At 72.5% G+C, this 57671-nt stretch carries 39 protein-coding genes and 1 tRNA gene (1 of these 40 running past the window's edge); 25 read left to right on the plus strand and 15 right to left on the minus strand.

What is annotated here, in order from left to right; translation table 11 throughout:
- Positions 1-130 precede the first annotated feature (130 nt).
- The 5 genes from ABD944_RS22935 to ABD944_RS22955 all read left to right on the plus strand — a co-directional run bounded on the left by ABD944_RS22935 (position 131) and on the right by ABD944_RS22955 (position 7140).
- Entirely contained in the window at positions 131-574 is a 444-nt protein-coding gene (locus ABD944_RS22935; protein WP_345179617.1) for a DUF4352 domain-containing protein, read from the plus strand.
- A gap of 290 nt (positions 575-864) precedes the next feature.
- Positions 865-2790, plus strand: coding sequence for an NHL repeat-containing protein (locus tag ABD944_RS22940; protein WP_345179618.1), 1926 nt, complete (start codon positions 865-867; stop codon positions 2788-2790).
- A 13-nt stretch (positions 2791-2803) separates the two neighbouring features.
- Positions 2804-3790 (plus strand): AAA family ATPase, encoded by a 987-nt coding sequence (locus tag ABD944_RS22945; RefSeq protein ID WP_345179620.1) that lies wholly within the window; start codon positions 2804-2806, stop codon positions 3788-3790.
- 3 nt (positions 3791-3793) lie between these two features.
- Complete coding sequence (locus tag ABD944_RS22950) at positions 3794-4930, plus strand: DUF58 domain-containing protein (RefSeq protein WP_345179623.1); 1137 nt, start codon at positions 3794-3796, stop codon at positions 4928-4930.
- Positions 4918-7140: a transglutaminase TgpA family protein gene (locus ABD944_RS22955; RefSeq protein ID WP_345179624.1), complete on the plus strand. Its 2223-nt coding sequence runs from the start codon at positions 4918-4920 to the stop codon at positions 7138-7140. The genes ABD944_RS22950 and ABD944_RS22955 overlap by 13 nt, the downstream gene beginning before the upstream one ends.
- Here ABD944_RS22955 and ABD944_RS22960 read toward each other — a convergent pair.
- The 4 genes from ABD944_RS22960 to ABD944_RS22975 form a co-directional block, all read right to left on the minus strand.
- On the minus strand, positions 7116-9395 hold the full coding sequence (locus ABD944_RS22960; protein ID WP_345179626.1) for a protein kinase domain-containing protein: 2280 nt from the start codon (positions 9393-9395) through the stop codon (positions 7116-7118). The two genes, ABD944_RS22955 and ABD944_RS22960, sit on opposite strands and share 25 nt — an antisense overlap.
- A 147-nt stretch (positions 9396-9542) precedes the next feature.
- Positions 9543-11306 carry a type IV secretory system conjugative DNA transfer family protein gene (locus ABD944_RS22965; RefSeq protein ID WP_345179628.1) on the minus strand — a complete coding sequence of 588 codons (1764 nt, stop codon included), beginning with the start codon at positions 11304-11306 and terminating at the stop codon, positions 9543-9545.
- An 81-nt stretch (positions 11307-11387) separates the two neighbouring features.
- Positions 11388-11972 (minus strand): hypothetical protein, encoded by a 585-nt coding sequence (locus ABD944_RS22970; protein ID WP_345179631.1) that lies wholly within the window; start codon positions 11970-11972, stop codon positions 11388-11390.
- Positions 11973-12033: 61 nt separating this feature from the next.
- The gene (locus tag ABD944_RS22975; RefSeq protein WP_345179633.1) at positions 12034-13206 is read right to left on the minus strand and encodes a lytic transglycosylase domain-containing protein; all 1173 of its coding nucleotides are present in this window, start codon (positions 13204-13206) and stop codon (positions 12034-12036) included.
- A 499-nt stretch (positions 13207-13705) separates the two neighbouring features.
- On the opposite strand from ABD944_RS22975, the gene ABD944_RS22980 reads away from it, so the two are divergent.
- The 10 genes from ABD944_RS22980 to ABD944_RS23025 all read left to right on the plus strand — a co-directional run bounded on the left by ABD944_RS22980 (position 13706) and on the right by ABD944_RS23025 (position 27311).
- On the plus strand, positions 13706-14176 hold the full coding sequence (locus ABD944_RS22980; protein WP_345179635.1) for a DUF6668 family protein: 471 nt from the start codon (positions 13706-13708) through the stop codon (positions 14174-14176).
- Positions 14177-14428: 252 nt separating this feature from the next.
- Positions 14429-14737, plus strand: coding sequence for a hypothetical protein (locus ABD944_RS22985; protein ID WP_345179637.1), 309 nt, complete (start codon positions 14429-14431; stop codon positions 14735-14737).
- Positions 14734-15825, plus strand: a complete 1092-nt coding sequence (locus tag ABD944_RS22990; protein ID WP_345179640.1) for a hypothetical protein — start codon at positions 14734-14736, stop codon at positions 15823-15825. The genes ABD944_RS22985 and ABD944_RS22990 overlap by 4 nt, the downstream gene beginning before the upstream one ends.
- Positions 15826-15895: 70 nt before the next feature.
- Entirely contained in the window at positions 15896-17359 is a 1464-nt protein-coding gene (locus ABD944_RS22995; RefSeq protein WP_345179641.1) for a hypothetical protein, read from the plus strand.
- A gap of 24 nt (positions 17360-17383) precedes the next feature.
- On the plus strand, positions 17384-18865 hold the full coding sequence (locus ABD944_RS23000; protein ID WP_345179644.1) for an SCO6880 family protein: 1482 nt from the start codon (positions 17384-17386) through the stop codon (positions 18863-18865).
- A complete protein-coding gene (locus tag ABD944_RS23005) occupies positions 18862-20433 on the plus strand; it encodes an ATP/GTP-binding protein (RefSeq protein ID WP_345179646.1) in 1572 nt (523 codons plus the stop codon). Before ABD944_RS23000 ends, ABD944_RS23005 begins: the two co-directional genes overlap by 4 nt.
- 73 nt (positions 20434-20506) lie before the next feature.
- A complete protein-coding gene (locus ABD944_RS23010) occupies positions 20507-24208 on the plus strand; it encodes a WD40 repeat domain-containing serine/threonine protein kinase (RefSeq protein ID WP_345179649.1) in 3702 nt (1233 codons plus the stop codon).
- A 60-nt stretch (positions 24209-24268) separates the two neighbouring features.
- Positions 24269-24958, plus strand: coding sequence for a hypothetical protein (locus tag ABD944_RS23015; protein ID WP_345179650.1), 690 nt, complete (start codon positions 24269-24271; stop codon positions 24956-24958).
- A gap of 11 nt (positions 24959-24969) precedes the next feature.
- On the plus strand, positions 24970-25632 hold the full coding sequence (locus ABD944_RS23020) for a hypothetical protein (protein ID WP_345179652.1): 663 nt from the start codon (positions 24970-24972) through the stop codon (positions 25630-25632).
- Positions 25633-25949: 317 nt separating this feature from the next.
- On the plus strand, positions 25950-27311 hold the full coding sequence (locus ABD944_RS23025) for a M20/M25/M40 family metallo-hydrolase (protein ID WP_345179654.1): 1362 nt from the start codon (positions 25950-25952) through the stop codon (positions 27309-27311).
- A gap of 24 nt (positions 27312-27335) precedes the next feature.
- Here the strand turns inward: ABD944_RS23025 and ABD944_RS23030 are convergent, their stop codons facing one another.
- Complete coding sequence (locus tag ABD944_RS23030; protein WP_345179656.1) at positions 27336-28928, minus strand: MFS transporter; 1593 nt, start codon at positions 28926-28928, stop codon at positions 27336-27338.
- A 205-nt stretch (positions 28929-29133) separates the two neighbouring features.
- On the opposite strand from ABD944_RS23030, the gene ABD944_RS23035 reads away from it, so the two are divergent.
- Together ABD944_RS23035 and ABD944_RS23040 are read left to right on the plus strand one after the other, a co-directional pair.
- Positions 29134-30063 (plus strand): RNA polymerase sigma-70 factor, encoded by a 930-nt coding sequence (locus tag ABD944_RS23035; RefSeq protein ID WP_345179658.1) that lies wholly within the window; start codon positions 29134-29136, stop codon positions 30061-30063.
- 167 nt (positions 30064-30230) lie between these two features.
- Complete coding sequence (locus ABD944_RS23040) at positions 30231-33047, plus strand: glycoside hydrolase family 2 protein (protein WP_345179659.1); 2817 nt, start codon at positions 30231-30233, stop codon at positions 33045-33047.
- Between the two features lie 54 nt (positions 33048-33101).
- On the opposite strand, the gene ABD944_RS23045 is transcribed toward ABD944_RS23040, so the two are convergent.
- The 6 genes from ABD944_RS23045 to zwf form a co-directional block, all read right to left on the minus strand.
- The gene (locus ABD944_RS23045; RefSeq protein WP_345179661.1) at positions 33102-34286 is read right to left on the minus strand and encodes a serine hydrolase domain-containing protein; all 1185 of its coding nucleotides are present in this window, start codon (positions 34284-34286) and stop codon (positions 33102-33104) included.
- 42 nt (positions 34287-34328) lie between these two features.
- The gene (locus ABD944_RS23050; RefSeq protein WP_345179662.1) at positions 34329-34958 is read right to left on the minus strand and encodes a hypothetical protein; all 630 of its coding nucleotides are present in this window, start codon (positions 34956-34958) and stop codon (positions 34329-34331) included.
- 156 nt (positions 34959-35114) lie between these two features.
- The gene (locus ABD944_RS23055) at positions 35115-35768 is read right to left on the minus strand and encodes a response regulator (RefSeq protein WP_345179664.1); all 654 of its coding nucleotides are present in this window, start codon (positions 35766-35768) and stop codon (positions 35115-35117) included.
- The gene (locus tag ABD944_RS23060; protein WP_345179665.1) at positions 35765-36976 is read right to left on the minus strand and encodes a sensor histidine kinase; all 1212 of its coding nucleotides are present in this window, start codon (positions 36974-36976) and stop codon (positions 35765-35767) included. Before ABD944_RS23060 ends, ABD944_RS23055 begins: the two co-directional genes overlap by 4 nt.
- Positions 36977-37118: 142 nt before the next feature.
- Entirely contained in the window at positions 37119-38222 is a 1104-nt protein-coding gene (locus ABD944_RS23065) for a TnsA endonuclease N-terminal domain-containing protein (RefSeq protein WP_345179668.1), read from the minus strand.
- Between the two features lie 107 nt (positions 38223-38329).
- On the minus strand, positions 38330-39700 hold the full coding sequence (gene zwf / locus ABD944_RS23070; RefSeq protein ID WP_345179669.1) for a glucose-6-phosphate dehydrogenase: 1371 nt from the start codon (positions 39698-39700) through the stop codon (positions 38330-38332).
- 313 nt (positions 39701-40013) lie between these two features.
- Here zwf and ABD944_RS23075 point away from each other — a divergent pair, with 313 nt between their 5' ends.
- Both ABD944_RS23075 and ABD944_RS23080 read left to right on the plus strand, forming a co-directional pair.
- Complete coding sequence (locus ABD944_RS23075; RefSeq protein ID WP_345179671.1) at positions 40014-41363, plus strand: cytochrome P450; 1350 nt, start codon at positions 40014-40016, stop codon at positions 41361-41363.
- Between the two features lie 15 nt (positions 41364-41378).
- The gene (locus ABD944_RS23080) at positions 41379-42473 is read left to right on the plus strand and encodes a terpene synthase family protein (protein ID WP_345179673.1); all 1095 of its coding nucleotides are present in this window, start codon (positions 41379-41381) and stop codon (positions 42471-42473) included.
- 473 nt (positions 42474-42946) lie between these two features.
- Here the strand turns inward: ABD944_RS23080 and ABD944_RS23085 are convergent, their stop codons facing one another.
- A complete protein-coding gene (locus ABD944_RS23085; protein WP_345179675.1) occupies positions 42947-43732 on the minus strand; it encodes an AraC family transcriptional regulator in 786 nt (261 codons plus the stop codon).
- A gap of 63 nt (positions 43733-43795) precedes the next feature.
- Positions 43796-44917, minus strand: coding sequence for an RDD family protein (locus ABD944_RS23090; protein ID WP_345179677.1), 1122 nt, complete (start codon positions 44915-44917; stop codon positions 43796-43798).
- Positions 44918-45378: 461 nt separating this feature from the next.
- Between ABD944_RS23090 and ABD944_RS23095 the strand changes: the two genes are divergently transcribed.
- Positions 45379-47772 (plus strand): glycoside hydrolase family 5 protein, encoded by a 2394-nt coding sequence (locus ABD944_RS23095; RefSeq protein ID WP_345179679.1) that lies wholly within the window; start codon positions 45379-45381, stop codon positions 47770-47772.
- A gap of 101 nt (positions 47773-47873) precedes the next feature.
- Here the strand turns inward: ABD944_RS23095 and ABD944_RS23100 are convergent.
- Positions 47874-47959, minus strand: a tRNA-Leu gene (locus ABD944_RS23100).
- Between the two features lie 121 nt (positions 47960-48080).
- Here ABD944_RS23100 and ABD944_RS23105 point away from each other — a divergent pair.
- The 3 genes from ABD944_RS23105 to ABD944_RS23115 all read left to right on the plus strand — a co-directional run bounded on the left by ABD944_RS23105 (position 48081) and on the right by ABD944_RS23115 (position 52305).
- The gene (locus ABD944_RS23105) at positions 48081-49391 is read left to right on the plus strand and encodes a M20/M25/M40 family metallo-hydrolase (RefSeq protein WP_345179794.1); all 1311 of its coding nucleotides are present in this window, start codon (positions 48081-48083) and stop codon (positions 49389-49391) included.
- A 79-nt stretch (positions 49392-49470) separates the two neighbouring features.
- Positions 49471-50181, plus strand: coding sequence for a hypothetical protein (locus tag ABD944_RS23110; RefSeq protein ID WP_345179681.1), 711 nt, complete (start codon positions 49471-49473; stop codon positions 50179-50181).
- Between the two features lie 135 nt (positions 50182-50316).
- Positions 50317-52305, plus strand: a complete 1989-nt coding sequence (locus tag ABD944_RS23115) for a chaplin family protein (RefSeq protein WP_345179682.1) — start codon at positions 50317-50319, stop codon at positions 52303-52305.
- 459 nt (positions 52306-52764) lie between these two features.
- Here the strand turns inward: ABD944_RS23115 and ABD944_RS23120 are convergent, their stop codons facing one another.
- The gene (locus tag ABD944_RS23120; RefSeq protein WP_179845705.1) at positions 52765-52950 is read right to left on the minus strand and encodes a DUF5703 family protein; all 186 of its coding nucleotides are present in this window, start codon (positions 52948-52950) and stop codon (positions 52765-52767) included.
- A gap of 254 nt (positions 52951-53204) precedes the next feature.
- Here ABD944_RS23120 and topA point away from each other — a divergent pair, with 254 nt between their 5' ends.
- Complete coding sequence (gene topA / locus ABD944_RS23125) at positions 53205-55895, plus strand: type I DNA topoisomerase (protein ID WP_345179685.1); 2691 nt, start codon at positions 53205-53207, stop codon at positions 55893-55895.
- 28 nt (positions 55896-55923) lie between these two features.
- Positions 55924-57671, plus strand: partial view of a dTMP kinase gene (tmk, locus tag ABD944_RS23130; protein WP_345179686.1) — the 5' portion only. It continues 322 nt past the right edge of the window; the window shows 1748 of its 2070 coding nt (coding positions 1-1748); it begins with the start codon at positions 55924-55926; the stop codon falls past the right edge of the window.

Below are 57671 nucleotides of genomic sequence, written 5' to 3' on the forward strand. Positions count from 1 at the left end.
CAGGCCCATGCCGCCGCCGCCCGCGGCGCCCTCGACGCAGCCTCCGGCGGCGGCCCCGGCGGCCCCGCGGCGGCGACGCGGGCGCGGCTGCACGGGCTGCCTGACCGCCGCCGTCGTGGTCATCGGTCTGATGATCGTCGTGGGAGTCGCGGGGTACCGCTACTTCCAGCCCGTCGAGGGACGGCAGAACACGCCGGCCAGGGACGGCCAGTTCACCTTCGTGGCGTCCCCGACGGCCTGCGGCGTCACCGTGCGCGGCCTCAAGCCCGACTTCGGCGAGAAGCTGTGCCGCGTCAGGATCACCGTGACCAACACCGGGACCAAGACCCGCACGCTCACCGCGGAGCACCAGAAGCTGATCGACGACGGCGGGACGTCGTACGAGGCGCGGGCGATGCCGCGGAGCGGCACCGCGGACGCGCGCACCGCCTCGCTCGCCGAGGTGCTGTCTCCCGGCGCCAGGTTCAACGGCATGCTGATCTTCGAGATCGCCGCCACGGCGCAGCCGGTCTCGGTGGTCCTTCACGACGCCGCTCTGAGCAAGGGCGTGCGCATCGCCGCCAAGGCCGGCTGAGCGACGCGGGTCGGCAGCGGCCGAGGAAGGCGGGACGCAGCGAGCTGACCTTGCCGCGCGGCGATTTTCGCGGTCTTCGCGGTTGCAAGATCGACAGGACTCCGGACGGTGTCGTGTAAGCGGTGTCGGTGCGGTGATGGCGGGTCCATGGCGTCACCGGCGCCGCCGCGGTCCGGGCGTTCGCCGACCGGGCCGCGGAACGTCTCTGACCTGTGGAGAAGACCTGTCCTGATGGCCGTCGACATGCGCTCCGAGGAGCTCCTGCCGCGGCGGCGGACGAAGGAGTGGCCGTGAAGCCGCAGAACAAGGGCGTCGAGATGGCCCGCTCGCGGGTCGGCTGGTGGGCCGCGGCGGCCCTGGTCACCGTGCTGCTGCTCGCCACGATGCTGGGCGGGGGGCGGGTCGGCCTCGCCGTCGCGGCCACCGACGGCAGCGCCTGGCTGTGGAGCCGGACGGCGGGCGAGGTGGACCGGGTCAACCCCGACAGCGGCCGGGTGGAGCAGCGCCGCCAGGTGACCGACGCCCGCGGCCACCGGGTGCAGGTGACCCAGAACGACCGGTTCCTTCTCATCCACGACCTGGACACCGGCCGCGTGTCGTCGCTCGACCTCAACGGCCTGGGCTTCTCGGGACGGCTGGACATCGGCACCCGCGGCGATCCGCACCTGGCGATGGGCTCCAACGGAGCCGCGCTGGTCGAGCGCACGACCGGCGCGGTGCGCGCGCTCGACCCGGCCACGCTGCGGCCGGTGGGCCCGGTCCTGCAACTGCCCGGCCCGCTGGTCGGCGGCGAGTTCGACGACGCCGGCCTGCTGTGGGTCGCCGCGCCCCGGCAGGGCACCGTCCTCGCCGTGAAGGTCGCCGCCCAGGGCCCCAGCGTCGTCCGCACGGCCGAGGCGGCCCCGCCCGATCACGACCTGGCGATGACCGTGCTGGACGAGGGCGCCCTCGTGGTCGACCGCGACGGGCGCGGACTGGTGGTCGCGACGGGCGGCGGCACCCGCCGGGTCACGACGCCGGTGTCGCTCGTCGGCGCCATGGTGCCGGCGCGCACCCACGGCGCGCTCGCCGCGGTCACCGTGCCCGCGGCCGGCGCGGTGGTCACGCTGGGCGACGTGCGCCAGGGCGGCCCGGTGCGGTCGTTCCCCCTGACCGATCCCGTCCAGGAGCCCGCCGTGCCGTTCGCCGGCAAGGTGTACCTGCCCGTGCGGGAGACCGGGCAGGTGCGGGTCTTCGAACCGGCGGGCCGGCAGACCGGCATGCTGTCGATGCCGGCCGGGCGCGGCGACATGGAGCTTCAGGTCCGCGAGGGCAACCTGTTCGTCAACTCGCCGGGCAGCACGGACGCCCTGGTCGTCGGCGGGGACGGTGTGGCCCGCAAGGTCGGCAAGTACCCGGGCGGGCCGGGGCGCGGCGGAGGCCGCCCGCACAAGCCCGGCGGCGGGGCGAGCAGTCCGCCGCCGGTGCCGGCGCCGCCCGCCGATCCGGTCTTCCCGGACCCGTTCGAGCCGGACCCCCCTTCCGAGGGACCCGAGACGCCGCCGTCCACCCCCGCGACGCCGCCTGCGGACCCCCGCACGGAGGCGCCCCGGCCGTCGGCGACGCCCGGCCCGCACCTTCCGTCGCCACGGGTGCCCTCGCGCACGCCCACGGCATCGCCCAGCGGGAGCAGGCCGACCACGCCGAGGCCGACCACGAGCAGGCCGACGTCCACCAGGCCGGCGACGCCGAGGCCGACCACCACCAGGCCCACCGCGCCGAGGCCGACCACGCCCAGGCCGACCACCCCCAGGCCGACGACCCCGAGGCCGACCACCCCCAGGCCGACGACGCCCAAGCCCACCCCGACCAAGCCGAAGCCGAAGCCCACCCAGACGCGCAACCCGTACACGCCGGCGCAGGTCTGCAACGCGACGGCGGGCGGCAACTACCAGGTCCAGCGGTCGTCGTCGTTCGCGGGCGGACGGATCTACCAGCTCTACAGCGCGTCCACCAAGAAGAACTGCGCGGTCACGATGAAGACCGCGGACATCGGCAAGGCCACCAACGTCTGGGTCCGCCTCCAGAGCCAGAACGGCGGCAAGGTCGCCTCCGACAACGGCTCGTTCAAGTACTACGCCGGACCGGTCTTCGTCCTGGCGCCGGGCGACTGCGTCCGGTACTCGGGCGGCGCCTCCGGCGCCAGCGCCTCGGCGGGCTGGGGCAACTGCGGCTAATGAAGGGCAATGAGTGAGCACCACGACCGCGACGCCGGCGCTGCCCGACGAGGAGGCGCTGCTGGCCGCCGCCGCCTTCGAGCGGATGGCCTCCGGCATCCAGTCGGCGGCGCGCTGCGATCCCGCCACGGTGCGGCTGATCCTCACCGCGTTCGCCGCGGGCGGGCACGTCCTGCTGGAGGACCTGCCCGGCATGGGCAAGACGACCCTGGCGCGCGCCCTGGCGGCGGTGACCGGCGGGAAGATCGGACGCGTGCAGTGCACGCCCGACCTGCTGCCGTCCGACGTCACCGGAGTGACGATCTTCAATGAGCGGAGCCGCGAGTTCGAGTTCCATCCGGGCCCGGTGTTCGCCAACGTCGTCATCGTGGACGAGGTCAACCGGACCTCCCCGAAGACGCAGTCGGCGCTGCTGGAGGTCATGCAGGAAGGGCGGATCACCGTGGACGGGAAGGCGCACCCGGTGCCGCGCCCGTTCCTGGTGGTGGCCACGCAGAACCCCATCGACCTGGAGGGGACGTTCCCGCTGCCCGAGGCGCAGCTCGACCGCTTCCTGATGCGGCTGTCGCTGGGGTACCCGGGCGAGGAGGCGGAGCTGTCGCTGCTGCGCGGCTCGTCGCTGACCGAGCCCGAGGACCTGGCGCCGGTGCTGATCGGCGAGGAGATGGCGCGGCTCGGCGCCGCCGCCGAGCGCGTCGCCGTCGCCGAATCCGTCAACCGGTACGTCCTGCAACTGGCCCAGCGCACCCGGCGGCATCCGCAGCTGCGGGCCGGCGTCTCCCTCCGGGGCTCCATCGCCCTGTGCCGGACGGCGCGGATCTACGCGCTGGCCGACGGCCGCGGCTATGTCACCCCGGACGACGTCAAGGCCCTGGCGCGCCCGGTCTGGGCGCACCGGCTGGTGCCGCTCTCGGGCGCCGCGGGCGCGGCCGAGACCGCGGAGTTGCTGGACGGCGTCCTGGCCGAAGTCCCCGTCCCGGCGGCGCAGGGGAACGGCTAGGCCGTGGCCGGCGGCACCCTCCGCCCCACCGCCCGCGGCTGGGCGCTGCTCGCGGCCGGAGCCGTCCTGTGCGGCTGGGGCTTCGGCCTGGGCTACCCGGCGCCCGGTGCGCTGGGGGCGCTCGCCTTCCCGGCGGTCGCGCTGGCCATGGCCCTCGCCGGCCGGCTCCCGGCCGCCCGGGTCGGCCGCCGGATCACGGCGTCGCGGGTCCGCGCCGGAGAACCCGTGACCGTCGTCCTGGACGTCGCGGCGGGCAAGGGCGCCGGGAGCGCCACCGTCGCCGAGCGCGTCACCGGGATCGGTGATCCGGTCGTCCTTCCCCTGGGCCTCGCCCGCCCGAGGATCCGGTACGAGCTGACCCCGCGGCGGCGCGGCGTGGTGGAGGCGGGACCGCTCAGCCTGGTCCGCACCGACCCGCTGGGGCTCGCGCGCGCGGTCCGGGCGGCCGACGACGTGCCGGTGCGGTTGCTGGTGCATCCGCGCCACCACCACCTCGCCCCCGTGCCGGCGGCGGGCGGCGGGGGCCGGGACACCTCGTCGGCGTCGGTCCGGGCCTCCGAGGGGGCGTTCGCGGGGCTGCGCGAGCACGCGCCCGGCGACGACGTCCGGCAGATCCACTGGCGGACGTCGGCGCGCCGCGGGCGCCTGATGGTCCGCGAGCACGCCGACTCCGCCGGCACGGGCATGACCCTGCTGGTCGACGACCGGTACGGTCCGGACGAACTGGACGCCCTCGTGGAGGCCGCGGCGTCGATCGTGCGGTCCGGCCCGGACGTCCCGGTCGAGTTGCGGCTGGCCGGCGGTGTGCGGTCCGCCGCGGCGGCGGGGGTCGTCGCGCACCTGGACGTGCTCGCCGAGGCGGCGGCGCGGCCCGGCGCGGACTTCCCGGGCGCCTGCGCGGGGCTGCGCTCGGCCCCGACGGGGCGCGCGATCGTGCTGCTGTCCACGGCGGCGGCGGACGAGGACGCCGCCGCGGCCATGCGGCTGCTCGCGGCGCGGCACACCGTCTCCCTGGTCGGCCTGATCGGCCCCGGCGACGGCGGGGGCCTCGTGCCGCCCGCCGGGGTGCGGCTGCTGCGCGCGGCCGACGCGGCCGGCTTCGCCGAGCGGTGGAACGAGAGCCGCTGGTGGGCGCAGTGAACCGGATCCGGGCCGCGCTGTCGTCCGCCGCCGTCGCGCTGGCCTCCGCCGCGTCGGCGCCGCTGCTCGCGGCCGGGTACGACCGGCCCCTTCCCGCGTTCACGGTGCTGGCGGTGACCGCGGCCCTCGCCGTCGCGGTGACGTCGGCCGCGTACCGGATGCTGCGCGGCCTCGGACCCGCCGCGATCCTGGCGGGCCTGCCCGTCGCCGCGGTCTGGCTGGTCGTCCTGGCCTCCTGGGCCCCGGGGCCGGTCAAGGGACCGGTGCCGGGCGCCGCGGACGCGGTGCTGCACTCGGGCGCCCGCATCCTCACGACCTCGCCGCGGGCCCCGGTGACCGTGGACCTGCTGGCGTTCCCGGTGGCGGCGATCTGGCTGGCCGCGGCCATCGCGACGGTGCTGCGCCGCGACGGGCGCGTCCTGCCCGCGCTGCTGCCCGGTGCGCTGCTCCTGTGCGGGGCCACGGCGCTCAACCCGCAGGCGGCCGGGCCCGGCTACTGGTCGGCCGCCCTGGTCGCCGCGGGCGCCGCCGTCCTGCTGCCCGCCGCACCGCGTGCGCGTCCGGACACCGCGAGCGCCGGGTTCACCGTCCGCGTTCCGGACCTGGCGGACGCGGGGCCCGCGCCCGCCCGCCGCCGCCCTCGCGCGCGCGTCGGCGCGATGGTCGCGGCGGTGGCCTGCGCGGTGGCCCTGCCCGGGGCCGTCGCCGCGGTCGGCGGGTCCGGCATGCTGGACGACTGGCCGGTCAAGGCGGCCGATCCCCGCCGGGCCGCCGAGGCCCCCGAGGCGCCGGCCGAGGAACGCAACCCCCTGGCGTACCTTTCGGCTTGGTCGGCCGAGCCCGATGCGCCGTTGCTGAACGTGTCGGGGCCGAAGACCCAACTGCGGTGGGCCGTGCTCTCCGAGTTCACCGGGCCGACCTGGCTGCCCGACAGCACCTACCTTCCCAGCGGGGCGACCCTGCTCCCTCCCGCCGACATGCCTCCGAAGACGGTGCGGACGAGCGTGCGCGTCTCGGTCGGCAGGCTGCCCGGCCGCTGGGTGCCGGTCCCCGGCATCCCGACCCGGGTGGACGGTCTCGCGGTCGAGCAGGACCAGGAGTCCGGCACGCTCCTGTCGTCGGACGGCCCGGTGGCCGGGCGGAGGTACGCCGCGACGGGCGAGGTCCCGGAGTGGAGCGGCTCGCAGGCGGCCGGAGCCGTGATCGACTCCGGCGAGCAGTACCAGCGCTACCTCCGGCTGCCGCCCGGTGCGCCGCGCAAGCTCGAGGAGATCGCCCTCGCGGCCGCGGGGGACGGCACCGCGCACCAGCGCGCGTCCCGCCTCGCCGCGTACCTGCGCGCCTCCTACACCTTCAAGCCGGGCGCCCCGGGCGGGCACGGCTACGCCGAACTCGCGAAGCTGCTCGTCGCCCCGGGCCGCCGGGGCGGCGGCGCGACGTCGGAGCAGTTCGCCAGCGCGTTCGCGGTGCTGGCGAGGGCGGCCGGTCTGCCGAGCCGGGTGGCGGTCGGGTTCGGGCCGGGCAGCGGCGACCGCGAACGGGTGGTCCGCACCGGCGACGCGGTGGCCTGGGGCGAGATCTACTTCCGGGGCCTGGGCTGGGTGCCCTACGACCCGAACCCGCGCGAGCGTACGCAGGCGTCCCCCCAGACCGGTTCCGGGAAGCGGATCGAAGAAGGCGATGAGCCGTCCGACGGTCCCGACGCCCAGGACCTCGGCGACCAGGGCGGTGCGGGCGGCGGCGGGCGCTCGGGTTCGGGCTCGGGCCCGGAGGGCCTGCTCGTTCTCCCGGCGCTGGTCCTGCTGGCCTTCCTGATCGGGGCGCCGCTGCTGGGCGCGATCCGGTCCCGGCGGCTGCGCCGGGGCGCCGCGCCCGACCGGATCCGGGCGGCCTGGACGGAGTTGCTGGTGGCGACGCGCGTCGCGGGGCTGCCCGTTCCCGCGTCCGCCACCCCGGTCGAGATGGCGGAGCGGCTCGCGCGGGAACTGCCGCGCACCGACCTCGCCCGGCTGCGCAGGGTGGGCCGCCTGGTGAACGCCGTCCGCTACGGGGGCTCGGTCACCCTGGAGGACGCCGCGTTCACGGTCGCGGAGGTCCGTTCCGTGACCGCCGCGCTGCGCCGCTCCCGGCCGCTGCCGCGCCGCCTGCTCTGGTGGTGGGACCCGCGTGCGCCGCTGTGGGCGGCTCAGCCCTCCCGCTTGCCGCGGTGAGTGCAGACGGGCTTGGCGTAGGCGACCCGGTCGACGTCCAGCACGGCGACGACGGTCAGGCAGTACTCCACGCTCGGGTTCAGGGCGAGGATCGTGGCCTTCGCGGTCCCCGCCGGCACGTTGGCCATGGTGGACGGCGTGCGCCCCGCCGGACCGCCGACCACGTAGTACGCGGCCTTGCCGCCGGTGGCGTCCTTCCAGCTGATCTCGATCGAGACGCGGTTGTCGACGATCTGCACCTGGCTGGGGCTGAACTTGGTCTCCGGCCGCACCGCCGTCGGGGTGGACGTGGGCGTCGGCGAGCCCGAGCTGGGCGCGGGGGTGGCGGGAGCCTGCGACGCGGGAGCCTGCGAGGCGGGCGGCGACGCCGCGGGCGGGTCCGCACGGCGCCGATCGGCCGAGCCTGAGCCCGTCAGGAGGGCGATCACGCTGAACACGACCGCGGCGAGCACGAGCCCCACCAGCGCCAGCAGCACGATCCGGGGGCGCTGCGACTTCGCGGGCTCCCCCTGCGGGGTGAAAGGCCCCTGCGGTTCCGCGAAGTGCAGCGGCTGGTCCGCGAATTCCGTGAGCGGCGCCTGCGGCTCCTCGAAGGGCACGTGCCGGTACGAGGGCTGTGCATACTGCTGCGGGGGCGGCGCCTGCTGTCCCTCGAACGGCATCTGCTCGTAGGTGGACGGCGCCTGCTGTTCCGCGAAGGCCGCCTGCCATTCCGCGAAGGACGCCTGCGGCCCTCCCGGGGAGACCTGCGTTTCCGCCGACGGCGTTCGCGGTTCCGCGAAGTGCACCTGCTGGTCTTCCAAGGGCGCCTGCTGCCCCCCGAAGTGCACCTGCTGATCCTCGAAGGGCGCCTGCTGCCCCCCGAAGTGCACCTGCTGGTCCTCGAAGGGCGCCTGCGGTTCCGCGAAGTGCACCTCCTGGTCAGCGAGAGGCACCTGCGGCTCCGGGACGGCGGCCGGTGCCGGAACGGGCTCCGGTGCCGCCTTGTCCCACGGCGACCAAGGCGCGTATTCCCCAGGGACGTCGTGCGGGGGAACGGCGCGGAGCCCCTCCTCCAGCGCCTCGACGAACGCACGCGCCGTCGGGTACCGGTCGGCGGGCTCGCTCGCCAGCGCCTTTCCGAGGACGTTCCCGAGCCACTCCGGCACGTCGTCGCGCGGCACCCGGGGAGCCGCCTCGTCCGGGGCGCGTCCGCCGCCGGTGGCGAAGGGAGCGCGCCCGGCCAGCAGGCCCCACAGGGTGGCGCCGAGCCCGTACACGTCGGCCTGCACGGTCTGCGGACGCCCCAGCAGCGCCTCCGGAGCGGCGAACCCGGGCTCGACGCGGTCCCGGGCGACCGGCGCCAGGACGCCCGGCGCGGTGTGCGCCGCCAGTCCCCGCGCGGTCGCCGGACCGGTGAGCAGCGGTCCCGCCTCGCCCCGCATGATCCGGCTCGGGCGGACGTCGCCGTGCACCAGTCCCTCGTCGTGCAGCGCCTGCAGGGCCCGGCCCGTCGCGACGGCGGTCCCGACCGCGTCCGCGATCGGCAGAGGCTCCGGCGGGAGAGCGCCGGCGGGGCAGTACACGGCCACCGTGTACCGCTGCCCGCTCGTGGCGCGGCCGCTCTCCAGCACGCTCACCAGGTGCTCGCCGCGGGAGGCGCGTTCGAGGGCGGCCAGTTCCTCCGCCGGGGTCTCGGAACCGTCGAGCCGCACCCTGACGGCGACCTCGGCGCCGGACTCCTCGTGCACGGCGCGGTAGGTCACCGAGCCGGCGCCGCGACGGAGGATCGACAGCCCGCCGTACCCGGGGAGCAGGCTCGACGAGTCGGCGCGGGGGGCGGCGGCGACCCTCAGCTCGGGCGGGGGGCTGTCGGACGGCCAGGTGAACGTCGTCCCCGCCGGGCCCGGCGCCGGCTCGGACCGGGGGGCGCCGAGCAGTTCCAGCAGCTCCGCCAGGGTCAGCGGCTTCGCCGTCGCGATCACTTCGGGGGCGAAGACGTCGCCGCGCTCGGTGAAGAAACCGTGGACGATCACGGTGTGGCCGCTCGCCGCCAGCCTGTCGGCCAGGAAGGGGACACCGGCCTCCGGAAGGTCCTCCTCGAAGTCCGGCGCGAACATGAACGCCGCCGGGGCGCGGACCCTGCCGCTCTTGGACAGGTCACGCAGCCCGCTGGCGGAGGCGGCGTCGAACACGGCGGGGAAACGACCCGTGGCGCGCAGCCTCTGGGCGAGGTCCGGGTTCCCCGCCACGATGAGGTTCGGTGCGGTGACCATTACCTCGGGCCCCGGACGAGAAGGTCGGACGTCGGCACAGGGACCCTCCTCGCTGACCTGTCGACGAATGTATAGCCCATCCCTTCTAGACGTCCGTGCGCGCCGTCATTGCGCAACCCTCCTCGGGCTCCCGATCGCCGCTCGATCTCACCAGACGACGGCGGACTCGTCGCCTTCCTCGTCGCCCGGCGCGGCCACGTCGTGGAGCGTGGCGGTCGGGGCCGGCTGACCGGCGTGCATCTTCTGGATCATCGCCTCGGCCGCCGCCTTGCCCCTCGCGATGGCGTCCCGGTCACCGCGCTTCCACCAGGGGGTGAGCCACATCTCGACGGGACGGGCGGTGCCGGCGACGACGGCGGCGCGGCCGAACGGCATCGTCCGCAGCTCCTCGGGGGTGAGGATGTGCTTTCCCTCGTGCTTGCCCACGAGGTCGGCGAGGTCGGAGAGGTCCTTGACCGTGCCGGAGCCGCCCGAAATGATCTTGACGGTGGCGTTGTCCCACAGGGACGCGGCGCCGTCCGTGCCCCACACCCGGCGGGCCTCCGCCAGCGACGTCAGGTAGACGTGCACGCTGATCGAGTAGCCGCCGGACTCGCCCATGTAGGTGGCGAGGCCGCCGAGGGGGCAGATGTCGGCCACCTGGTTCAGCTCGAACGTCAGCGGCGGGTCGAGGCGGCCGCTCGGATTCTTCATCGCCGTGCCGCGCGCGCTGCGGAAGTACTGCTCGATGATGGTCGTGACGATGGGGGCGATGCCGCCCCAGTCGCTCTGCTTCTTGGAGACGAAGTACAGGGTGTTCCGGCCCTGGAGGAACTTCCGGAAGTCGAACTCCTCACCGGGGTCCGGCGTGCAGTCCGCCAGCACCTCGGGCTGCGAGAAGCACGACATGACCTGGATCACTCCGGACCACATGCTCTCGTTCCGCATGTTGAACTCGAGCGCCCCGGTATAACCGGGGGCGGTCCGCCCCTCGCGCTCGCCCTGGCGCAGGATCTCCAGCGCCTCCTCGCCGTTGGCCTCGTAGACCCAGCGCATCACCTCGCGGAAGTTGAGGCGGCCGATCGCGCCGGCGTGCAGCAGGCAGCGGATGATCGTCATGATGCCACCGAGCAGGCTGCCGCCTTCGTGCCCGATGTCGAAACCGCTCGTCTGGACGAGCGTGCCCGCCCGGACCGCGCACACGTTCGGGTCCTCGCACCCCTGCAGCGGCGACCAGCGCATCCGGTTCGGCCAGCCGGTCCAGTTGAACGGGTCGAAGACGTACACCTCGCCGAACTGCGACCGCACCATGGCCGTGTTGATGAACGTCTCGCGGCGGCTGGACGTGACGATGCAGGGGCCGGGCGCGTCGATGGTGAACGGCGTGACGAAGTGCACGTCCTTCCCCTGCCGCGGCGCCGCGAGGATGATCGCGGTGTCCTCCAGGGACGCGTACAGCTTCCGCCGGGACCTGATGTCCCGGCCGATGTAGAACCCGACGTCCTCGGGCTTCACCGAGCGCGCGGGAACGTTCTGCGTCGACGGCCGGACCTGTGCGGCCTTGCTCTGGACGGTCCGGGCGCTCAGCAGCTTGCGGACCTCCCAGCCGGAGGCGAAGCCCAGCCGCAGCCGGCGCCACGTCCGGTGGCGCCGCCAGTTCAGCAGGAGCCGGATCAGGACGTAGGCGCCGAGGGCCATCGCCAGGAGCAGCACGGCGAGCAGGCCGAAGAAGATCGGGGCCGACCCCAGGGCCGCCGCCGCCGCGGGCGGCCACGCGCCGCGCGGATCGTTCGGATGGCGCACGAGGTTGTAGGTGATGCGCAGGCAGTCCGTCGGGCTGGAATCCGGCCATCCGCCGCCCGAAAGGACCCCGGACAACTGGCCCGCCAACCACGTCAGGAAACTGCTCGCCCCGCCCAGCAGCGCGCTCACAAAGCCAATACCTATGAAGACCACGTAAACGTCGTCGTCGTCATTGCCGGCCATAGAGCCTCCTCAATCGTGATGTCCGGTTCAAGCGGTTCCGACCGCCGACACGCGCCACGGGGCGCTCGGATCCTTGCGCCGGAGGGTGACGAACGCGGTGGCGTGGACGGGGGAGCCCTTCCAGCCGTCCCGGCCGGTGGGCGTGACGGTGATCCCCCATCCCCGGTGAGCCAGCGTGGGCGTGTCGGCGGGGACGTCGCCTTCGGGGGTTCGCCGGGTGAGGCGGACCTTGGCGTAGGCATGGTGCTCGCTCCACTGCCCGGGAACGACGCCGCCGGGCTGGTCGGAGACGGACACCTTGTAGAAGTCGTCCAGAAGGGGCATCGCTCGCTGGTAGGCGTCGCGCTGGCTGTGATCGGTGGTGGAGTCGACGAGCCACATTAGGGTGAGCGCCGCCTTGGACACCGCCGTGGCGTCGTAGTGGTCGAGCCGGGTGAGGTCGGGCAGGCCGCCGGGCACTTTCGGGGACGCGGTCGCAGGCGGCGGAGAGGAGATCGCGCTGGTGGGGGCGGTGCTGGGGGCCGGTGTGGCCCGGGGCGTCCCGCAGGAGGCGAGGGCGCAGGTGAGCGCGGCGAGGAACACGATGCGCGGCGGGCGTCCGGGGGCGGCCATGGGCTCCTTCCGAAGGGCGGCGGGCGGATGCGTGCCGCGGCGCGGCCGGGCGGCCCCGTGGTCAGGCAGCACGTACGTCGCCCAGCACGGAGATGTGGACATGGTCGTAGTGGTTGGCCGTCAGGCCGCCGCGGTCCTCCATCTGCCGCCAGCCCTCGCCGGCCCTGTCGGGATTCCAGATGTGCTGGCGGTAGATGATGTACATGATGCCGAGGCGCCCGGCGTTGGCCTTGGCCCAGTTGGCGATGTCGTAGCCGAGCTGGACCTCGCGGGCGTTCGGCGCCCCTGAGCTGATCATGAAGTCGCAGGCGCGGCCGAGGGGGTGTTCGCCCCCACCGGGGATGCCGCCGTTGGCGCGGTAGCAGCCGATCCCGCGCGGGACGCCGAACAGGGTCTTGATCTGGTCGCGGACGCAGGCCGTCCGCTTGGTGATGTTGCCTTCGACCATGCCCCCGCCCGCGGGGCAGACCGATCCCGGCTTCCAGTTGCCGCCGTCGCCGAACGAGGCGCATGATGCTCCGGCATTGTTCTGACCGCCGAGGGAGAACTTGCCGCCCGCGTAGCGTTCGGCCCACGACAGCACCAGGTTCACATAGTCCGTGGAATGGTTGTAGGCGAAGATCGCCTTTCTGGTGTCACCGGGCGCGCCGCTGGCGTGCAGATAGTTCGCGGCACTGAAAATTGCGTCCGCCGGGTCGTAGCGGCTCTTTTTACCGTCGTTGTTCCCGTCGACCGCATAAGCGTTGAAGGTGCTCTGCAGGAACTGCATCGGACCGCCCGCGCCGGCGTAGTTCTCCCCCGATGAAACGCCCGGAAGTTTGGACCGCCCGTGGTCGGTCTCCACCTTTCCGATTCCGGCGAGCAGGTACCAGGGAATGCCGTACTTCGGGCCCGCGGCCTTGTACAGCTGGACGTAGTTGGCGGGAATGCTGTCCGTGGGGGCCTTGGCCGCCGCGGCGACGTTCCGCACGGCTCCGGCGTCGAGGGACCCTCCGGCCTGAGCGCGGCGGTAGACCACCGGCGCCACGGTCGGGCCGCCCGTCCGGCTCGGCTTGGGCGCCGGGCTCAGCAGGTCGGGGCCGTCGGGATTCGCCGGTCCGCAGGCGAAGGTGGCGCCGGGCGCGAGGATGTTCTGGACCGCCACGAACATCGCCGCGACCAGGAGCGCTGCGATGGCCATCGACCCGAAGCAGCCCGTCCTGAAGATCAGCTTGCCCAGGCTGAAGGTCACCATCGGGGATCATTCCCGGAACAGTTGATGATGTGGCCCTCCCAGATCGGCGGTGACGTCGCCGACCCTCCCGCCGGGGGCGGAGGGCCGAGCCGCCACCGTCGGCGTCCTCTTCGGGCGTGCCTCGCCTGCACGGACCCGCCGACCAAGACAGTGCGGTCAACGCGCGGTGATGCAAGGTGGGTCCTGCGGTCGCGCGCGGGAACGGGCGCCGGGAGACCGCAGGCCGACGGGTTGACGGGAGCGGCGGCTCGCGGACGGTCGGTCCCAGTAGATTGATCTCCGCTGGTGCGGAGCCAGCAGGCCAGAGCAGAGCCGCTCGTGACTTTCCCGGAGGTGGGCACCCGTGGTGCGGGCAACGGAGAGCGGCGGCCCGCAGCGCGGGGGGACCGGCCCCGAGGGGCTGCCGAGCGTGCCGGGCTCGGCATATCCTGTTCGGCAGACCCGACCTCAGCACGAGGGGTATGCTGCCCAGGCGGTCATACCAGCAGAACAAGGACCGGTGCCGAGAAGCACGCTCGGACTGGTCACGTACAACGGACGAGCTCCAGGGATCTGGCTCTCCTCCTGCCATGGGGGAGCCGGCGCCTCCACACTCGCCGCGCTCATCCCCAACAGTGTGAGCGCGGGACGCTACTGGCCGACGCCCGCGCCCCCGGGGCAGTCCCAGGTGCTGCTCGTCGCCCGGAGCCACGCCGCAGGGCTGTGCGCCGCCCAGGCGGCCGTGGCGCAGTGGGCGGCGGGAACCCTCCCGAGCGTCCAGCTGATCGGTCTGGCCGTGGTGGCCGACGCTCCAGGAAAGCGTCCGAAGCCGCTGGCGGACCTCATGCGTCTGATCGCCGGCGGAGTCCCGCGTCTCTGGGACCTGCCGTGGGTCGAGGCCTTCCGCCTCGGCGACCCTCCGGACAAGGTGCGGCTTCCCCCCGCCTACGCGCGTCTGGTCCGCGACGTGGGCGGTCCGGTCCCCTCCTGATCGCAACAGAGTCGCCGCCCTGCGGCGCTTGCCGATCAGTGCGGCCCCCGGACCGTCCAGTACAAGTACAGAACCGTGCTCGGAAGGAGCCCGCCGGTCCAGCGCTGACAGGCGGCGACCCCTTCCAGAATGGGGCCCATCGATCGCGCGGACGGCGGATGCGTCGCGACGCGCGCCGGTGAGCCCCGGCCAAGTCGCCGTCCGCCGACTCCGGCCGGACAGACCCTCATCGCATCATCTCGGAGGACGCGCATGCTCGACGCGACGATCACGTGGACGGCCCACCTGCTCGACCATGCGGCTGCCCTTGCCAGGGACATCCCGAACCCGGGGCAGGGCGAGGCGCCGCCGTTCGCGAACAAGATCGAGAAGCTGCTCGGCTGGGCGGCGTGGGGCGGCCTGCTCGCCTGCGTGGCGGGTTTCGTCATCATCGGCGCCCGGATGGGGATCCAGCACAAGAAGGGCGAGGGGGGCAGTCACCTCGGAAGCATGTTCATCGTGGGCTTCGGCTGCCTGCTCATCGTGAGCGCCGGATTGATCGTCAGAAACCTCGCGGCTTGAGGCCGGCGCCCCGGCACCTCCGCGCACGCGGCAGGGGCCGCAGGGGCCGGCCGCCCGCGCGCCGGCGCGTGTCGGTCCTGTCCGCCGCGCTGCTGGCGCTGGGCGCCGCCCTGCTCACGATCAGCCTTCTCCCCGCTCCCGCACCGGAGATCGCCCTGGACGGGCAGCGCGGGGCGGCCTCGTTGGAACGCTCTGAACCGGCCGGTCCGCTCGCCGCGGGCCCGGCGCGGCTCGCGGTCGAGGCCCTCCCGGCCGTCCAGGGACCGGGCCGGGTGGCGACCGTCGGCTTCGCGGCGCTGGGAGCGCCCGTCGACTGGGACAAGACGGAGGACATCGAGACGATCGACACCGACCCCGGCGGCAAGCTCCAGTTCGACCCGGAGTCGGGCCGGATCAGAGTGTGCGACAGCAACGAAGACGGCCACGTCGCGCGCGGCTACGCCATCCTCGACGGGCGCGAGGTGGCCTTCGTGCACAAGGGCACGAAGGGGCATTGCGACGAGATCCAGATCCCCGACTACAAGCGCAGCACGAACTACCAGTTCAAGGTCTGCATCGCCAGGAGCAATTCAGATCCGGACGGCTACTGCAACACCAGCACCAGCACCCAGTGGCCGAAGGAAGACAAGAAGAACGACTCCTGCTGGGATCTGAAGACCGACGACGAGAAGATCGACTGCGTGGGGGGTGTGGAGGAGTTCTGCAACCAGTGGCAGCACACCAGTGGAATGTTCCCCAAGCAGTGCGAGAAGGACCATTCTGACAAGAAGCCGAACGTTCTGAAGCCTCCCATCGGCAGAAAGCCGGACGTCAACGCCAGGCCCGACGCTTCGCTGCCGCGCGGCCACGCCAAGGGCGTGGGCGAGGTCACCGAACCGATCCAACCCTTGCTCCGCTGGATGATCTGGACGGCGCTGGCGGCATGCGTCCTGGGCTTCATCCTGGTCGGAGGAAAAATGGGGGTCAAGCACAAGAGGGGCGAGTTCGGATCGCACGCCGCCGACCTGAGGTGGGTGCTGCTCGCGTGCGTTATGGCGGGCTCAGGGCTGGCCCTCGCGTTCGTCACCCTTCTGGTCGATGATTTCTGAGAAGAAGGCCCGTCGTGTTTAGGTCGAGCGACTTCGCAATCTCCGCTCCACGCCGTTCAGGGGGTTCGTAATGGACGATCTCCTCAATCAGGCGTGGGCATGGCTCGTCAGTAAACTGCTGGACTGGGCGCTGTCGAGTTTCCAGACGTTCCTCACCTGGTGGATGAGCGACGCCTACAGCGTGCAGATGACCGGCGAACAGGGCGGAGTGCTCTACGGGATCCGCGAGTACAGCAACTGGATGACCGCCGGGGGAGCGTTCGTCGGCTTCCTCGTCGCGGCCTTCCGGATCGCGGTCAAACGCAAGGGCGCGCCGTTCAGACAGGCGATGTCCCAGTTCTTCGAACTGGCCGTCATCGTCCTGACGCTGGCCACGCTGGTCAACCTGCTGAACATCGCCGGGCAGAGGTACTCGCACTGGATCGTCGCGGGCATGGGCCCGAAGAACGACGCCTGGATCGACAACTGGAAGAACGGGATCGATCTCCTCGGCGGAAACCAGGACGACACCTCGTTCATCCTCGCCTTCTTCGCCCTCGCCGCAGCGCTCTCGTCGGCGATCCAGTTCGTTCTGATGCTCTTCCGCAACGGCGCTCTCGTCGTCCTGGTGGGAATTCTCCCGACGGTCGCCGCGGCCCGGTTCACCTCGTACGGAGACGCCGCCTACAAGCGATGCCTCGGCCTGCTGGTCGCCTTCGTCGCGGTCCAGCCGGTCATCGCGACGATCGACGCGAGTGCCCTGGCCCTGATGGCGTCCAAGTACGAGGCCGACCGCCTCGCCGGCCTGGCCCTCGCCGCCGGGTCGGTGTTCGCGATGCCGACGACCATCCGCGCCGTGATGCCCGTGGCCACGGAGGGCATGGGCTTCTTCGGCATCCGCCAGGTCGGCCACTTCACCTACGGCGGTACCGCGGTGACCATGCGCAGGTCGGCGACGGGTCTCTTCACGGGCCTGCTGGCGAGCGGTGGCGGCGGTGGCGGTGGTGGCGGGGCGGCTCCCGCGCCGCGCACCCGCACCGGCGGCGGCTGGGGCTGGGGCTGGGGTAACAGAGGCGGCGGCGCGGGCGGCGGCACGGGCGGCGGCGGAACGCCCCCCAGGCCGCCCAACGGCCCGGGCGGCGGACCAGGCGGCGGACCGGGCGGTGGCCCGGGCGGTGGCCCGGCCGGCGGACCGGGTGGCGGACCGACGGGTGGACCGACCGGCGGGCCGACCGGGGCACCGAGCGGTGGCCCGAGCGGCGGGCCGGGCAGCGGGTCGGGCAGCGGGTCGGGCAGTGGCTCGGGCAATGGCCCGGGCGGCGGCGGAGGACCGCAGGGCCCGTCGGGCGCCGACCCTTCTTCCAGCGTCCCGCCGTATGACGTTCCCGCTCCCGACTTTTCCTCCATCGGAGGGAATGGCAGCCAGCCGCCGCCCTACCAGCCCCCCGATTCTGGTTCCTCCTCCAGCGGAGGTACCGGGTACTCGCCTCCGTCCGGGGGCGGTGGCCCGAGCGGCAGCAGCGGAAGCGGAAGCGGTCCCAGTGGCAGTTCGTAGCCGAAGGAATGAGGTGGAGGCGGCGTGACGTCCGACTACCGTGAACCCACGTACGGGAACTGGCGGAAGCCGGTGTCCCCTGGAATCGGGCGGCTGGGACTGGCGGGCACGCTGATCCTCATGGTCGGGCTGATCGTCATCACCCTGATCGCGACGTTGTCGCTGATGCTGGCCCTGCTCGGCGCCGTCGCGCTGGGGGTGGTCATGCTGCCGCTCGTCATCCAGGACGCGCATGGGCGGACCGCCCTCCAGTCGCTCACGGCACGGGTGACCTGGTGGTCGGGCCGCTCCCAGGGGTGGCACCTCTACCGTTCGGGACCGCTGAGCGTCGTCCCGCACGGCACGTGCCGCCTTCCGGGGCTGCTCGCCCAGTCCCGGCTGGTGGAGGGCCGCGACTCCTACGGGCGCCCGTTCGCCCTGGTCGTGATCCCGTCCACGAAGCACTACACCGTGGTGTTCGAGTGCAACGCCGAAGGTGCGGCGCTGGTCGACCAGACCCAGATCGACACGTGGGTCTCCCACTGGGGGCAGTGGCTGGCCTCGCTGAGCTACGAGCCGGGGCTGGTCTCCGCGAGCGTGACCATCGAGACGGCCCCCGACACCGGGACCCGCCTCCGGGAGGAGATCTACGCCAACACCGACCCGAACGCGCCCGAGCTGGCCCGGCAGGCCCTGGACGAGATCGTCTGGAACTACCCGGTGGGCAGCGCGCGGGTCTCCACCCGCATCGCGGTCACCTACGCGGCCCTGCCGCAACTCGGGGGCAAGCGGCGCGACCAGGACGCGATGGTGCGGGAGGTCGGGATGCGCATTCCCGGACTGATCTCCGGGCTGGCGATGACCGGCGCCGGATCCGCCCGCGCGCTGACCGCGAAGGAACTCGCCCGCGCCGTGCGGATCGCCTACGACCCGGACGCGCAGAAGGTCCTGGAGGCCGCCGAGGACCAGGAGATCCGCTGGGAGGACGCCGGGCCGGTCGCGGCGCAGGAGTCGTGGGACCACTACGTCCACGACAGCGGCTGCTCCATCACCTGGGGCATGTCGGAGGCGCCGCGGGGCGAGGTGCTGTCCAACGTGATGACGGGGCTGGTGGCCCCGCACCACGACATCGCCCGCAAGCGCGTCACCTTCCTCTACCGCCCGCACGATCCGGCCTCCGCGGCCCGGATCGTGGAACGGGACCGCCGGGACTCGCGCTTCCGCCTCGACGGCGCCTCCAGCGCCGCCCGGAACGAGATCGACGTGATCAAGAGCGACCAGTCGGCCCTCGAGGAGGCCAGGGGAGCGGGAGTGATCCGGTTCACCGTCCTCATCACCGCCACCGTCCGCTCGGCCGAGGAGCTCCCGGTCGCGGCGGCGGCCGTCGACACCCTCACGGGCCCCGCGCGGCTGCGGCTGCGGCAGATGTACGGGTCGCAGGCGTCGGCGTTCGCGGCCGCCCTTCCGCTGGGCATCGTCATCCCCGACCACCTTCAGGTGCCGGCTCTGGTGCGGGAGGCCCTGTGAAGCGCCCCGCCGAACCGGTCCCCGGAGTGGTCGGAGAGCTCCTCGCCGAACAGGACGGCGAGAAGGGCAAGAAGAGCAAGAAGAAGAAGGAGAAGAAGCCCAGGCCCGAGCTCAAGCCCGGGTTCCGGGGGTTCTCCCGCCGCGGCGGGGGCCGGGCCTCCTACGTGGAGATGCCGTCGGAATGGCGCGGGACCACGGTCCAGGTGTGCGGGCTGTGGCCGTTCGGGGCCGGGTCGGGAACGCCGATGGTGGGGGTGCCGCTCGGCCGCGAGCTGACCACCGGCGCGGCGCTGTGCTGCGACCCGATCTCGTGGTTCCAGCGGGCGAACCTGATCCACAACCCGTCGGCCCTGGTGCTGGGCAAGCCGGGGCTGGGCAAGTCGACGCTGATCCGCAGGATGGTGGTGGGGCTGGTCGGGCAGGGGGTGTTCCCCATGGTGCTCGGCGACCTGAAGCCCGACTACGTCGACCTGGTCCGGGCCATGGGCGGGCAGATCATCAAGCTCGGCCGCGGGCTCGGCTCGCTGAACGTGCTCGACCCGGGGGCGACGGCGCACGCGGCGGCCAGGCTTCCCGGGCCCGCGCGGGCCAAGCTGATCGCCGACGCGCACGGCCGCCGGCTGAACATGGTCAGCGCGCTGGTCACGCTGCTGCGCGGCGCGCCGATCGCCGACACCGAGCGCACCGTTCTGAACGCCGCCCTGCGGGTGCTGGACGAGCGCCACCGCGGCGTGCCCGTCCTGCCCGACCTCATCAAGGTGATCGACGACGGGCCGGAGCGGCTGCGCGCGGTGACCCTCGCGCGCGGGGACGAGGCGCGGTACCGCGCGGCCGTCGACCCGCTGCACGCCTCGCTGCTCGGCGTCCTGGACGGTCCGATGGGCGAGACGTTCGCGCACCAGACCACCACCGCGATCGAGCTCGACAATCCGGGCGGCGTCTGCATCGACATCAGCGGGATCGACGACGCCGACGCCGAGCTGCAGGCCGCCGTCCTGCTGGCGTGCTGGTCGGACGGGTTCGGCTCGATCGAGGCCGCGCACGCGCTGGCCGACGAGGGGCTCGAACCGCAGCGGCACTTCTTCGTCGTCCTGGACGAGCTGTGGCGGGTGCTGCGGTCCGGGCGCGGCCTGGTGGACCGGGTCGACGCGCTCACCCGCCTCAACCGGCAGCGCGGCACGGGGCAGGTGATGATCACGCACACCATGGCCGACCTGCTGTCGCTGAGCGACCGCGCCGACCGGCTCAAGGCCAAGGGCTTCGCCGAGCGCGCGGGCATGGTGATCTGCGGCGGGCTGCCGCAGGCGGAGATGCCGATGGTGAACGAGGTGGTCCGGATGTCCTCCATCGAGGAGCGCATGATCATCGACTGGTCGACGCCGCCGTCCTGGAACCCCGAGCTCAAGCGGGACAGCGAGCCCCCGGGACGCGGGAGGTTCCTGGTCAAGGTCGGCGGCCGCCCGGGCATCCCGTTCAAGGTGGAGCTCACGTCCGTCGAGCGCGATGTCAACGACACCAACAAGCGCTGGACCAACTCGACCACGAGGCCTCCCGCCCAAGCCGTCTGAGGGCTGTTCGTCCGGCCGGCCGTGGAACATCCTTGTACCGGCGTGGTGATGCGCGGCGGATGTGAGGGAAGCCGTGGCGAGACGGACATGGTGGCGGGGCGCGAGCGTCTACCGGCCGCCGCCGCCCGCGCCGACGCTCGTGGATCCCGCCACGTCCGCGGCGGCGGACGGCGTCCCGGAGGAGTGGGCGGTCGGTGACCGCATCCTGGACCTCTACGAGGTCCGCGAGCTGTACGGCGACGGCGGCATGGGGCTGGTCTACCGCGTCCGCCACCTCGGCTGGGACATCGACCTGGCCGTCAAGTGCCCGCGCCCCGGCATGCCGGCGAGCGAGGACCTGGTGCGGCTGTTCGTCCAGGAGGCCGAGACGTGGGTGGCGCTGGGGCTCCACCCCAACATCTGCACGTGCCACTACGTGCAGACGCTGGGCGCGGTTCCGCGGGTCTTCGCCGAGTTCGTCGACGGCGGAAGCCTGCGGCATTGGATCCGCGGGGGACGCCTGTACGAGGGCGGCCCGCGGGCGGCGCTGGAGCGGATCCTGGACGTGGCGATCCAGACCGCCTGGGGCCTGGCGCACGCGCACCGCCTCGGCGTGGTGCACCAGGACGTCAAGCCGGCCAACGTCCTGCTCGACTCGGCAGGGAACGCCAAGGTGAGCGATTTCGGGCTGGCGCGTGCCGGCGAGCTGATGACGGAGCGGTCGTCGGCGGAGCCGGGCGACGGCACGCTTCTGGTCACGACCGGAGGGTTGAGCCCTGCCTACGCCTCGCCCGAGCAGGCGGCCCGGCGTCCCCTCGGGCGGCGCGCGGACGTGTACAGCTTCGCCGTCAGCGTGCTGGAGATGTTCACCGGCCGGGTCCGCTGGCGCCTGGGCCCGGCCGCGGCGACGGGCCTCGCCCGCTACCTGGACGGCCGGAATCCCGGCGCGCCCATGGACGCCATGCCCGCCGGGCTCGCCGAACTGCTGGCCCGCTGCCTGCGCGAGGAGCCGGAGCACCGGCCGCGGGGCATGGCCCCGGTCGCCGAGGAACTGGTCTCCCTCTACGCGGCGGAGTTCGGGACGCCCTACCCGCGGGCCCTGCCCGCGACGGCCGGACTGCGCGCCAACGAGCTCAACAACCGGGCGCTGTCGCTGCTCGACCTCGGGCGGCCGGAAGAGGCGGCGGCGGCCTTCCGGGAGGCGCGCGCCGCCGACCCGCGCCATCCGGAAGTGATCTACAACTCCGGCCTGCTGCGCTGGCGCGCCGCCGGCATCACCGACGCCGACCTGACGGCTGAGCTGGAGTCGGTTCGCCGCGACGATCCCGAACGGGTGGGACGGCTCCTCCGCCTGGTCGAGCGCGAGCGCGGTGACACCGAGGTCCGCGAGGAGCGCGGCGCCGACATCGAGGCGGAGGTCGAGGAGGACGAGGAGGACACCGAGTTCGAGGCGGAGGTCGAGGACGACGTCGAGTTCGACACGATCGGAACCGAGACCGTCTTCGCCCTGTGCCCCACACCCGACGGCCGGCACATCGTGGGCGCGGGTTCGAGCGGGTGCCTGCTCGTCTGGGAGCTGGACACGGGCCGCCGCGTGCGGACCATCCCGACCGGCAACTGGGTGATCTCCCAGATCCGCGTGACCCGCGACGGGCGGCACGCGCTGGTCGGGAAGGACAGCCTGCAGGCGTGGGACCTGGTCACCGGCGAACGCACCGGTCCCTGGCGGGGGAGGAGATCGGGAACGGACGCGATCTGCCTGACCCCCGATGGAGCTTTCGCTCTGACGGCGGGTCGGCGCGACTCCATGCATCTCTGGGAGGTGGCCACGCTCCGGCGAGTGCGCACGTTCCCTGGGCCGCGGGACGAGAAGGGTCACAGCGTCATGAACGCGGTCTGCGTCAGCCCCGACGGGCGCCATGCCCTGTCCGCGTACGGCGGTCCCCTGCTGTGCCTGTGGGATCTGGTCACGGGGCAGACGGTCTGGAAGACGGAGATCCCGGATGAGATGGACGGCCGCCTCCTGCACAACGCGTCGCTGGTGCACGTCACCCCCGACGGCCGGCACGCCGTCGCGGCCTTCCCCCGGGGCGTCGTCGTCACGCTGGACATGGCCACCGGGCGGATCACGCACACGTTCGCCGATCCCTCGTCCCCCGCGCTGAAGAAGATGTGCGTCACTCCGGACGGGCGCCATCTGCTGATGATCGACGGCGTGCTGCGGCTCTGGGAGCTGGACACCTGGCGCTGCGTCCGGACGATGAGCGCCCCGCCCGATCCGCGGAGTGCCTGCGTGGCGCCGGACGGCCGCCGCGTCGTGATCGGGCCCGATCACGGTCGGCCGCGAGTCCTGGATCTGGGGCGGCGGCGCCCGGCCCCGCTGCAGATCTGCCGCCCCCGTTCCCACGGCGAGCTGAGCGGGCTCGACTCGCACGTCAGGGCGCAGGCGGCGGAGGCGGAACGGCAGATCGGCGCGCGGCGGTACACCGAGGCCGCGGCGACGCTCGAACGGCTCCGGAGCACGCCCGATCTCGGCGGCAGCGCGCCCGCCCTCGACGCGTGGCACAGACTCGCGCTGGTGTCGGCCCGGGTCGGGGTCCGGGCGTCATGGCATCTGGGGACGCTGGCGGCTCATACCGGGCCGGTGACGTGCCTGGACGTCACGCCCGACGGTGAACGGGCCGTGTCGGCGGGCGCGGACGGTGCCGTGCGGGTGTGGGACGTCGCCGCGAGGCGCCTCGTGCACCGGCTGGTCGAGGAGAGCCCGGGCGTGCGCGCCCGCCTCACCCCGGACGGGCGCCGCTGCGTCACCGCGTCGACGGGCGACGAGCTGAACGTGTGGGACCTGTCCGCCGGGAGGCTGGTGCGCACCCTGCGGACCGGCGCGTCCGGGCGCGGGCGGCTCATCGCCGTGTGCACGAGCCCGGACGGCCGCCATGTCGTCACGGCGGGAGCCAGGGAAGGGGGCGGCGAAGAGATACGGCTGTGGAACATCGAATCCGGCCGCACGACGATTCTGCACGGCGGCCGGGAGGGCGGCCCCGGCGTCCCCCCGGCCTGCGACGTCACGGCGCTGACCGTCACCCCCGACGGCCGCCATCTGATCATCGGTGGCTGGAACGATGTACGGGATCTCTTCGGCGACGCCGAGGCCACCGCGACGAGCTGGGTGGACGACGCCGCGGGCGTCAGCATGACCCGGGACGGCCGCCACGTCCTGAGCGTCTCCCCCGGTACCTACCCCTCCGGGGACTCCGTGCTTCTCCTGCATCCCCTCGGCGACCTCTCGATCGAGGCCTACGGGACCGGGGTCACGGCCGCCTGCGCCACGGTCGACGGGCGCTGGGGGCTGACCGGGTCCGCGAACGGAGCGGTGACCATGTGGGATCTGCGCCGGCCGGGCGGCGGCGAACCCCACCACGTCCTGTCCGACGGCGGGAGCGAGGTCGCCCTGGTGCGCGTCACCGACGCGGGCCGGCACGTCCTCGCCGCGGGTCTCGACGGCACGGTGCGCGTGTGGGAGCTCGACTGGAAACTGCGCGTGCGGAACCCGGCGGACTGGGACGACCGGGCACGGCCGTTCCTGACCGTTTTCCTCACCCTCCGCAGTCTGGAAGGGCGGGACGCTCCCGAGTGGACGGAGGACGAATTCGACGCCCTCTGCCGCGAGCTCCGGTACGCCGGATTCGGCCGGCTCCGCCGGTCCGGGGTGAGAGCGGAACTCGACCGCATGGCCGAACGCTGGAACGGCCCGCCCAAGCCGAGATTCGCATGGGATCGGGATCGGACGACGTGACGGCTGAATTGCGGTGATTCCACTAGGATCTCGCCATCACGGTCGGGGGAGGGCGCCGAGATGAGCGGACGCGAGCTCAGCGGGACGCTGGCGGTGCGGCGGCACTGGTGCCGGCCGGACGAGCCCGTTCTGCTGTGCCTGTACTGCCATGGCGCCGCCCTGCGCTTCGACGTGGACGGCCACGACTGGCGGGGCATCCCGGGCGGCGCCGGACGCGCTGTACTGAACGCCGTCGGAGCCGGTGTGGACTCGGCGTTCCGCGAGGACAGCCTCACTCCGCCGGCGCTGGTGGTCTTCGGCCCCGGCGGGGGCATGGCCGCGCGGGTGACGCTCCCCGACTCCGCGGAGACCCGCTACCTCGTCCTCACCCCGTACCGCATCGGCGTCGTCGCGATGACGCCGGGCGAGGCCGCCGAGTCCGAGGCACGGCGCGAGCCGCAGGCGGGGGTGCTGTCGCGGGCCCGCAGGATCGCCGCCGGGGCGGCGGAGCTCGGGCGCTCGCTCGCCCGCGACCATCCCTACCCACCGGGCGAACCGGTGCCGCTGTCACGCGTCGCGGGCCTCGCCGAGATCCCGGCGGCGCACATCGCGCACCTCGGCCTGGACCGGCGCAAGCTGCCCTCCGGGTTCCGTCCCCGCAAGGTCCCGGTCCTGCGGATCGGGCTCCACGACGGTTCCGGCTTTGACGTCACCGCACCGGACGACGAGGCGGCGGGCCGGCTCCTCCACCTCGCCACGCAACGTTCCTGACGGGCGATCACATGCCGCGCAACGAGCAGAAGCTGTACGAGATCGCCCGCGCGCACTGGTGCGCGCCCGGCGAGAGGCTGGTCATGGGCGACCACGCGGCCGGGCACATCGGCGCGACGGTGCGAGGGCTGAGCACGGCCCCGGCCCCGTCCGCCGTCCCGGACGGCTCGTCCGTCCCGGACCCGTCCTGGCCCCTGCCGACCGATCCGGTCCGGACGGGCCGGTTCTGGTACGACGAATGGGCCGACGACCCGGTGATCTGGGGGTGGGCGCACGCGCCCGGGCCGGACGCGGCGGCGGCCGCCGTCGCCGGCCACATGACCGGCTACGCCGACGAGGCGTGGCTGCTGCTCACGGACCGGCGGCTCGCGGTGTCCGTGGAGTCGCGGTTCGCGCGCCCCTCCGGCCGGCCGGGCGGGCTGCGCGGTCGCGTCCGCGGTGCTCGGGGCGATGACCAGGGCGATTCCACCGCGCCCCTGACGACCTGCTGGGAGATCCCGTTCGCGGCGGTCCGCGGATTGCGGGCGGTGCCCCTCGGCCGCACCCCGCAGCCGGAATGGTTCATCCGGATCGACTTCACCGACGGGTCGGCGTTCGACTTCCGGCCCCGCCGCGGCGCCAAGGCCCCGGAGTACGTCGCGTCGGTCTACTCGGGCCTGGCGCCCAGGCCCTGACCCCCGCGTTCATCCGAAACCGGAACCGCCCCGGGACCCGCCGTTTCCGCTGGAACGTCGGAATGCCATTCAATCCGGCCGGTTTCCCTATTGGCCTACCGGGCAAGCCGGTTTGTCCAGCGGAAACCGGTGGTCCATTGGCCTGGGGCGCCTCCCGAACCTGATCACGATCTGGTCTGCGGACGGTAAGAGTCTTGTCGGTTTTATGGCCTTTTTGTATGTTCACTCCCACCGGGGGAAGTCCGTTGTCCCGCCGTCCGCCGCCGACTCGGGATCCGGGCCGGCGACGCCGGCCGCCGATCTCCCGAGGAGACGCCATGTCCGAGGTCAAACGCCGCGATCTGCTGGCCGGGGCCGCCGCACTCACCGGTTTCGCGACCGTCGGCCTGCTCCCCGGCACCGCCGCCGCCGCGACCCGGCAGCGCCCCGGTGCCCTCCGGCCGCCCTCCCTCACCGCCGGCGACAGGGCGGTGGTCGCCCGCGTCGACGCCCGCCGGGCGCTGCGGCACCTGAAAGTGCTCAGCGACGAGATCGGCTGGCGCATCGCCGGGACGCCGTCGGAGCACCGTGCCGCCCGCTATATCGCCGGATGCCTGCGCGAACTCGGCTACAGGGTCGAACTCCAGCCCTTCCCGGTCGCCGACAAGTACCTGGCCGAGATCCGATCCAAGGGCGAGCGGGTCTGGCAGTGCAGTGCCTCCCCGCAGGGCGCCGTCGCCTCCGTGGACGGCACGGTGGTGGACGTGGGCCGGGTCACCGAGGTCACCGGTGACGTGCGCGGCGGCCTGGTGCTGTTCGACCGGATCCCCGGCATGGAGACCGAGCAGGCCAAGGCCGCCGCGGGCGCGGGCGCCGCAGCGGCCCTCATCGTCAACGCGCGCTCGGTCACCTACCCGGAGCGCAAGGCCGGCGCCTTCGTCCCGACGCTGAAGGAGACGGTCGCGATCCCGGTGCTGGGCCTGGCCGAGTACCACGGCGAGCGGATCCGCGCGGGCGCCCGGCGCCTCTCCTTCGAGATCACCCACCATTCGGGGCTGACCTCGTACAACGTCCTGGCCGAGCGGAAGGCGACGCTGCCCAACCCCACCGGCAAGGCCGTCATCGTCAGCGCCCACTACGACACCGTCCCGGGCTCGCCCGGCGCCAACGACGACGGCAGCGGAACCGTGCTGTGCCTGGAACTGGCCCGCGTGCTGAAACGGCTGCCGACCCAGCAGGCCGTGCGCGTCTGCCTGTGGGGCTCGGAGGAGTCCGGCCTGGTCGGAGCGCGGCACTACGTGAAGCAACTCGACGCGGAGGGCGTCGGGCGGATCACCGGCTGCTTCCAGAACGACATGGTCGCCACCAGCCATCCCCCGGCGGGCACGTACTGGCTGCTGTCCGTGGACGGCGCGGACAACACCACCACGGCCGCGGTGAACGCCGCCGCGGCCCGCCTCGGCTACTCCGACCAGACCAAGGGCCCCACCGCCCGGGGCTCCAGCGACCACGAGGCCTTCTACGAGCGCGGCATCCCGGCGGGCAACTTCAGCTGGCGCGGCGGGGAGGCGCCCAGCCAGCTGGAGCCCCTCTACCACACCCCCGAGGACACGATCGCCCAGAACGTCAGCCTGGAGCGGCTGCAGGTGTCCCTCGAACTGATCGGCTGCGCCCTCTACGACGTCGCCCGCCGCAAGTAGCCCGCGCCCGCGAAGGCCCCCGGTTCAGCCTGCGGGCGATCCCGCGCGGGCCGGCGCCCCGGCGGCCCCGCCCTCCCGGTCGGCGGCCGCCGGGGCGCCGGCCGCCGGTCCGGCCTGCCGTCCCGGCGCCTTGGCGTTGACGAAGACGCCCGCGACCAGTGCGGCCAGCAGGATGATGCCCGCGGAGGTCCAGGTCGCCACGGAGTAGCCGTGCACGGTCGCCTCGGCCAGCGCGGCCCTCACCTGCGGCGTCCGCTGGGCGAGGTCGACCTCGTGGCCGGTCAGCCAGTCCGCGGTCGCGCTCGCCGCGATCGTGTTGAGGAGCGCGGTGCCGACCGATCCGCCCACCTGCTGCATGGTGTTGAGGGTCGCCGAGGCCGCCCCCTGCTCGTGCGGGGCGACGCGGCCGGTGGCCGTGGACATGGCCGCCATGAAGGTGACGCCCATGCCGAGGCCCATCATGCAGATGCCGGGCAGGACGCGGCCGGGGTACGTGGCGTGGACGTCCATGGAGGCCAGGACGGCCAGCCCGCAGGCGGCCAGCACCAGGCCGGGGATGATCAGCGCCCGGACCGGCACCCGGGGCAGCAGCCGCACCGAGATCTGCGTGGAGCCGATGACCATGCACACGGTCATCGGCAGGTAGGCCGTGCCGGTCTTCAGCGGCGACCACCCCTTGATGCCCTGCAGGTAGAAGGTCAGGAAGAGGAAGACGCCGAACATGGCGACGGTGACCAGGGCCATCGTCAGGTAGGCGCCCGCCCGCTGCCGGTCCCTGACGATGTGCAGGGGCAGCAGCGGCGTCCGGGCGCGGGTCTGCCACAGGGAGAACAGCCCGAGGACCAGCACGCCGCCGATGAGCAGGGCGAGCACCCGGGGGTCGTCCCAGTCCCGGGACTCGGCCTCGCTGAAGCCGTAGACGATGGACAGCACGCCGGCGGAGCCCAGCGCGGCGCCGAGGACGTCCAGCTGCGCACCGGCCTTGCGGCCGGGGTCGTCGAGCAGCACGACCGCGCCGAGCACTGCGACGGCCGCCACCGGGGCGTTGACGTACAGGCACCAGCGCCAGTCCAGGTACTCGGTCAAGAGGCCGCCGAGCAGCATGCCGATCGCGCTGCCCGCGCCGGCGATGGCGCCGAACACGCCGAACGCCCTGCCGCGTTCGCGCGGGTCGGTGAAGGTCGTGGTCAGCAGGGACAGCGCGGCCGGGGCCAGCAGCGCGGCGAAGACGCCCTGCAGGGCGCGGGCGGCGAACAGCATGCCGGGGCCGGTGGCGGCCCCGCCGAGCGCGGAGGCCGCGGCGAAGCCGAGCAGGCCGGTGATGAAGGCGCGCCTGCGTCCGAACAGGTCGCCGAGGCGCCCGCCGAGCAGGAGCAGGCCCCCGAAGGCGAGGGTGTAGGCGGTGATGGCCCACTGCCGGTTGCCGTCGGTCATGCCGAGGTCGCGCTGGGCGGACGGCAGGGCGATGTTGACGATGGTCATGTCCAGCACCACGATCAGCTGGGCGAGGGCGATGACCACCAGCCCCCACCAGCGGCGGGAGCTCGAACCGGGTGGAGCCTCCGTCGTGGTGCCGGAGCGGGTGGGGATGTTCTCGGGTGAGGCCGTCTCGGCCATGTGGCGGATGCCTTCCACTCGTATCGCGAGCCGCCCGGACCGTTCGCCGCGCGGCGTCCTGACGAACACGAGACGCCGCCGCACCGGCCCCCGTAACAGCGGAGGCGATGTGACGTAGGCCACCCGAGCGCGGGTGTTACAAAACGGCGGGCTGCGACGTCCAGTGCACGAGGCAGGGGTGGCAACGCACAGTCAGGAGCCGGGGATGAGCGAGCGCACGGAACGGACCGCGGGGACAGCCGAGCCCGCGACCTCGGTGGACTCCGCCACCGAGGTGTTCGTCGTCCACCGCAACCTGCTGTTCACCGTCGCCTACGAGATGCTCGGCTCGGCCGCCGACGCCGAGGACGTCCTGCAGGAGACCTGGCTCCGCTGGGTGGACGTCGACACGGCCACCGTGCGGGAGCAGCGCGCCTACCTGGTGCGGATCGTCACCCGGCAGGCGCTGGACCGCCTGCGCGCGCTCGGCAGGCGCAAGGAGTCCTACGTCGGTCCGTGGCTGCCCGAGCCGCTGCTGACCACGCCCGACGTGGCCGAGGACGTCGAACTCGCCGAGAGCGTCTCGATGGCGATGCTGCTGGTGCTGGAGACCCTCGCGCCGACCGAGCGGGCGGTGTTCGTGCTGCGCGAGGTGTTCGGCCTCGGCTACGACGAGATCGCCGACGCCGTCGGCAAGAGCCCCGCCGCGGTCCGCCAGCTCGCCTACCGGGCGCGGGCGCACGTGGCCGCGCGCCGACCGCGCGGCGTCGCCTCCCCGGACGAGACCCGAGCGGCGCTCCTGGCCTTCCAGCGAGCGGTCGAGACCGGCGACCTGCAGAACCTGCTCGACGTCCTCGCACCGGACGTCGTCGCCCTGAGCGACGGCGGCGGAGTGAGGCACGCCCTGCCGCGGCCCGTCTCGGGCGCGGAGAACGTGGCCCGCCTGCTGGCCGCGGGCTGGTGGAAGCGCGACGCCGAGAGGTCGGTCGAGCTGGTGCAGGTCAACGGCGGCCCGGGGCTGCTCGTCCGAGTCGACGGCGAGGTCGACGGCGTGTTGGCGGTGCGGGTCGAGGGCGGCTGCGTCACCGGCGCGTACCACGTGCGCAACCCGGAGAAACTGTCGCACGTGGACCACGAGACCGCCCTGAGCCGCTGAGGCCGGAACGTCCACGGCCCACCGTCCCGGAGATCGCGGAGTGGGCCTAGCACTACCCCCATTGGCGTCCTGCCCCTACGGCCCGAGGGCCGCCTCCGGCCCGAGCATGGGTGTCATCGGCCCCCGGGAAGCGCCCGGCTCCGGCCGCACGAAGGGGAGATGGACACATGAGCGGGTCCAGGACTCGAACCACGGCGCTGTGCGCCGCGCTCGCCCTCGCCGGGACGCTCGCCCCGGCGATGCCGGCCCACGCCTTCGCCGGGCACCGGCCCGCCGCCCAGAGGATCCGGTCCTCCGGGACCACGGAGCTGACCTCCGGCTGGGCGATCCGATCGTCCGCCGACACGGACGACACCGGCGCCGAGATCTCCATGCCGGACTATTCGACCAAGGGGTGGCTGCCGCTGTCCCGGCCCCAGACGCTGATGGCGGGCCTGCTGGAGAACGGCCGGTACCCGAACATCTTCCACGACGACACCATGGCGAAGGTCCCGGCCAAGCAGTTCGACGTGAACTGGTGGTACCGCGACCAGCTCACCGTCCACCCCCGGAAGGGCGGCCGCACCTTCCTGGTGATGAACGGCGTCTCCGGAAAGGCCGACCTCTGGATCAACGGCAAGAAGATCGCCGGCGGCGCGCAGCTGCAGGGCTCCTACGCCCGGCTGGAGTACGACATCACGCCCTACGTCCGGGACGGGGCGAACGCCATCGCGCTCGACGTCTCCCGCAACGACGCCGACATCACCAAGTTCGACACGCCCATGCGGTACCTGACCCAGAACCAGGTCGACTGGAACCCGATGGCGCCCGACCAGAACACGGGGCTCCAGTACGCGCCGCAGATCGTCCAGGAGGGCCCGGTCTCGGTCCGCAACCTGCACGTCCTGCAGGACAACGCCCGCGACCTGTCCACCGCCGACCTGACCGTCAAGGCCGACGTGCGCAACAACACCGGGTCGGCTCAGCGGGTGGTCGTGTCCGGCGCGGTGACGCGCGGCTCCGCCCGCATCGCCTGCAAGACCACGGTCACGGTGCCCGCGCACGCGACCCGCACCGTCGCGATCGGCAAGGCGGACTGCCCCGGCCTGCACCTGGTGCGCCCGGCCGTGTGGTGGCCGTACCAGATGGGCGCCCAGCCGATGTACCACCTCGCGCTGAACGCGTCCGTGGGCGGAACGGTGTCCGGCGCCGCCGCCGAGGACTTCGGCATCCGGACGGTGACGTCCCGGCTCACCAAGCCCGTCCCCGGCAAGACCCACGGCAAGGACGGCTACCGGCAGTTCATCGTCAACGGCAAGCCGCTGGTCATCCGCGGCGCCGGATGGTCGCCGGACCTCTTCCTGCGCTACTCCCCGTCCAACGTCTCCGACCAGATCTCCTACATCCGGAACATGGGCCTGAACGCGGTCCGGTTCGAGGGCAACTTCCCGCCCGACGACATGTTCGCCCAGCTTGACAAGGCCGGCGTCCTCGCGATGCCGGGCTGGCAGTGCTGCGCCCTCTGGGAGGGCAAGTCGTCGACCTGGTCGGACGACGTCAAGGCCAACGCGTCCAACCAGGCGGGCACGATGGCGGAGCGGCTCCGCGACCACCCGAGCGTCTTCACCTTCTTCCAGGGCAGCGACGACGCGCCCGACCCGGAGAAGGAGGCCCTCTACCTGAAGGCGTTCGAGCGGGCCGACTTCCGGCTCCCGCAGGTCGCCGCGGCGGAGTACAAGGCGTCGCCCAAGCTCGGCCCCGCCGGAACCAAGGAGGGCGGCTACAACTACTTCCCGCCCAACGCCCTGTGGAACAACAGGCGGGAGACCGTCAACACCGACGACCCGACGCTCAGCATGACCGGCAGCGCCTGGGGGTTCGACACGGAGGTCAGCACCGGGAACACCATCCCGACGCAGGACTCGCTGAACCGCTTCCTCCCCCCGGACGAGCAGAAGAAGATCTGGGACCCGGCGACCGCCCAGGGCCAGACCGCCGGCCAGGACATGTACCACACGTTCTTCTACTCCGACTACACGCGCCTGTCCCGGATGGGCGTCTACAACACCCCGCTGTGGCACCGGTACGGCCCCTGGAAGGACGCCGCCTCCTACCAGAAGACCGTCCAGCTCGGTCAGTACGAGGTCACCCGCGCGCAGTTCGAGTCGTACGTCGGCAACTCCACCGACAAGGCGAACCCGAGCACCGGGATCATCTACTGGATGCTGAACAAGGCGTGGCCGTCGCTCCAGTGGAGCATGTACGGCACCGACTTCGACCAGCCGGGCGTCTACTTCGGAGCGAAGAAGGCCAACGAGCCCCTTCACGTCATGTACTCCTACGACGACGGCTCCGTCAAGGTCGCCAACCTGACCGGCGCCCGCCAGGACGGCCTGCGCGCCACCGCCCAGATCATCGACCTCGACGGCAAGGTCCGCGCCACCGCCACCGCGCCCGTCGGGGCGCTGGGCAGCCAGGACGTCCGGACGGTGCTGCGCCCGAAGGTCCCGGCCGGGATCTCCACGACCTACTTCGAGAAGCTCACCCTCACCCGCGGCTCCGAGGTCGTCAGCCGCAACGTGTACTGGCTGTCGACGAAGGCCGACAAGGTCGACTGGCCGAAGACGCACGCGCCCGGCCAGTACACCCCGTCCAACGGGTTCGCGGTCTTCCAGAAGGACGGCTACGCCGACCTGACCGGCCTGCGTTCGCTCGGGTCCGCTGACATCAAGGTCGAGGCCGCCACCCACCGCGAGGGCCGCGAGATGGTGACGAGCGTGACCGTCCGCAACGTCGGCCACGGCGGCACCCCCGCCCTGTTCACCCGGGCCGACCTGTTCGCGGGCGGCAAGCAGGTGCTGCCGATCCGCTGGAGCGACAACGACGTCACGCTCTGGCCCGGCGAGGAGCAGACCATCACCGCCCGCTACGCCGCCACGTCCGCCAAGCCCGACGTCCGCGTCAACGGCTTCAACGTCCCCACTCAGACCCGCCACGCCGGCTGACCGGCAGAACGAAGGCCGGACGGGGCCCCGCCCCGTCCGGCCTTCGCGCGTGCGCTACCGGGAGGTCATGGACCGGCCCTGGCAGAGCGCCGTCTGGACGGCTCTCTTCATGTCGTCGCTCTGCGCGTCCGAGCCGCCCGGGTCGAGGTTCACCATGACCGTCGCCTGGCTGCCGCCGACCGTGGCGCCGCTCGCGGTCTCGTACCCGAAGACGTCGCCGCCGTGCCCCCAGTACAGGCCGCCGCAGGGCAGGGGCCTGCTCTCCAGGCCGAGGCCGTAGGCCCGGCCGTCCGGGGCGCCGGTCGGCCGCGTCCTCATCATCTCCCGCAGCTGGGCCGGGCGCAGCAGCTCGCCGCCGACGAGCGCGCCCAGGAACCGGTCCACGTCGCCGCCACTGGAGATCATCCCGCCGGACGCGCCCGCGACCGAGGGATTGAACGCGGTGAGATCGACGAGCGGCGCGTCGCGGCCCGGCCGCACGTACCCGCGCGGGTGCGGTCCGGGGATCGCCGAGGCGTCCCCCGGCACGGACGTCCCGCGCAGGCCCAGCGGGGCGATGATGCGCTCCTGGACCTCCTCGCCCCAGGTGTGGCCGGTCGCCTTCTCGATGAGCATGCCGGCCAGCAGGTAGTCGGTGTTGGAGTAGCTCCAGCCGGCGCCCGGCGCGAAGACCGGCGGACGGGCGAGCGCGAGGTCCACCAGGTCGCGGGTGTCGTGGTGGGCGAGCGGATCCTTGAGGATCTCCTGCGGGTCCAGGGAGGCGAGGTAGTCCGGTACGCCGCTGGTGTGCTGCAGCAGCCGGCGGACGGTGATCTTCCGCCCGGGTGCGCCGTATCCGCGGAGGACACCGGGCAGGTACCGGTCCACCGGCGCGTCGAGCGAGACGCGGTGCTCTCCCACCAGCTGGAGCACGACCGTGGCCACGAACGGCTTGGTCATGCTCCCGATCCGGAAACCGCTGTCCCGGGGGACCGGCGCCTGGCTGTTCACGTCCGCGACGCCGCTGGTCAGCACCGTGCTGCCGCGCTGCTCCCGCAGGTGGAGGAGCGCTCCGGGGCCGCCGTCGACCGTGGTCAGCCGGTTCAGAAGCCGGCGCAGCTCCGCCTGGTCGGCGGCGCCGCCGACTCCCGCGGCGCCGTCGGCCCGCGACGTGCCGATGCCGGTCAGCGCGCTCACCGCGACACCGGCCGCCACGGCCAAGGTGATTGCGCCGCGCAGCGCGCGCCTCTGCTTGATCATGTTCGCTCCCTGAGTTCGGTGGTGACGGGTGGTCGCGTCCGGCTAGGCCGCCGCGGAGGCCTTGGCCGCGCGGTGCGCCGGAATGGACTGCCTCTGCTCCCGGGTGTGCGGGAAGAGGGCGAGCCAGATCAGGGCCGCACCCGCCGGCAGAAGGTCCAGGTCGGCCGTGATGACCACGAAGGCGAGGACGACGAGGACGGGGCTCGCGGCGACCGGCGCGCGCCGGGGGCCGACGACCGCGTGCTGGACGAGCAGCGCGGTCAGGCCCAGCATGAAGAGCACCGGCCCGATCTCGTAGAACGCCTGAGGGAGCACGGCCGGAACGTCCGCGTACCGGTCGGAGAGCGCGCTCTTCTCGGCGGAGTCCGCCGCCCGCAGGCCGACGACGATGTCGATGATCGCGACTCGGACGAAGGTGACCAGCCCGACGGCGGCCATCGCGGTGAGGGCGCCGGCGGTGACCCGGCGCGCCCTGCCGCCCTCCGTGACCGGCATCCGCCGCCACAGGCCCGCGATCACCGCCCCGTACAGGAGCAGCGACCCCAGGAAGAGCAGGTGACCCACCGTCCAGGCGGGGCCGGGCCCGTGCTGCCCGTCGCGGCCGTCGATCAGCCGGACGGCGCCGTAGGCGAGCATGAGGGCGGGGGCGAGATGGAAGGCGATCCTGATCATGAGCGGTTCTCCCGGAGGTCGAGGCTTGCGTCCCTGCGTTCTCGATCTTCAGGGAGGGCGGTGGTCCGGGGGATCGCCGTCGCGAGGGGTCTTCGGGCCTCGGTGATGCGGGGGAGAACCGGGGTGCGGCTCCCCCGCGCGAGGGAGCCGCACCCTTCAGGAGGGCTCGATCAGCCGGGTCTCGTACGCGGCGATGACGGCCTGGGTGCGGTCGCGGATGCCGAGCTTGGCCAGGACGTTGCTCACGTGGGTCTTCACGGTGTGCTCGCTGACGACCATGGCCGCGGCGATCTCCGCGTTCGACAGGCCGCGGCCCAGCAGGCGCAGGGTCTCGCGCTCCCGCTCGGTCAGGACCGACAGGCGGTCGGAGACCGCCGCGCCGGCGCGCGGGCGGTTGCGCGTGATGTCGGAGATCAGGCGGCGGGTGACGGTGGGCGCGAGCAGCGACTCCCCGGCCGCCACCACCCGCACCGCGTGCACGAGGTCGTCGCGGCGCACGTCCTTGAGCAGGAACCCGCTCGCCCCGGCGTAGAGCGCGTCGTAGACGTAGTCGTCCTGGTCGAACGTGGTGAGCATGATCACGCGGGTGCGGGTCCCGGCGCACACGGCCTTCGCGGCCTCGATGCCGTCCATGCCCGGCATGCGGATGTCGAGCAGCGCGACGTCGGGGTCGTGCTCGCCCACGGCGGCGACCGCGGCGGCGCCGTCCTCCGCCTCGCCCACCACCTCGATGTCGGGCTGCGCGTCCAGGATCATCGCGAAGCCGGTGCGGACGAGCTCCTGGTCGTCGGCGAGCACCACCCGGATCACGCGGCCACCGCCGCGGCGCAGGGCAGCGTCGCCGAGACCCGGAACCCGCCGCCCGGCAGGGGACCGGCCTCGGCCGTGCCGCCGCAGGCGGCGGCGCGTTCACCGATGCCGATGAGGCCGTCGCCGCCCCGCCGCCAGCCCGGATCGGCCCCGGCCCGGCCCCGCCCGTCGTCGGTCACCGTGATCTCCAGTTCGTGGTCGGTCCAGCGGAGCAGGACCTCGGCCGTCCGCGCGCCGGCGTGCTTCACCGTGTTGGTCAGCGCCTCCTGCACGATGCGGTACGCCGCCAGGTCGGCGTCGGCGGCCAGGCCGCGGCGCACGCCCTCGACCGTGAGCCGCACGCGGACCTGGGTGCGGTTGACGTGCTCGACCAGGCCGGGCAGCGCGCCGATGGTCGGCTGAGGCGCGCGTACGCCGTGGTCCTGCTCCTCCTTCAGCACGCCCAGCGTGCGCCGCAGCTGGGTCATCGCGTCCCGGCCCGCGTCGGCGATCGCGTCGAAGACCCGTTCGGCCTGGCCGGGATCGGTGTGGACGACCACCGGACCGGCCTCCGCCTGAACGACCATGAGGCTGACGGCGTGCGCGAGCACGTCGTGCATGTCGCGGGCGATGCGGGCCCGTTCCTCCGCCGCCGCCCGCGCCGCCTCGGCCTGGCGCTCGCGTTCGAGCGCCTCGCGTTCGCGTTCGAGCTGCGCGGAGCGTTCCACCAGCGCGTTCGACCGCTCCCGCGCGGTCCGCGCCAGCGTGCCGAGCAGGAACGCCGTCATGGGGAGCAGCAGCGTGAACATGAACTCGCCCGCGTCGTTGTTCTTCACGAGCAGTGCACCGGGCGGGATGGACGCCACGATCACGCCGATGAAACCCCACCTCTGCCAGCGATGCCGCCCCAGGTCGGCAAGGGTGTAGATGGCCACCAGCGCGCCGTACTGCAGCATCAGGCCCGGCCGGTGGTGCAGCGACACCCCCATGGCGAAGCACGCGACCACCAGCGCGATCGCGAACGGCGCCCGGCGCCGCCACACGAGCGGGACGACCGTGCCGAGGTTGAACACCACTCCGAGCGGCGTGACCTCCGGCGCCGTGGCGAACGGCACGAAGACCGGGACGGCGACCGCCGCGGCGACCAGCACGTCCACCAGGCGGCCGCCCTCCCCAGGCCGCCGCCGCAGCCACCTGAGGAAACCGAAACCGCGCAACCGATCTGACATCCCCCCAGTATCGGCCGCCGCACGACACGTCCACCTCGCTCGCACGACGGATCTTCACAACCTCCGACGCCGCGACATCGCCGCCCGGCACCTGTGACTCCGTCGAAGGACTACGGCCGAGAACCAAGGCTCGAAGACGGGATCAGCGCGGGGCAGGTAGCGGCGGTGTGCCCAGCCGGTAGGGCATGAGCTGCAAGTGGACGTCGTGTTGGAGCGCGTAGGCGGAGACGTCCACAAGTCTGAGCTCGCTGCGTTCACGCAGTGCCTGCACCTGTGCCCACGACAGGCTGCCGTTTGCGGCGAGCGCCGTGGAAAGGGCGTGGTGCCCGCTGGGCGGGATCGTCCGGTCGATCAGGTCACGTTCCGTTCGGAGACCCGCGACCGACAGCCACCCCCAGCCGTTGCGGTGTGCCATCGACCGTGCCGCCCGCGCCTTGGCGCGGTTGATGCTCAGAGCGATCTCCCACAGAGGCTTGACCTCGATGAGCACTGTCCGCCCGTCGTCGGTGACGATCAGAAGGTCGGGGTGGTACCGCCGCGCTCTCGTTCCGTAGTGGTAATCGACGACGCAGGGCTGTTCCTGGAAGTAGGCGATTCTCTCGCAGTGCTCAAGGGCGTCGATGACGTTCCGCTCCAACCCCGATTCGAAGGCCACCTTGCGGCCGAGCTTGGTGGACGGATAGAGGCCGGCCAGCTCGTCCATCTCGATCCCCCGAGAGGCGCGCAGGCTGTCACGGGAGGGCGGGGAACTTAGATCCGCAGGCCAGTGCGTGTGCGCAAGCCACCTTGCGACCCACCGCTCCGCACGGCCGCCTTCCGCTCTCTGATCGGCCTTGGCGGACGCGCTACGGGCACTGGCCCGTTGAAGAGCAAGGGCTGCGATCCGTGTGGCGTCGGCTCGGTAGAACCCGGCAGCAGCCAGCAGCAGCGGCAGGCTGGTCCGCTGACTTACGGTGAACGTCGTAGCAGCCAGCTCGTAGATTCGGTCGGCGAACTCCTCGTCTGAGCCGTCGCCGCCATGCCGCTCGAGCAACGTGGCGAGGGAGGCCCCCGGAGTGCCCGGCTGCCGAGCCCGACGGACCAGCCTGCCGGCCGCCTTGTTCTGGAGCTGGCGCACGCGTTCGCGTGAGACCCCGAGGTGATCTCCGATCGCCTGGAGAGTGCGGGCGTCTCCTCGCAGCCCCAACCTCGCTGCCATGATCTCGCCCAGCCGCCGGTCGGGAAGCCCGGACAGGGCCTCGGCCACGAGGCCACCCAGCTCCGCGGCGAGATCGGATTCGGCAGCGGCGTCCTCAGAACCGGCGCGTGTCACTCCCCACCGTCGCGAAGCACCCACCTCCAGGTCCGTGCGCCTCAGTCGAAGGTGGTGGAGATCTCGTGCCAGCCGCCGGGAACGAGGGCGGCGGCTTCGTCCGGCCCCCAGGAGCCTTTGGCGTAGGGGAGGGGCTGGGTGGGGAGGTCGAGGACGGGCTGGATGATGCGCCAGGACTCTTCAGCCAGGTCGAAGCGGACGAACCGGCGGGGGTCGCCGGTCACGGCGTCGGTGAGGATCCGCTGGTAGGCCGCCTCCATCGGGCCCAGGACCTTGGTGAAGTCCACGCTGAGCGGGACTTTCCGTGTGCTGTCGCGTCCGGGGACCTTGGCGAGCAGGTCGAACGTGACCCCCGCGTCGGGCTGGATGCGGAAGCGGATCAGATTGGGCTCTGGGGCGCCGTCGAAGTAGGTGGTGGGCGGGGTGCGGAGTTGGGCGACCACCTCCAGGTCGGTGGTGCCCAGTGCCTTGCCGGAACGGATGTAGAACGGGACGTCGGCCCAGCGCCAGTTGTTGATGCGCAGGCGCAGCGCCGCGTAGGTCTCGGTGGTCGAACCCTCGCGGACGCCCTCGGTGGTGAGGTAGCCGTCGTACTGGCCGCGGACGACATCGCCGGGCGCGACGGTCTCGACGGCGCGCAGCACCCGCCACTTCTCGTCGATGAAGGCGCGTGCGTCGGTCGACGGCGGCGGGTCCATGGCCAGGAGCGCCAGGATCTGCAGAAGGTGGTTCTGAACGACATCGCGGATCGTGCCGTTGGCGTCGTAGAACGAGCCGCGGTCGGCGACGTCGAAGTCCTCGGCCATGGTGATCTGCACGTTGTCCACGTAGTGACGGTTCCAGATCGGCTCCAGGAGCATGTTCTCGAACCGGAACATCAGCAGGTCCTCGATCGGCTCCTTGCCGAGGAAGTGGTCGACGCGCCTCAGATGGTCCTCGTCGAAGAACTCCAGCAACTCGGCGTTCAACGCCCGCGCCGACTCCAGGTCATTGCCGAACGGCTTCTCGACGACCATTCGGGCGTTCCTGTTGAGGCCCACCTTGGCCAGGCCCCCCGCGACCGTCGCGAACAGCGAAGGAGGAACCGCCAGGTAGTGAGTGAGGAATCCCGCGTCGCCGACCTCGCGACGGATCGCATCGAAGGTGGCGCCGTCGGTGTAGTCGCCCGCGACGAGTCGCAGGTTCCCTGCGAACTTGTTGAACGCCGCGTCGTCCACCTTGTCGTACTTGGCCTCGCAGGCCTCACGGGCCCGACCTCGCAGCCCGGCCAGGTCGAGGTCGGTCTTGGCGACCCCCACGACCGGCTGGTCCAGCACCCCGTCCGCCGTCAGCCGGTACAACGCCGGCAGCAGCATCTTGTACGCCAGGTTCCCGGTGATCCCAAACAGCACCAACGCGTCGGCCCGCTCCATCGCCAGCCCCCTCTCGTCGGCTCACAGCTTGCCGTCCCGGCCATGCGGTGAACAAGGCCCCGGGGTCGTGGGTGCCTGTCACTCGGCGAGTTGATTGTCGTTGACACAAGCGACTTTCATAAATATTGTGTGAGTGCGTTGTTGCGAGTCTTTGTCGTGCGAATAACCTCCGATGGCTCCGATCAGTCTCCACCTGTCCGTGCCGTGTCGCTAGATCGTCGGTACCGGCTGGGCTGACCGCTGAGCTACTTGTCCGTTCGTATTTGGAGCGGTCCAGCCTCGAATTGACGCTGCGCAACTGTACGGAGCCGCCGTGCGCATCCCATCGCCACCGCCGACCCGGATACCCAGCCCACCCGGAAGACTGCCGGTCATCGGCCACAGCCTGTCCCTGATGCGTGACCCGCTGGCCTTCATGGAGTCACTACGACCGTACGGCGACGTGGTCCGCGTCTTCATCGGCCGCCTTCCCGTGTACGTGGTGACCTCGTCGTCGCTCGTCCATCACCTCCTCGTGGCGGAGGCGGGCAACGTGGAGAAGGGGAAGCTCTTCGACAAGGTCCGGCCTCTGATCGGCAACGGCGTCTTCACCTCGAACGGCGCCTTCCACATGCGTCAGCGGCGGCTGCTCCAGCCCGCATTCCACCGCGACCGCATCGCCGGTTACACCCGCGTCATGAGCGAGGAGACCGCGCGGCGGGCCGGGGAATGGCGGCCGCGGCAGGTGCTCGACGTCCAGCGGGAGCTCTTCGACCTGACGTTGAAGATCATCGCCGCCACGCTGTTCGCCACCGACCATGCCCGCGAGGTCGTCGCGGAGTTCCAGCAGAACTTCCCGCGCATCGTCGCGGGGATCGGCTGGCGCACCATCGCGCCGACGCCGCTGGTCGAACGGCTTCCCGTGCCGGCCAACCGCCGGTTCGACGAGGCGACGCGGGGACTGCGCCGGGCGATCCAGGAGACGATCGCGAGGTATCGGGCCGACGGTCGCGACCACGGCGACATTCTCTCCATGCTGCTCGCGGCCAAGGACGAGCGCACGGGTGAGGGCATGAGCGACGAAGAGATCCACGACGAGGTCATCGCGTTGCTCGTGGGGGGCACCGAGAGCACCGCGCTGACCCTGTCCTGGCTGTTCTACGAACTCGGACGGCATCCGGAGCTGGAGGCACGGCTCCACGCGGAGATTCGTACCGTTCTGGGAGACCGGCAGATCGGGTTCGAGGACGTCGGTGAGATGACCTTCGTGCGGGCCCTCATCACCGAGACGCTCCGGCTCCACCATCCCATCTGGATCGTGATGCGCAGAGCGCGATCGCCGATCGACCTCGGAGGCGTGCGGATTCCCCGGGGAGCGGAGATCGTCTTCAGCCCCCACACGCAGCAGCTGGATCCCGACCTCTTCCCCGAGCCTCATCGGTTCGTGCCCGGCCGCTGGCTGTCATCGTCCGCTCCCGTGCCCCGGGAGTGTTTTCTGCCGTTCGGGGCGGGTCGCCGCGTGTGCCTGGGCGATGCGTTCGCCTGGACCGAGATGACGGTGACCGTCACCACCATCGCCGCCCACTGGTCGCTGACCCCTGCCCCGGGGAGCCGCGTGCGTCCACTCGCACTCGCGACCGTGTACCCCCGCGACCTGCGAATGGTCCTCGATCCGCGTCCCTAGTGAGTGATCTTCCTCATGAGCGATCCTGCCCTGACCGTTGAAATACCTTCGCTCTACTGTCCGCTGCGCACCCGGACACACCCGATGCTCGCCGAGCTGGAACAGCGCGGAAACGACTGGATGGCCGCCCACGGATTCCACGAGAACGAGCGCCTGTGGCGGCGTGTCCAGGAGAGCAACGCCGCCGAGTTCTTCGCCCGGATCTGCCCGGACGCCGCGCCCGAACGGCTCCAGATGGCCATCGACTGGAGTTACCTCATGTTCGTCTTCGACGATGTTCTGGACGAGGCGCAGGTGACCGGGGCCTCACAGGGATTCGTCGACATCGCGTCGCGCGTCGTGCGGACGCTGGCGGATCCGGGCTGCGAGATGATGGCCGACGACGACCCGTTCCGCGCTCCCGTCCAGGACCTGGCGCACCGCCTCCGGCGATACGCCACCCCAGCCCAGATCGGCCGCCAGCTGGACGCGCACCGCGCGTGGCTGCTCGGGGTCGCGTGGGAGATCAACTGCCGGCTCAGAGGCACCGTGCCCACTCTCAACGACTACACCGCCATGCGCCCGGTGTTCGCCGCCGCCGATCCGACGCTGGTATGGGCCGAGATCGCGCTCGGCGCGCCCATCCCGGAGGGCGAGATGTTCTCCCGCGAAGTATCCGCACTGCAAGAAATGACGGCGACCTACGCCGCCTTCAGCGACGATCTGTACTCGCTCGGCAAGGACCTGTGGTTCGCACAACGCCATGGAGGCGGGAATCCGAGCGGGCTGAACCTGGTCAATGTCTTCGTCGCGCACGAGCACTGCACGATCCAGGAGGCCATCGCCAAGGCGGTGGACCTGTGCAACCGCATCGCCCGCCGTTTCGTCGACGTCCGCGACAACGTCGAGCCGCACGCCAGTGAACGGCTCCGGCCCTATGTCGCCAACCTGGGCTATCTCATGCGCGGCAACATCGAATGGGGCCTGGCGACGCCGCGTTACAGCAATCCCGACGGGGAGCACCCCGGAGCCGTCAGGACCACCTGCACTTGGTCGGACACGCCACCGCCCGGAACGGACCAGCCTCCGAAGATTCCCTCGATCGCCTGGTGGTGGGAGGAGCTTCCCTAGGCGTCGCGGCGCTGGGGCGAGCGCGGCGGGACGAGGAGCGGGCCTTCCCCGGCGGCGGGATGACAAGGCGAATCTCTACGTGCCTGGGCTGAAACCGCGTCCCGGTGGGACAGCTACCCGCCTACCCGTCGTAGCAACATCCCGGGCTAGTACGCGGCGTAACCGTGTACGGGCCCCGACCCTACGGGCGTGCTGCGGGATGGGGCCCGCTCTGGGGCTCGGCTCCTGTTGCGGCAAGGTCGCTGCGGACTGGGATGACACGCTGGACGCTGATCCGCCCTCCACCATCGCGGGGCACGTGTGATGATCGACCTGGCGCCCGATGGCGACGATGTCCTCGGCCGGTCCGCGCCGAGGCGGGGGGTGCGTCACGTCCGTGCCGTGCGGCGGAACCGTCCGGGTGGGACGCCGTACTGCCGCTTGAACGCGTTGGCGAGAGCGAACTGCGACGAATAGCCCACCTGGGCGGCGATCTACTCCAGCGGGGCGTCGGTCTCGCGGAGGATGCTGGCCGCGGCGGTCAGCCGCCACCAGGTCAGGTAGGCCAGCGGCGGCTGGCGGGTCGCGGCGGTGAACCGGCGGGCGAACGCCGCCCGCGACAGCCCCACCTGATCCGCGAGCGACTGGACGGTCCAGGCGTGCGCGGGATCCTGATGGATGGCGTGCAGCGCCGAGCTGATCGGCGGGTCGGCCAGTGCCGCGGCCCAGCCCGCGCCACCGGGATCGCGCGGCCGGTCCTCGAACCAGGCGCGCAGCACGTGCAGCAGCAGCATGTCGAGCAGGAGCGGGACGAGTGCCGCGCCGCCGGGACGGGACGACCCGAGTTCCCGGCCGAGAGCGTCGAGTGTCGTGCGCAGGTCGTCGTGCCGTCCGACCTGCGCGGGCAGTTGGAGCACCGCGGGAATGTCGCGCAGCAGCGGGTGGGTGCGGTCCGGGTCGAGCCGGTAGCCGCCGCACAGCGTCACCACATCGCCGTCTTCGGCTGGCCGCCGCGGCGGGTGCGCGGCCTCGACCAACGGTGTGGCCGGGTCGTCGGCCATGCCGTAGCCGTCTCCGCGCGGTGTGAAGATCACGTCGCCGGGTCCGACTGCGACCGGCGCGCGGCCGTCGACCAGCGCGGGACACTCGATCCGTACGAGGGGTCCTGCGGTCCCTGGTCCGCCATATCCTCCTTTCCGCTCAAGATCCCCCCGCAGTCCCGTAGCACGCGGGGGATCTTGAGAGGCGACGGCGCCACCGCCGTGCGCCCCCGCGGTCACCGGCAGGCCGACACGCCCGGACAGCCCATGGCCCGCCGGACTCCCGCTCGGCGCGCCCTTCTGTTAGAGCCAGAGGATGACGTTGAGGGTGGGGACGTGGATCAGGAGGAAGGCGTTCTTCGCCTTCGCCGTCGCCTCCGGCTGGCGTGGGGAGACGGCGGTCGTGACGACCACGTAGCGGTCCTGGGTTCCGACATCGCCGATGCGGGCGCCTCCCGGCGGGTCGACGTCGCCGTCCGGAACGAAGCGCAGGTCGGTGTGCCGCAGACGAGGCCGGGCGCCGGCGGCGGAGGCCCGGTCGGGGAACTTGAGAACGTGGCTGCTGACCAGGACGCCGTCCGTGGTTCTGAACGCGATCTCGATCCGTCCCTCGCACCGGGTCCGGCGCAGGACGGCGCGGGCTTGCCCACTGGTCGCTCCCGCCAGACAGCCCTTCTCATCGTCCAGGACCTTGGCGGCCGTGCGCTCGTAGGTCTCGGACCGCCCCTCGAAGCGGTTCTCGAACCCGGTGGCGTCGTCGTAGAAGGTGTCGACCTCGAACGCCGGGCCGCCGATGGCGAATGGCCCGGCGGTCATGAGCACGACGGCGAACGGTGCGGACAGAACGGTCGCCCCGAGAACACCTAACGTGGAGCCGAGCGCGATGCGCTGCTTACGTTCGCGCGCCTCCCAGCGGCGCACATGGTCGGGAAGCCCGGTTGGGCTTGGAGACCCAAGGGTCGCCAGCCCGCCGGTCTCCGCGGGCGCCGGGGGAGCCTGGGCCCGGACGACCACCGTCCCGGCGCGCCGGTCGTGCAGGCACTGTCTCAGCCGCTCGTCTTTCCCGCACACCCAGGGATCGCTGATCAGCGGTAGGGACGCGGAGTTCCTCGGGAGGGCATACCGCCGGAAGGACCGCCGCCAGTTCGGGGGCCGTGTTCCGTCCTCCTCGCGCACCACCCGGATCCCGGCGACTCGTTGGCCCAGGGTGCAGCCCCACCGCACGATCCCCCCGACGCGCAGCAGCAGCGGGCCGGCCATGCCGAGGACCACGACTGGGGCGGTCGCCCAGAGGAACGAGGTGGAGGAGCCATCGGACAGCAAGGCGACCGCGTAGACCGGCGACACAGCCGCCATGACCACGAAGAAGGCGGCCAGCAGGTCGAGCACGCGGGCCGCGACCCGCTGCCGAGTGCTCGCCAACACCCGCACGACGCGGCCGTCATCGCCCGGTACCCGCTCTGGGGGCGTCCCTGCCGGGACATACAGGGGCGTCGTCACGGGCGTACATGCAAGCACACCCCAACTCCACCCGCGCGGCCGAGTCGACCGTGAAGTTGCGAAAAATGATGACACCGTTCCTGCGGGCGGTGGCCAAGGACTCCTATTGCCGCGCTGCCCGCGCGGAAGCCGGCCTGTCCGCGGGCGGCGACTGGCCGGTGAGCCCCCCGGATCCGCTGCGGGCGTGCACGTCGCCGTCAACCGGGTGGCGCCCGGCGAGAAGGCCGCCTTCGCCGAGGGCGAGCGGGTCCATCCGGCGCCGCCTTGACCGGCCGGCGACTCGTCGGTTCCGGAAAGGCTAGCAAACATGAGGAAATCTCATGTATTTTGGCGCTTCTCGGCGCCTGGAGGCCACATTGGGTTCGCGACGTCTCGTGTCAACGGCCGTGGGTGCCGTTCTGGTACTGGTCGCGGCGGGGGCTCTGATCGATCCGGTCGGGTACTTCGCGTTGCTGGGAATGCCCGGACGGGTGGTACCGGCGGCGCGCTGGCAGATCGTCCCCCTGGTGGTCTACGTTCCGTTGCTGCTGACGGGCACGGCGTGGGTCGTGGCCGCCTTCAAACATCTGGAACGGCGGGCGCGCTTCGCGACGGTGTGGGCGGGGTTCGTGCTGACCGCCGTGGTCGCGAAGGCCGCCATGTCGGTCGCGGCGACGGCACCTGAGCTGGACGTCGCCGACCTGCTGTGGTCGACGAGTTTCACCGTGCCGAAAGCGGCCCTGTACGCGCTGCTCCCGGCGGCGGTCACCCTCCTTGCGCGTACGGGAGAGCGTGAGGACGGCGAGCCCGCCCGCCGGGCGCACTGGCCGGTCGCGGCCATCAGCGTCTCGGCGGTGGCGGTGACCGGGATGTGGGTGGCGTCGCACTGGTCGCGGGACCTGCCGGACGGACTGCCGTCGGCGTCCCCGCAGGGTGGGGCGGCCGGGCTCCTCGCCGGGCTGGTGACGCTCTTCCTGGCGCTCGCCCGCACCCAGCGAACCTTCGCACGCCGATCCCGCACGCCCTCGGGGGCCTTCATCGGCGGATGGCTGGCCGCGCTCTGGGCGGGCATCGTCCTCGGCGCCGTCCAAACCGCCGGACTCCTGGTGCTGGACGGGCCGGGCGCTCCCCTGCAGACGCCCGCGGCTCTGTGGACCAGGCTCGGCGAGGGCGCGTCCCTCGGCGTCGCCTTCGGCTGGCTGCCCGCACTGCTGGCCTTGCCCGCCACCGGCCGCGCGTTCAGGCGGGCGGCTGGTGGCGCCTCCGCCGCGACGGCCCTGAGCTTCGCGGTCGCGGTGGCTGCGATGGCCGGAGCCGTGGCCCTCGCCGGGCCGGAGCCCGCGCCCGTCGCCCGCAGACCCGCCGCCGCGCCGGAGACGGGGCTGTCACCGTTGCGGGCCGTCCGGGGGAAGCGGCCTCGCATCGTCGACAGTGAAGGCCGGCAGGTCCTCCTGCGCGGAGTGAACGTCAACCAGTTGGTGGACTTCTATTCGCCGCGCCCGGGAGTGCCGGCGACACTGCCACTCGACGAGGACGATTTCGCGCAGATGGCGGCGCTCGGCCTGAACGTGGTGCGGCTGGGGGTGTCATGGTCACGTATCGAACCGCGCCCCGGCCGGTACGACGAGGGCTACCTGCGGCAGATCGCCCAGGCCGTGGCCTGGGCGAAGCGGCACGGGCTGTACACGGTGATCGACATGCACCAGGACGGCTGGAGCAACGAGCCCACCCCGGCCGGAACCTCGTGCCCCTTCGGCACGTCCCGGATGGACGGCTACGACGGCGCGCCCGCGTGGGCGACCAAGGCCGACGGCGCGCCGCGCTGCCAGTTCACCGGACGCGACATCTCGCCCGCGGGGAACCGCGCGTTCACGAACTTCTACTATGACCGCGACGGTGTCCAGGGCCGCCTGGTGAAGGTGTGGAGCATGCTCGCCGCCCGCTTCGGCGACGACCCCGCGGTGGCCGGGTTCGACCCGCTCAACGAACCGGGCTTCGGTGAGCAGGCGCCGCTGACATCGACGCTGCTGCTCGGCCGTTTCTACGACCGTGTCCTGCGGGCGATCCGCTCCGCCGAGGCCCGTCCCCATCTGCTGTTCGCCGAGCCGAGCATCTTCTGGTCCGGCACCGGGTTCGACGCGATCCCGCGCGGCTCCTTCCGGTCCGATCCCGACGTCGTCTTCGCGCCCCATCTGTACGCCGAGTCGATCACCATGGACGCTTCGCTCGGGCTGCCCGTCATGACCTCCGTCGAGCACGGCTTCGCCCTCGCGCGGCGGGCCGCCGGCGACATGCCGGTCTGGAGCGGCGAGTGGGGGTTCTGGGGCGACGCCGGCTCGGTGGCCGGCAGGCTTCGCCGCTACGCCCGCCAAGAGGACGACAGCAGGATCGGCGGAGCCTTCTGGGTGTGGAAACAGGCGTGCGGCGATCCGCAGAACGGCGTCGAGCCGATCGGGAACGGGCTCAACAACCTCGACTGCGCGACGGGACGCTTCCTGCGCCGCGACGCGGTGGCCGAACAGGAGATCTCGCGCGCCTACCCGCGCGCGGCCCCGGGCGTCCTCACCTCGCTGCGGTCCCTTCCCGGCGGGCGGCCGGGCGGAAAGGCCGCCGGGCCGCAGGAACTCACGCTCACCGGAAAGACAACGGGCGGCGGCTGTGAACTGGACATCTGGGTGCCGGGAGAAGACCGTCCCGCTCCCGCGGTCACCGGCATCGAGAGGATCGAAGCGAGAAAGGCCGAGGGCGGCTGGCGCGTCACCGGCTGCGCCCGCGGCTCGTACCGGCTGACGATCAGCTGACCGGCGGCCCGTCCACTACTTGGACGCCGACGTCCCTCCCCGGAAGAACCTCAGAAACGCAAAGTGGGACAGATGAGCATCTGCCCCACTTTGTCGTGAAGTGTCCGAGGGGGGACTTGAACCCCCATGCCCCGTAAAGGGCACTAGCACCTCAAGCTAGCGCGTCTGCCTATTCCGCCACCCGGACCGGTCGCAGGCCGCAGCGGGGCTGCGGCGGCGGAGTTCACCATACCAAAGGTGGCGAGTCGCGGCGAAGTCGATCGACGGGGCACCATGGGACGGTACGCGAGCGACGCGAGGTGATCATTGTGGTGCGGCAGCCGACCGCCGAGGACGAGGTCGTTCAGCTCTGCCAGGAGCTGATCCGGATCGACACCAGCAACCCGGGCGATCACTCGGGCCCGGGGGAACGGGCGGCGGCGGAGTACGTCGCGGAGAAACTGGAGGAGGTCGGGCTGGAGACCCGGATCTTCGAGTCGCATCCGGGGCGCGCCAGCCTGGTCGCGCGGATCGAGGGCGAGGACCCGGGGCGCGACGCCCTGCTCCTGCACGGGCATCTCGACGTGGTGCCGGCGCGCCGGGAGGACTGGACGCGCGACCCGTTCGGCGGGGAGATCGCCGACGGGTGCGTCTGGGGGCGCGGCGCCGTCGACATGAAGGACATGGACGCGATGATGCTCGCGGTGGTGCGGCAGCGCCTGCGGGAGGGGCGAAAGCCCCCGCGGGACGTGGTGCTCGCCTTCCTGGCCGACGAGGAGGCCGGGGGGAAGTGGGGCGCGCACTGGCTGGTGCGGGAGCATCCCGAGCTGTTCGAGGGGTGCACCGAGGCCGTGGGGGAGGTCGGCGGGTTCAGCCTGACGGTGCCCGGGGACCGGCGGATGTACCTCATCGAGACGGCGGAGAAGGGCATCGCGTGGATGAACCTGAGCGCCTCGGGGACGGCCGGCCACGGGTCGATGGTGCATCCGGACAACGCGGTCACGGCGCTGGCGGCGGCGGTCGCGCGGCTGGGAGCGCACGAGTTCCCGGTGCGGTTGACGAAGTCGGTGCGGGCGTTCCTGGAGCGGGCCTGCATGGCGTACGGCGTCGAGTTCGATCCGGAAAATCCGGAAAAATGCCTTAAAGAGATCGGGCCGCTCGCGCGAATGATCGGCGCGACGCTGCGGAACACGCTCAATCCGACGCGGCTGGATGCCGGTTACAAGTCGAATGTGATCCCGCAGACCGCCACCGCTCAGGTGGACGGACGATTCCTTCCCGGGCACGAGACGGAATTCTTCTCTGTAGTGGACGAACTTCTCGGGCCGGACGTCAAGCGGGATTTCGTCCACCATGACCGCGCGGTCGAGACGGACTACGAGGGTGCGCTCGTCGCGGCGATGGAGGCGGCGCTGACCTCGGAGGACGCGGGTGCGCTGCCGGTGCCGTACTGCCTGAGCGGCGGGACGGACGCCAAGGCGTTCTCCACTCTGGGCATGCGGTGCTTCGGTTTCGCGCCGCTGAAATTGCCCCCAGAGTTGGACTTTTCCGGAATGTTCCATGGGGTCGACGAGCGCGTTCCCGTGGACGGTCTGCGCTTCGGCGTGAGGGTTCTCGACAAATTCCTTGATCGCTCCTGAATTTGCCATCACCAGAGCTTTCCGTGGTGCTATCGTCACCATTCGTTGAGGACGGATCGGTCGCAGCGGAGGGTGTCCGGTGGCAGGTGGTGCGGTGCGGGTCGGGGCGGTATCCGCCCTGCTGCGCCGTGCCGCCGTCGGGCGTTCCGTGCGGCGCCTGCTGGTCCTCGGCGGGCTGCTGATCGCCGGCTGGCTCCTCGGGTGCGCGGCGCAGGTCGCGCACGCCGACGAGCCGCCGACCGCGCCCGTGACGGGGGTCGTCGAGAAGACGCCCCTGCTGGGGGACGCGGTCCAGACCGTCCGCGACCGCCGGCCCGTGCGGGAGGCGCCCGGCGTCGCTGCCCCGGTCGAGGTCGTGGGCGTCGTGGCACCGCAACCGCCTGACGAGAAGACCGCGCACGACGTGCCGCCGCCCCCGCCTGAAGTTCGGGTCGAGCCGTCCGTCAAGCGCAAGCCCAGGCCGGTCGTGACCGAGGTCGCCGCCGCGCCCGAGACGCACCGCGAGGCGTCCGCGCCCGCTGTTTCCAGCCTTTCCCGGACGCGACCCGGCGTCGGCCATGCCGCCCGCCACGTCGTCGTCCGGCACCACCCCGCACCGAGCCCGGCGCCCGAGAAGCCGGGCACCCATTCGGCGACCGGCGGCTTCATCGCCTCCAGCGTCGCTGCGGGGTTCCCCTCTGCCGGGACTCCTGTCCCCGCACCTCGTCGGGCATCGCTGCGCCCCGTCTTCGGCGCCGTGCCACCGGCCGTCCGCACCGCTGCGGACGAGCCCTCCTTCGCGCCCGACTAGTTCCCGACTCCAGTCTCCGGACGCGTGCCCGTGCGGCTCGGGCGCGCCGATCCGGTCTTCCGCCGTGCCCTCATGCGCGGCCTTCCCCCGAGACGCACCTGTCTCTTCCTTCACCAACTCTCCCCTAGGAGCATCATGCGAACGTGGGCAAAGGGCACCTCCCGTGCCGTGCTGACCGCGGGCTTCGTCGCCCTCGGCGTCAGCGCCATCCCCGTCAACGCCTTCGCCGACGTCACGTCCGGAAACGGCGGCGTCCTGAGCGGCAACCAGGTCAACGCCCCGATCTCCGCGCCCGTCGACGTGAGCGGCAACGCCGTCTCGCTGGTGGGCGGCAGCCAGGCGGCGTCCCGCGGCGGCGCCAAGGTCCAGCAGGGCGGCAGCGGCGGCGGCCAGAAGACGTCCGGCAAGCGCGGCGTCGCGTCCGGCAACCAGGTCAACGCCCCGATCTCCCTGCCGGTGAACGCCTGCGGCAACGCCGTCGCCGTCGTCGGCGGGTCGCAGGCCGGCTGCGAGGGCGGCGCCAAGGTCAAGGGCAGCGGCAAGGGCGGCCAGACCACCGACGGGACGGCCGGTGTCCTGAGCGGCAACCAGGTCAAGGCCCCGATCTCCGCGCCCGTCAACGCGTGCGGCAACGCCGTCGCCGTGGTTGGCCGGGCGCTCGCGGGCTGCGAGGGAGGCTCGAAGGTCAAGAGCGGCGGGGACACCGGGTCGAAGCAGCAGACGTCCGGCGTCCGCGCCGTCGGCGGCGGCAACCAGGCCGACGTCCCGATCAGCGTGCCCGTGGACGTCTGCGGCAACGCGGTCGGCAACGCGGTGGCGGCGTGCGAGGGCGGCGCCTCCGTCCGCAACGGCGGCCACCGGACGGGACAGCAGACCACCTCCGGCGTGCGCGGCATCCTCTCCGGAAACCAGGGCAACGCGCCGATCAGCATCCCGGTGACGGCCTGCGGGAACGCCGCGGCCCTCGTCGGGGAGGCCGGGGCGATCTGCGAGGGCGGCGCGCACGTGCGCAGCGGCTCCGGCGGCGACCAGAAGACCTCCGGGACGCGGGGGATCCTGTCCGGAAACCAGGGCAACGCCCCCATCTCCGTTCCCGCCGAGGTCTGCGGCAACGCGGCCGCCGTCGTCGGCGGCGCGGCGGCGGGGTGCAACGGCCAGAGCCTCGTCCAGGGCCCGCACGGCTCGGGGTCGAAGACGTCCGGCGACCAGGGCACCGGCTCCGGGAACCAGGCGAACGCGCCGGTCCAGGCCCCGGCCGTGGTGTGCGGCAACGCCGCCGCCGCGGTCGGCCTGGCCTCCGCGGTGTGCGACGAGCCCGGGAACGGCGGGTACGAGCCCTACTCCCGGACGACCGGCACCGCGCCCCGTCCCGGCTCGAAGATCGACCCGCCCGCGGTCGGCGGCCTCCCCGTCCTCGACGGCCTGCCGGCCCAGGGCGGGCCCGCGGGGCGGAACCAGCGCACCGCGCTCGACGGTGACGGCGCGCCGGCGGCCGTCTCGCTCCTGGACACGCAGGCCCTGCCGGGCGGCGCCGGGCTGCCCAAGGTGAACGGCCGCAGCGCGCCGGTCGACGGCGGCCTTCCCGTGCTGGGGAGCCCGCGGTCGCTGAGCGGCACCGCGTCGAAGCTGGGCCCGGTCGAGCTGCCCAAGGGCGCCTCGCTGGTGGGGACCCTGCTCCAGGAACAGCCGGCCCGGGGCGCGATGTCCAGGTCGAAGGGGCTGCCGAACGGCACCGGCCTGCCGCAGGTGGGCGTCCTGCCGAACGTGAACGGCGCGTCGCAGGTTCTCCCCGCGGAGAAGGTGCTTCCCCAGGTCCAGGGCCTGGCCGGGAAGAGCGCGCCGGTGAAGGTCGGCGCGGAGCGCGTCCGTCCGGCCGAGGCGGCGCCGGGCACGGTCTCGCTGCCCGTGAAGCCGGTCCTGCCGGTCGACGTGCGCGGCGTGGCGACCGCCGAGATCGCGGACGTGCCGGACCGGATCGGCCCGATGAGCCCGGTCGCGTCCACCCAGAAGATCACGCCGGGGACCAGGACGGGCGCGACGCTGCTCGCGGCGGTCTCCGGGGTGCTGGCCGCCGCGGCCGGGGCCATGGTCCTGGGCCGGCGGATCCGGGTGAGCCGCCGCTAGATCCACCAGACCGCGGGTGAGCCGGCCTCGGGCCGGCATGCGAAAGACCTTCGCCCGTCCCGGAGGCGCGGACCGGGGCGGGCGAAGCCATACCCTCAACCAGATGGCCGTGCCGTGAGCGGGCGAAGTCGTGCCCGACGCGCGGACATAGCCGTACCCGTGGACGGGTGCGGCCCTACCTGTGACAGGCGCGCGAGCCTCCCGCACGCCCGGCGGGGGCTGGTGTAGCGCGGCGCTCGCCCCACCGAAGCCGTACCCGTGAGGCGGCGCGGCCGTTCACGGGTACGGTGAGGCTGCGTTCGCGGGACGCTGACGGCGAGTCCGCAGGCCGCGACGCCGCGTCCGTGTGCCGGGGGCGCTGTGTTCGTGGGCGGTGGGGCGAGGGGGCGGCGGACACAGTAACGTCACGTCAAGGAATCCGTACGCAGTGCTACGCTCCGGACAGGCCGCTGGGAACGGTCAGAAAGTACGGACCGCGCGGATGACCTTGCGGCGCAGTTGAATACGACGGCGGCCGTCCGGGTACAGGCGCAAGCGATCGAGTTCCCAGCCGCCGTGCTCCGCGTGCTCGGTCATGATCCGCCGGGCGGCGTCACGGGTGGTACCGCGCGGCAGTGACAGGACGAGGTAGGTGTACTCCGCCATTGCGACCATTATTACTTGGTCTACCGGCCGTGCGGCACCGTACCGTGGCCTCCCGGTCCGCGCGGTGCGCGGCGGCGTGTCATCCTGTCGGGGGCGTGCGGCGGTGAGAATCCCGCCCCTCCGCGGGGGCGGCACGATGATCGCAGGGCGGCGGCGGGAAGGCGCGGGCACAAACACGCCGCCATGCGACGTTGTACGAAGCCGGTAGGAAGAGCCTGAGTCAGAGGACCCGAGACAGCGAGGTTGGAGCGACTGTGCCAGCCAAGAACGGCACCGCGAACAGTGGCCGGGGCAACGGCCCGGGGACGCGCCTGGTGATCGTCGAGTCGCCCGCGAAGGCGAAGACGATCGCCGGTTACCTGGGCCGCGGTTACATCGTGGAGTCCAGTATCGGCCATATCCGGGACCTGCCCGGAAGCGCCTCGGAGGTGCCGGCCAAGTACAAGGGCGAGCCGTGGGCGAAGCTCGGCGTGAACGTCGAGCACGAGTTCGAGCCGCTGTACGTGGTCAACTCCGACAAGCGCCAGCAGGTGCAGAAGCTCAAGAAGCTGCTGGCCGAGGCCGACGAGCTCTTCCTCGCGACGGACGAGGACCGGGAGGGCGAGGCGATCGCCTGGCACCTCCAGGACGTCCTGAAGCCGAAGGTCCCCGTGCACCGGATGGTCTTCAACGAGATCACCAAGGACGCGATCCAGCGCGCCGCCGCGAACCCGCGCCAGCTGAACATGCGCCTGGTGGACGCGCAGGAGACGCGCCGCATCCTGGACCGCCTCTACGGGTACGAGGTCAGCCCCGTCCTGTGGAAGAAGGTCATGCCGAAGCTGTCGGCGGGCCGCGTGCAGTCGGTGGCGACGCGGCTGGTCGTCGAGCGGGAGCGGGAGCGGATCGCCTTCGTCCCCGCCCACTACTGGGACATCGCGGCCCAGTTCGACACCGGCAAGGACGAGGAGCCGACGGCCTTCAAGGCCGGGCTCGTCTCGGTGGACGGCAGGCGCGTCGCGCAGGGCCGCGACTTCGGCTCCGACGGCGTCCTGAAGACGAAGGACGCGCTGCACCTGGACGAGGCCGCGGCGACGGCCCTCGCCGAGCGCCTGCGCGGCCGCCCGTACGAGGTGAAGTCGGTCGAGCGCAAGCCGTACACGCGCCGCCCGTACCCCCCGTTCCGGACGACGACGCTCCAGCAGGAGGCCAGCCGGAAGCTGAGCTTCTCCGCGAAGTACACGATGTCGGTCGCGCAGAAGCTGTACGAGAACGGCTTCATCACCTACATGCGAACCGACTCGATCACGCTGTCGGAGACCGCGATCACGGCGGCGCGGCGGCAGGCGGCGTCGCTGTTCGGCGGCGAGTACGTCCCGGACAAGCCGCGCGTCTACACGTCCAAGGTGAAGAACGCGCAGGAGGCGCACGAGGCGATCCGCCCGGCGGGCGACACGTTCCGCACGCCCGCGGAGACGGGCCTGTCCGGCGACCAGTTCCGGCTGTACGAGCTGATCTGGAAGCGGACGATCGCGTCCCAGATGAAGGACGCCGTCGGCCAGTCGGTGTCGATCCGGGTCACCGGGACGTCGACGCGGAACGAGCGCGCGGAGTTCGGCGCGACCGGCAAGACGATCACGTTCCACGGTTTCCTCAAGGCCTACGTGGAGAGCGCCGACGACCCGTCCACGGACCGGGACGACCAGGAGCGGCGGCTGCCGAACCTGGCCGAGGGCGACCCGCTGACGGCGAGCGCGGTGGACGCCGAGGGCCACTCGACCCGCCCGCCGGCCCGCTACACCGAGGCCAGCCTGGTCAAGGAGCTGGAGGAGCGGGAGATCGGGCGCCCGTCGACCTACGCCTCGATCATAGGAACGATCCTGGCGCGCGAGTACGTGTTCAAGAAGGGCACGGCGCTCGTCCCGTCGTTCCTGGCGTTCGCCGTGGTGAACCTGCTGGAGCAGCACTTCGGCAACCTGGTCGACTACGACTTCACCGCCCACATGGAGGACGGCCTCGACGAGATCGCGCGCGGCGAGGCCGAGCGCGTCCGCTGGCTGACCCGGTTCTACTTCGGCGACACCGGGGAGGAGGGCCTGAAGGAGCTGGTCGGCGACATCGGCGACATCGACGCCAAGGGGATCAGCTCGTTCCCGATCAAGGGCACCGACATCATGGTGCGGGTCGGCCGGTACGGGCCGTACCTCGACCGGGACGGCGAGCGCGTCAACATCCCCGAGGACATCGCGCCGGACGAGCTGACCGCCGAGAAGGCCGAGGAGCTGTTCGCGCAGCCGTCGGGCGACCGGGAGCTCGGCGTCGACCCCGAGACCGGCCACACGATCGTCGCCAAGTCGGGGCGGTTCGGTCCCTACGTCACCGAGATCCTGCCCGAGCCGGCGCCGCCGGCCGACGGCAAGAAGCGGACGAAGAAGGCCGAGGCCGCCAAGCCGCGCACGTCGTCGCTGTTCAAGTCGATGTCGCTCGACACGATCACGCTCGACGACGCGCTGAAGCTGCTGTCGCTGCCGCGCACGCTGGGCGAGCTGGACGGCGAGCCGGTGACCGCGCAGAACGGCCGCTTCGGCCCGTACATCAAGCGGGGCTCCGACAGCCGGTCGCTCGGCTCGGAGGAGGAGCTGTTCACGGTCACGCTGGAGCGGGCGAAGGAGCTGCTGGCGCAGCCCAAGCAGCGCGGCCGCCGGGCCGCGGCCGCCGCGCCGCTGCGCGAGCTGGGCAAGGACCCGGCGAGCGGGGAGCCGGTCGTGGTGAAGGAGGGCCGGTTCGGCCCGTACGTCACCGACGGCGAGACGAACGCCAGCCTGCGCAAGGGCGACGAGGTCGAGTCGATCACGATCCAGCGCGCCGCGGAACTGCTCGCGGAGCGCCGGGAGAAGGTCGCCGCGGGCGGCGGGAAGAAGAAGGCGGCGCCGCGCCGTCGAACCTCCGCAAAGTCCGGTTCATAGGGACATCTACGCCGATACCCTGACCGACATGACCAGAACGGGCGCACCCCGGCCGCACCCCGCAGCGTCACCGCCGCCGGGCGTTTCGTCGCTTTCGTCGATCGGGCCGTTCCGGCGGCTCCGGATGGCGCTGGCGTTGTCCAGCGCCGCCCAGTGGATCGGCGTACCCGCGCTGACCGCCATGGCGGCGATGCTGACGCGCGGCGACGGCGCCGCCGCGCAGGCGCAGGCGATCGGCGGCACGCTGGCGCTGATGCTGCTGCCCGCGGTGGTGCTCCCGCCGGTCGCCGGGCTGCTCGCGGCCCGCGTCGACCGCCGGCTGATGCTGATCATCGCGGACGCGCTGCGGCTGGTGGTCGTCGTGACCGTGCCGCTCGTGCACGCGCTGCCGTGGACGCTCGCCGCCGCCTTCCTCGTCTCGTGCCTGAGCCTGCTGTGGATACCGGCGGCGCGCGCGTCCCTGCCCGCCGTGGTCCCGGACGAGGAGGCGCGGCCCGCCGCGCGCCGCGCCGCGACCCGCGTCCTCTACGGTCCGGCGCCCGCCGCCGCGCTGCTGTTCGCCGTCCTCGCGCTCGTCGCGAACGGGACGCTCGGCGCCGGTTCCCGCGCCGACCTCGCCCTGTACGTGACGGCGGGCCTGTTCCTCGTGGCGGCCGCCGCCGTGGCGACGGCCGGCGAGATCCCGGCGACCGAGCCGGTCGCGGCCGGGTCGCCGCTGAAACTGATCTTCCAGGGTCCGGGGTCGGCCGCCGCGCGCGGCGCCGGCGCGGCGGCCGCGGCCGCGGACCTCGCGGCGGGCGCGGTCGTGGCGGTGGCCCGCGTCCACGCCGGCGAGCTGGGCGGCGGTGACGCCGGGTACGGCTCCGTCCTGACCGCGCTCACGGTGGGGCTCGGTTTCGGGCTGTTCCTCGGACCGCGCGTGCTCGTCCCGTTCAGCCGCCGCCGCCTCCTCGGCCTCGCGGTGATCGCGGCCGCGCTCGCGCTGGTCGTGCTCGCCCTCGTCCAGAACCTCGTCGTCGTGGTGTTCGCGACGGCGTTCCTCGGCGTCTTCGCCGGAGCCGCGTGGTCGACCGCGAAGATGGCGGCGCACGACCCCGAGGCGCCGGAGGGTGCCCGCCCGGCGGCGTACCTGCGGTCGGTCGCGCTCATCACCGCGCTGGTCTCGTTCGCCGTCGTCCCGCTGATTGCGGCGGCGGCCGGATCCCACCGACTCGACCTCGGCGGCGGCGTCTACGACGCCTACGGGACGGGCGTCGCCCTGCTGGTCGCGGCCGTCCTCGCCCTGGTGACCGGGCTCTTCGCCTACCGGCGGCTGGACGACCGGCGGGGCATCCCGCTCGTCCCCGACCTGCGCGCCGCCCTGCACGGCGAGATCTACACGCCGCCGGAGCAGGCCGCCGCGGCCCCGCAGCCCGTCCACCGCAACCGGGGCGTGTTCATCGCCTTCGAGGGCGGGGAGGGCGCGGGCAAGACGACGCAGGCGCGGCTCGCCGCGATCTGGCTCCGCGACCACGGCTACGACGTGGTGACCACGCACGAGCCGGGCGCGACCAAGATCGGGATGCGGCTGCGCGCGATGCTGCTGGACCGCGACACCACCGGCCTGTCCGACCGCGCCGAGACCCTGCTGTACGCCGCCGACCGCGCCGACCACGTGGCCAACGTGATCAAGCCGGCGGTGGACCGCGGCGTGATCGTGGTCAGCGACCGCTACGTCGACTCGTCCCTCGCCTACCAGGGCTTCGGGCGGGGGCTCCCGGTGGAGGACATCGCCCG

It is taken from the genome of Actinomadura verrucosospora (assembly GCF_039540335.1).
GTDB lineage: Bacteria > Actinomycetota > Actinomycetes > Streptosporangiales > Streptosporangiaceae > Spirillospora > Spirillospora verrucosospora.

Excerpts from the sequence above, each read along its gene's own strand:
- ABD944_RS23045 (WP_345179661.1), bottom strand. The coding sequence starts at position 34,286 with ATGATCAAGCAGAGGCGCGCGCTGCGCGGCGCAATCACCTTGGCCGTG.
- ABD944_RS23120 (WP_179845705.1), bottom strand. The coding sequence starts at position 52,950 with ATGGCGGAGTACACCTACCTCGTCCTGTCACTGCCGCGCGGTACCACC.
- ABD944_RS23080 (WP_345179673.1), top strand. The coding sequence starts at position 41,379 with ATGAGCGATCCTGCCCTGACCGTTGAAATACCTTCGCTCTACTGTCCG.
- ABD944_RS23015 (WP_345179650.1), top strand. The coding sequence starts at position 24,269 with ATGAGCGGACGCGAGCTCAGCGGGACGCTGGCGGTGCGGCGGCACTGG.
- ABD944_RS22995 (WP_345179641.1), top strand. The coding sequence starts at position 15,896 with ATGGACGATCTCCTCAATCAGGCGTGGGCATGGCTCGTCAGTAAACTG.
- ABD944_RS23025 (WP_345179654.1), top strand. The coding sequence starts at position 25,950 with ATGTCCGAGGTCAAACGCCGCGATCTGCTGGCCGGGGCCGCCGCACTC.
- ABD944_RS23050 (WP_345179662.1), bottom strand. The coding sequence starts at position 34,958 with ATGATCAGGATCGCCTTCCATCTCGCCCCCGCCCTCATGCTCGCCTAC.
- ABD944_RS22970 (WP_345179631.1), bottom strand. The coding sequence starts at position 11,972 with ATGGCCGCCCCCGGACGCCCGCCGCGCATCGTGTTCCTCGCCGCGCTC.
- zwf (WP_345179669.1), bottom strand. The coding sequence starts at position 39,700 with ATGGAGCGGGCCGACGCGTTGGTGCTGTTTGGGATCACCGGGAACCTG.
- ABD944_RS22975 (WP_345179633.1), bottom strand. The coding sequence starts at position 13,206 with ATGGTGACCTTCAGCCTGGGCAAGCTGATCTTCAGGACGGGCTGCTTC.
- ABD944_RS23020 (WP_345179652.1), top strand. The coding sequence starts at position 24,970 with ATGCCGCGCAACGAGCAGAAGCTGTACGAGATCGCCCGCGCGCACTGG.
- ABD944_RS23030 (WP_345179656.1), bottom strand. The coding sequence starts at position 28,928 with ATGGCCGAGACGGCCTCACCCGAGAACATCCCCACCCGCTCCGGCACC.
- ABD944_RS23040 (WP_345179659.1), top strand. The coding sequence starts at position 30,231 with ATGAGCGGGTCCAGGACTCGAACCACGGCGCTGTGCGCCGCGCTCGCC.
- ABD944_RS23035 (WP_345179658.1), top strand. The coding sequence starts at position 29,134 with ATGAGCGAGCGCACGGAACGGACCGCGGGGACAGCCGAGCCCGCGACC.
- ABD944_RS23060 (WP_345179665.1), bottom strand. The coding sequence starts at position 36,976 with ATGTCAGATCGGTTGCGCGGTTTCGGTTTCCTCAGGTGGCTGCGGCGG.
- ABD944_RS22960 (WP_345179626.1), bottom strand. The coding sequence starts at position 9,395 with ATGGTCACCGCACCGAACCTCATCGTGGCGGGGAACCCGGACCTCGCC.
- ABD944_RS22985 (WP_345179637.1), top strand. The coding sequence starts at position 14,429 with ATGCTCGACGCGACGATCACGTGGACGGCCCACCTGCTCGACCATGCG.
- ABD944_RS22935 (WP_345179617.1), top strand. The coding sequence starts at position 131 with ATGATCGTCGTGGGAGTCGCGGGGTACCGCTACTTCCAGCCCGTCGAG.
- ABD944_RS23115 (WP_345179682.1), top strand. The coding sequence starts at position 50,317 with ATGCGAACGTGGGCAAAGGGCACCTCCCGTGCCGTGCTGACCGCGGGC.